We start from the raw sequence: 57,671 nt of genomic DNA on the forward strand, positions 1-57,671 counted from the left end.
ACTGGTTCCACAGCACCCCTTCGCGGGGGGTGTCGCCCATAACCCAGTGGGTCATGCATATGGACATGGAACAGCGCAAACTGCTCTAGAGCATTATCTCTTAAAAAAAGGGCGCATGCTCCGGCGTCGCACGAGCGTGCGGCGCACCGAAACGTGGCGCGGATTCTGCCGGAAATCGCCTTTCCGGAAGAATGACGCCTTTGAAGTGTGAAGCATTTCAAAGATACCCTGATCCAGACTGTGGCGATGCTTCAAGGCCGGAACTGGCTGAACGCAGGCTTCTCTCCGGCAGCGAAAAACATTGGCAGCAAATGTACTGCAGGCCATTGCCGGCGCGGTATGCGCGCCCGGCCCAAATTTCAACCAAGGAGACTACATTGGACGGCGGCTCGGAAGGTCATAGTACCATCTGGTCGCGCCTGAGCAGACTGTTCGGGCACGACGATCAGGAATCTCTGGAAAAAGCCATTCTTGAAGCAAGCGCTGATGGCGAGGTGGAGCCCGATGAGGAATCCATGCTGCTTGGCATTCTGCGCTTCAACGATCTTCAGGTGCAGGACACAATGATCCCCCGCACCGATATCGACTGCGTTCCCCACGACATGCCTTTGAGCGAAGTGGCGCATATCATCGTGCGCTCGGGGCACTCGCGCATTCCAGTATACAAGGAGACCCGCGACAACATCGTGGGTATTCTGCACGCCAAGGACCTGCTGCGCAGCATGCTTGACGCGGGCGGCAAACCCTCGTCCATCGCCGAGCTTATCCGCGAGCCCTTCTTTGTGCCCGAGACCAAGTCCATCCGGACGCTTCTTCAGGAATTTCGCGCTCGCAAACAGCATATCGCCATTGCTCTGGACGAGTACGGCGGCACCTCCGGGCTCATCACCATTGAGGACGTGCTGGAAGAAATCGTCGGTGATATTGAAGACGAACACGACGCTCCCCGAAAGGAAGACATCCGCCCCCTCAGCGACAACGCTTATGAACTCACGGGCCGCGCCCTGCTTGAAGACCTTGAGGACATGGGCGTTGATCTGGATTCCGACGAGGTCGACACCATTGGCGGCTACCTCAGCATGGAAGCCGGTCATGTGCCTGCCCCCGGAGAAAGCTTTACGCTGCGCGGCTGGACCTTCACCGTACTTGAAGCCGACCGTAAGCTCATCCTGCGTCTGCGTATGGAACCGGCGAACAGCGCGGCCAGCCGTCCGGGCGAGGAGATCGGGGCGGACCATGAGGCAGATCGGGCTTCACGGGCCGCAGCCGCCGCGACCACCGGCGCGCAGGAAGAACAGACAACTCTCGGCAGCAAAGCCACAGCCGTGGTAGATGAGATTCACAGCACCGTGGTGCAATCCGCCCAGGCCAACGCGCTGACGGAAACCGACGCCGTCCGCCCGGCGGATTCTTCGGCCAGGGTATGAACCATACGCTGGCCCCCACACACCAGCCTGACAGGTCAGCGCTGCTCACGGGCATTGCGGGCGCGGCAGGCATCTGGCTGGGCTTTCCCAACGATCTGGCAGGGCTGCCGCCGCTGGTTCTGCTATGGCCAGCGGCCCTGGCCTGGCTCGGCCTGTACGCCCCCACGTCCGGGGCCGCGCTGCGCCGGGGCTGGCTGTGCAGCATGGCCGGAGGCATGGCGGCCCTGTACTGGCTCAGCATGCCCGTGCACAACGTGGGCGGCCTGCCGTGGCTTCTGGCCATACCCTGCGCCCTCTTCATCGTCGCCTGTATTTCCAGCTCCGGAGGGTTGTTCGCCGTGGCGGCGCATTTGCTGCGCCACCGCCCCCCCATCCTGTGGGCCGTGCTGCTGGGTCTTTTGTGGTATGTGCTTGAAGCTGTTTACGCTCTTGCACTGGGCTTTCCCTGGCTGGAGCTTTCAGGCGCGCTTGCCGCGTGGCCCCTGCTGGTACAGGGCGCCGACACGGTGGGCGCGTACGGCCTGTCCGGCCTGTGGGTCATGGCCGCCCTTCTCTGCGCCCTGGCCCTGCTGCCGCACCCTGCCGTCAGCACCAGCCCCAACGCCCCGCCCGGCCCCTCGGCGTCGCCAGGTAAAAACAGCGGGAACAACAAAGGGAAAGACGGCAAAAAACATGCTGCGGGAGTCGGCGCGACGGCCTCTGGCATGCCCTGCAACTCCGGCCCTGGCCCTGCGAAAAAATCATGGCGGCCCGCCAGCCTTGCCTGCGGCCTTGCCATGACCTGCCTGCTGCTGGGCTACGGCGCGCTGCGGCTGCACCAGCAGCCCCTGACGACCGACCCTGAGGGACCGCAAACCGTGCAGGCCCTGTTTGTGGAAGGCAATGTGGATCAGAACCAGAAGTGGCTGCCCGCTTTCCAGCGCCAGACCGTCGATCTGTATCTGCGCCTCACCTACGATGCCCTGGCGCAACGGCCTGGCGAGCATCCGCTTATCATCTGGCCCGAAACGGCCTTGCCCTTCTTTTTTGAGACCAATCAGCTGCATTCCCCCCGGGTGCGGCAATTGCCCGCCGTCACCGGCAGCCCCCTGCTTGTGGGCGCGCCCGGCCTTGAGCGACGCGCGGACAAAAAAGAGCCTGACGTCTTTAACCGCGCCTTTCTGCTGACGCCGCCCCAAGGCTCTGTGGCCGGATACTATGACAAGGAGCATCTGGTTCCTTTTGGCGAATACCTGCCGGAATGGCTCAACTGGAGCTTTCTTGAAGCCCTGCTGCAAGGCGTGGGCGTCTACCAGACAGGCACGGCCGTCGCGCCCCTGCGCTACGGCAATCTTGCTATGGGCATGCTCATTTGCTATGAAGGCATATTTCCCTGGCTGGCGCAGGCACGGGTTGAGGATGGCGCCAACATTCTGGTTGACATAAGCAACGACGGCTGGTTCGGCGCAACCCCCGCACCGCGCCAGCACCTGTATCTGACCGCGCTCCGCGCCATTGAACAGAACCGCTGGATACTGCGCGGCACCAACACCGGTATTTCCGTGGTGGTGGACGCTCGCGGGCGTCTGACCATGCGCGGCGCACAGTTCAGGGAACAGGCGCTCTGGGGCCGTGCCGCGCTTGAAAGCGCGCCCAGCCTGTACCACCGCCTGTGGCCATGGCCCCTGCCCATAGCCGCCGCCCTGCTGGTCGTCCTGCTTTTGCCGGGCCGTCGTGGCAGGTCACGGCGCAATTCCGACGCCTGACATTGATTGGCGGCCATTACGGTCGCTTTCCGGTGCTGCCGGACTCACCCTCAACCAACCGACCCGTCATGTTGCAACTTTCAGATCTTCGCGCCGCTTGTAATCCGCTTACCCAACGTTTTTCCTCCCTCTGGGGGCGTCTTTGACGTTGCCGCCAGCGAAAAAAGGCTGCAAGCCATAGAAACAGAAATTTCACGCCCCGGCGCATGGGACAAGCCAGAGGCCCTTACTCCCGTCCTTCAGGAAAAACGACGCCTTGAAGATGAGGTCGGCCGCCTGAACAGGCTCAAAACCTGCCATGACGACATGAACGAGTGGCTGGCCCTTGCCACTGAAAGCGAAGACCCCGAAGCGCTCGAATCTCTGGCCAACCAGCAAAAAGAGCTTACCGCGCTGCTGGACGAGACCGAACTTGTGATGCTGCTTTCCGCCGAGGAAGACAATCAGGACGCCATACTTGAAATCCACCCCGGGGCTGGCGGCACCGAGTCGCAGGACTGGGCCGAAATGCTGCTGCGCATGTACACCCGCTGGGCCGCCGACCACGACTACAAGGTTGAGGAAATGGATTTTCTGCCCGGCGACGAAGCGGGAATCAAGAGCGTGACCCTGCGCATAGCCGGCCCCCACGCCTTTGGCTTTCTCAAAGGCGAGCGCGGCATCCACCGCCTCATCCGCATATCTCCCTTTGACTCCTCGGGCCGCAGGCACACGTCCTTCGCCTCGGTGGACGTCATCCCCGACGCTGGCGACGATATCGAACTGGACATCAAGGAAGCCGACCTGCGCGTGGACATTTTCCGCTCCAGCGGCCCCGGCGGCCAGAGCGTCAACACCACAAGCTCGGCGGTGCGTATCACCCACATTCCCACGGGCATTTCGGCCCAGTGCCAGAATGAGAAGTCGCAGCACCACAACAAGGAAACCGCCCTGCGCGTTCTGCGCGCCCGCCTTTACAACATGGAGCTTGAAAAGCGCGACGCGGCCCGTCAGGCCCAGTACGCGGGCAAGGACGCCATAGCCTTTGGCAGCCAGATACGCACCTACACGCTGCAACCCTACCGCCTGGTCAAGGACCACCGCACCGGCACTGAAGTGGGCGATGTGGACGCGGTTCTGGACGGCCATATCGACGCCTTCCAACACGACTACCTTTTGTACCGCCATGAGCAGCAACGCTGAACTTGACGCTCTGGCGCGCGAGCTTCTGGCCCTGCGCAAGGCGGTCACGCCGGACGATCCCGTGCCCGACGCGGGGGATCAGGTCTCGCACACCGTGCTGGTGGCCCGCCTTTTGTCGGGCTTCAGCCCCGACCGCTGGCAGAGCTTCTGCCGTGACTACGCGGAAAGCAGGTGGTGCGTGCTGCCCGTCGCCGGGTCTGCCCTGCCCGATAGTATGCCTGACGCCAGGCCAGAACTGCCGGCACAGATGGTCAACGTGCTCATCAACAGGCTTTTTCTGGACCAGATACAGCGCGAAGTGCTGCGTTTTTCGCGTTCAGGGGGCGATCTTTGCCTGATATATGCCGATATCACCCACAGAGACGCGGCGGGAACGCAGTGGGAACGGGAAGAGCTTGAGCAACTGGATGCGGCCCTGGCCGCCGCCTTGCGCGAACACAGCGAAGCCTGCGACAGCCTCAGCCATGTGGCCGGGGGGCGCTATTCCCTGCTGCTGCCGGGAGTGAACCCTTTGCGGGCGCGCCTGCTGGCAGGCCAGATACAAAAAACCTTCGTGCGTCAGGTCGGGCTGCGCAACACGGCGCTGGCCAACAACGGCCCCGTGTGCGCGCTTGGCGTCGCCTGCATAAATCCGGGAACTGGCGCCACCGCCCAATCCCTTCTGACTCAGGCGGAAGACGCCCTGAAAAACGCGCTGTCGCAACAAAGCGGCCATATCTGCCTTGCGGGCGGCGCAAGCCTGGACGAACGGGCAAGCCTCGTTCATTCCAGCGAAAAACGCTTTCTTTTCTTCGGGAGAAACAACTGATGGCAAATAAAACCTTGAGCGTGGTCCTGCTGAGCGGTAAGGGCGGGGTCGGAAAAACCAATATTTCGCTCAATCTGGCCTGCGCTCTGTTCCAGATGGGTTTTAAAAACCTGCTCATGGACTGCGATCTGGGGCTTGCCAACCTTGACGTGTTGCTGGGCATCACGCCTGAGGGTAACCTGCAGAACGCCCTGCTGGGTGAAGCGAGCATCCGCGAAGTACTGCATGCTGTCCAGCCAGAGGGCTTTGACGTGCTGCCTGCCGCATCGGGCGTGCCCGAGCTTACTGAACTGCAACCCGACATGCGTGATGCGCTGCTCTCCCACCTTGAGCCCGAACTGAGCAGATACGATTATGTTTTCATGGACGTGGGCGCGGGCATTTCCGGCACTGTGCAGACCTTCGCCTCCATGGCGGCCATGCGTATTGTGGTCATCACACCGGAACCCACATCGCTGACAGACAGCTACGCGCTTATCAAGGTGCTCAACGCCCGCTACGGGCTGCGCGACTTTATGGTCATCGTCAATCAGGTCGCTTCCGCCAGCGAGGCCAAGTCCTCCTTTGACAAACTGCACGGCGCATGCCGCCATTTTCTACATCTTGAGCCCGTGCTGCTGGGTCACATCCGCAATGACAAAAAAATGCCCGAAGCAGTGTGCCACCAGCAGCCTCTCATCTACTACGCCCCAGGCTGCCTCGCGGCCCAGGACATACATAACCTGGCTTCGCGCCTGCAAAGGCTGCGTTTGGGCATGGCCGACTGGCTGGCCCCACGAAAAATTCTGCAGCCTCTTCCAGACAAACACTAGAGCGGTTTCAAAGTGAAATTGCTCTAGCGACTGCGTGAGCAGACGCCCGCCGCGGAGGCGCAAGCGCAATTTATTTGCGCGGTTACGCGCCGAAGCGGGCGACTTGGAAGCATTAGAATCGATATTCTCAATGCGAAAATGCTCTAAAGAAGAACGTGAAAAGCCTGCGTGGACTGTTTACCTTGCTGAATAAAAGGTATAGGTTTGAATTAGCAATAGATGCCTATCGTTGATTCTCCTTGGCATTCGAGCTTTGAAGCGCAGGGCGGATTGCGGCGAACACAAAAAATTGCCAGTAATACCGCCAAGATACTGGACGAGCACTACCGTTTCAGGCAGAATGCTTCCGCGAGTAACATAACGCTGTTACGGAGGCGTGATGAACAAAAGCGAACTTATCAAGGCGCTGGCCGACGAAACCAATATCCCCTTTGATGATGCGTCAATGGTGGTAAACACCTTTTTTGACGCCATGAAGCAGTCCCTTCTTGCCGGAGAGCGCATTGAAATTCGCGGCTTTGGCAGTTTTAAAATCAAAGAGTATGAGGGCTACGCGGGGCGCAACCCCAAGACAGGGGAAAGCGTCACCGTGTCCTCGAAACGTCTGCCTTTTTTCCGCGCTGGCAAGGAACTGAAAGAATTTATAAATCAATAGGCATAGTTGCACAACGCGGCTTTGCCGCAATCTGAGCCGAACGGAATGAAGGTACGCCTTCATTCTCGGCGTTCGGCCATCCATAGGCGCGCAAAGCGCGCCAAGGAGACCGCCATGCTGTTTTCCGGTGCTATGACAGCGCTTGTCACCCCCTTCAAGAATAATGCCCTTGACGAGGAGGCCTACCGAAACTTCATTGAATTCCAGATCACTGAAGGTATTCATGGCCTGGTGCCCTGCGGCACCACCGGCGAGTCCGCCACCCTCAGCCACGAGGAGCATGAAAGGGTCATTGAAATCTGCATCGACCAGGCCAAGGGCCGTGTTCCCGTCCTGGCCGGGGCCGGTTCAAACAACACGCTTGAAGCCATCCGCCTGACCCGCTTCGCCAAAAAAGCCGGGGCCGCCGGAGCGTTGCTCATTACACCCTATTACAACAAACCGACTCAGGAAGGGCTGTTCCAGCACTACAAGGCCATAGCCGAAGCCGTGGACATTCCGCTTGTGCCCTACAACGTGCCCGGCCGAACGGGGTGCAACCTGTTGCCCGAAACCCTGGCCCGCCTTGCCAAGGCTTTTCCCAACATCGTTGGCGTCAAGGAAGCCACCGGCGACATGGCCCAGGGCAGCAAGACCCTGTCCAGCTGCCCCGAGAAATTCAGTGTGCTTTCCGGCGATGACTTCACCGCACTGCCCCTCATGGCCCTGGGCGGCAATGGCGTCATTTCCGTTACGTCCAACCTTGTGCCCGGTCGCATGGCCGCCATGGTCAATGCCTTCCGCAAGGGTGATGTGGCCGGAGCCGCGCGCATCCATCATGAACTTTTCCCGCTGCATGAAGCCATGTTCTTTGAAAGCAATCCCATCCCGGCCAAGACGGCCCTGCACCTCATGGGCAAGATGGAAGCCGAGCTGCGCCTGCCCCTTTGCCCCCTGGGCGAAGTAGCCAAAGAAAAACTTACCGCAGTGTTGCGCCAGATGAAGCTCATTTAGACCAGAGTAACTTTGAAATGATTCACATTTCAAAGTTACATGCTCTGGGCTGAAAACATTCGGCGGCAGTGCGCCAAGCATTTGGCCCCGGTCCCGCGGGAGCCTGTAAATAAAAATCCCCCGGCAGTGCTCCTGCCGGGGGACTTTTGCATCAAAGATTCCCCCTGACGCGGTTCTTAGAGCAATTTCACTTTGAAATGGATATTTTCAATGCGAAAATACTATAGTAGCACACTGTCACATTGCAAAACTTTGTGGGGGCGGGACCCTTTTGCAAAAGGGTCCCGCCCCCACACCCTAAAACTCTTTATTGCATTTGAGTATAGTACCAGCGTAATTGCAGGCCACACACAGCCGCCATGCAACGAGTGAGCCCCACTGATGGACACTGCAAGGCAAGTGAAAGCACTCAAAATAAATCTCGGCCGTACCAGGGGGCTCATACCAAAAAGCAGACTGGCCGCCCCAAGGGGCGGCCAGTCTGCTTTTTTACGGCGCTGCCGATGCAGGGCGCCTGCACTCAAAACTTACATGGCGGCCTTGTAGATGGCGGCCACGGCTGCGTCAGTCATGGTACGGGGGTTGGTAAGACCGCAGGCGTCCTTCTGCGCGTTGCCCGTCATGGTGGGGATATCTTCTTCCTTCACTTCCTTGCCGTACTTCTTGCCAAGAGCCTTGAGCCCTTCAGGAATACCCACGTCCTGAGACAGGATATTGATGGCCGCAATAGCCTTTTTGGAAGCTTCGTCAGCGCTCAGGCCGTCGGTGATCTCGCCAAGAATGCGGGCGATGCGGGCAAAGCGACGGCGGGTGGCGATGCGGTTGTATTCACACACGTGCGGCAGAAGAATGGCATTGCATTCACCATGGGGCAGGTCATAGAAGCCGCCCAACTGGTGCGCCATGGCGTGAACATGACCCAGGCTGGCATTGTTGAAAGCCATACCGGCCAGATACTGGGCGTAGCACATGCCTTCACGGGCTTCTTTGTCCTGACCGTTGGCAACCGCGCGACGCAGGTAACGGTTGATAAATTCCATGGCCTTTTCGGCGCAGGCGTCGGTCATGGGCGTGGCGGCGGTGGAAACATAGGCTTCAACGGCGTGCGTCAGGGCGTCCATGCCGGTGGCCGCGGTAAGGGCCGGGGGCATGCCCATCATGAGCAGGGGATCGTCAATGGCGACGCCAGGAGTGCAGCGCCAGTCAACAATGGCCATCTTCACCTTGCGGGACGTGTCGGTGATGATGCAGAAGCGGGTCATTTCAGAAGCGGTACCAGCGGTGGTGTTGACGGCCACGTAGGGCGGGAAGGGCTTGGAGGACTTGTCCACGCCTTCGTAGTCATGAATTTTGCCGCCGTTGCCAGCGAGAAAACCCACGCCCTTGCCGCAGTCATGCGAGCTGCCGCCGCCAAGGGTGATGATGCTGTCGCATTTTTCCTTTTTGTACATGGCAAAGGCAGCATCCACGTTCTTGTCGGTGGGATTGGGCACAGTCTGGTCGAAAATGGCGTACTTCATCTTTGCGGCGTCAAGGATGCCGGTGATCTGCTTCAGAATGCCAGCCTTGACGATGCCCTGGTCAGTAACGATCAGGGGTTTGCTGCCGCCAATATTCTTAAGCCGAACGGGGATCTCTTTGGAACATCCCTCGCCCACAAGGGTAACATTGGGAATGAAGAAGGAAGTGATCTGGCCCATGTGCATGCTCTTAAGCTCAGTACTCATAGCGACTCCTGGCGTTATGCGAGCACAACATACCTAAGTTACTTAATGTATGTGCCGCAGTGATAAGAAAGCGTCCGTTATGAAAACAGTACCGCATAGAAAAATCCATTGCAATAGCTGTAGAGCGTAACTACCAAACCTTTTAAATTATTTTTGCTTTAATTTGTATGTTCTTTTTTACACAACTAAATATATTTTGTTCTTTTTTGCACAATACAACATTGTTTGAGTGTTCACCCAAAAAAAGAAACCGTGATAATAAGAAACCTATCGGGCTGGGCCCATTGATAAAACGCGCATGCCACGGCTCTTGTGCGCCAGCGAGAAAAAAACAATAGCAAAAACGAAGGGATTCGGGGCGGGCGCGCAATCCAGCATGACTCCGCGTTGCGAAGCCTCAATGACACTACACGACCAGAATGCAGTATCTATTGAGGATATACATTCGTAAAAGAGACTCCTCGCCTGCAGCGCAGTTTATTTGCATACGGGAATACCAGTGCTGCTTTCAGGCTGGATGTCGAGCAAAGGTCGCGGATGCGCATACCCTCATTGAATCATCGGCAACATCAGCTGCGAGTGTGAACGAGGCTCGGCCGCGCGCACGCCGCACTGCATGCGGCGGTTGGGAGCCGCCCGATCATTGCAAGGTGGCAATGCGCTGCACTGTGAAGCACCACGCCAGAGCAGGCAAAAGGCATGAACGCCTGTTGTTGCAGACAGACATATGAGGAGTTCAGCAGGCATACCGCAGGCAAGCGGGTGCGGCGCAAGGGGTTTTTGTTGACGCCATGTTGGCGCGGTGCACTCTCGTGCAGCGTTGGAACATGTACCCTTTTTCAAAGGCAACATACTCTATGATAAGAGTTTCAGGGGGAGGGGGAGGGGGGGAGGAGACCCTTTTTTAGAGCATTTTCACTTTGAAATTGCTCTGGCGACTGCGTGAGCAGGCGCCCGCAGCGAAGGCGTAAGCGCAGCTTCAGCCGTTGCCCGCAGGGCTTACGGATGCTTCAAGCGTTGTGACGCAGGAAACTACGCTTGAAGACAGCACGCGTAACGACACGGCTTGCCCCATACAATCGCTGTCGCCATCCGTAAGCCCTGCGGCAACGGCTGCCGCGAAGACAGCACCGCTATTTATTTGCGCTGTTAAGCGCCGAAGCATGCGTGTCTTAAACTTTGAGAATGTCCATTCTCAAAGTTAATCTGGTCTAGAACATTTAAACTTTGAAAAAAGTTAAATGTTCTAACGCTGCACGAGAATGCACCACGCCACAACGTGGCGGGGATTCTGCCGAGCTTCAGCCGTTGCGACTCAGGAAGCTACGGATAAAGCAACGGCTGCCGCAAAGACAGCATTGATTATCCGCAAGCGGCAAAGACCCGCTAACGGCAACCACAAATCGCATTCTTCAGCTGAATGAAAACTTTGAAATGTGAAGCATTTCAAAGCTAATCTGGTCTAAGGAGGGTCCCTCTCCCACAAAGCATTTCAAAAGGAAAAGTGTTTTAACGCTGCCCGCCCGGCTCCTTCATCTTGCCGGGGCGGCACATGCGGCTCAGGCTCCGCAGGTAGGCTTTGCGCTTATCCAGAAAGAACGCCAGAGGCCGGGAAAAATTGCGCCCCAGCAGGCCGTCCACCAGAAGCTGACTGATCTCACGCTCACGGGTCAGCACAAGCTGCGATCTTGCCAGCACATTGCGGTCAGCTTCGGGCATGGCGCGCGCGACCTGCCGAAAAGCGTCCTGCGCCCGTGGCTGGTAGAACCAGATATACATAAGATCAAGGGCATTGACGATAAAGGCCTTTTCCAGTTCCTTGCCCTTGATGCCCCCGCTGCCCTGAAGCCCCCCCGGACGCGCCAGCTTGATGAGGGCGTCTTCGTGCGGGAAAAGCAGTTCCAGGCGCGTATAACAGTCAAAAAGGTTGTTAAGCTTGCTTTTGTAGTCCCAGCGGCGCATGCGCAGGTTCACCTGACTGTCGGCGTAGCCTTCAATGAGTGCGGCCACCGTGTCAGAAGCCATCTTTGACACCACCGCAGCGCTGGGCACCAGATATATTTCGGGATTAAGCACGCCAAGGCTCTCAAGGCTATACTGCAACATGTAGCCGTAGACAGACGACACGGGAATGGCCAGAGCGCTGCGGAAGAGGTTGCCGATGGCGGCCTCCTTGGGAAAACCGCGAAATACATTGTGCGCGCAGATGTAAAAGCCGTTGATGATGTTCAGGACCGTGAAGACGGTCCAGGGATTCTGGGCCACGGTGATGCCCATGGTTCTGTCCAGCAGCCACACGCGCACCATAACTTCCAGCAGCAGCACGGAGATGCCCGTATACATGAGCGAGTCGCACAAGCGGCTTACGCTGACCTGGTCCTTCCAGTGAAGGAGGGTATCGCGCGTGGCCCCCTTGGCGGCCAGCACCATCTGCACCACATTGCGCACGCCCGTAATGCCGAACCAGATGAAGGTGCCTCCCCAGGCGAGCACCCACCAGTCCTGCGTATACAGAAAGGAGAAAAAGGCGGGCACAAAGCCCAGCAGCACCTTGAGCCAGTTGCAGAACGAACTGTTCAGATAGGCGAAACCGGGACGCCCCGGACCAGCCTGCGGCTTTTTGCCAAGCAGATTATTGCCTGTCGCCGTGCTGAGCCCGCCAAGGTTGATGACGTTGCCCTGGGCGCACACGCGAAAATCTTCGCTGGCGGTCTTCCAGGTCTTGCGACGCTCCAGGCCCAAATGACGGCAGCCGGGCAGCCAGCGCAGACAGGAGGCCAGCCGCTGCCAGGACGAGGGGTTACGGGGCTTGGCATAGCTGTAAACCTCCTCAACCGGCGAACAGATGGGAATTTCAAACTGCTGCTGTCCCCTCCCTTTGTGCGCGGTAAAGCGTCCCTTGGGCAGGGTATCCTTGATGACAAATCCCATGCCGTAGGTAATGCGGCTGGCGGAGCTTGTGCCAAGGCGCGAGCCCAGGGGCTTGTGGCGGTAGTGCTCCCACAACTTCGGCACGTTGTGCAGTATGTCGCGAAATTTGGCGGCCCTTTCTTCGTCCACGGTGCGCATACGGCGCGCCATTTGGCGAATCATCTGTTTTACACGGGGGCCGAGCCCCTCATTGAAGGCCTGCTGCAATTCGCTGATGGGTTTGAGGTTGGCCTGCTGCCGCTCCATCCAGCTCTTCATGTTGAAGATTTCCAGATGGGTAATGTTGCCCTTGGCATCCCATAAAAGCTCGGCCACGTCCTCAACGCTCAGGCCCGAAGTGCAGAGCACCAGACGGTAGCCTGGCGTAAGCTCGGCGAGTTCCCGGGTAAGCTCGAACATGGACAGCCGCATGAGGTGGGGCATCTCTTCCGAAGACGGCGGGCTGTCCAGGTCGGGCAGTTCGGGATGCAGGGCGGCTGAAAGCCATTCCTCGGCTATATGCTCAGGCCCCATACGCTCAAGAACCGCCAGTTCGGCGCGTGAAACGGCGTCGTCGATCTCGGCGAGCCTGGCGGCGCGCTGACGCAGGGCTGGCTGCACATGGCGGTGCAGTCCTTCTGCCAGATGCAGGCTGCTGGCCTGGCCACGCCCAACGAAACGCAAAAAATCGTCTGCCGGCAGTTCGGGTATTTCCACCCCCCAGGCGGCTTCCATCTTGGGGCGCTGGTGCTCGTTCCACAACGAAAGACAGTGCAGGACGCGATCACGCCGCCAGCGCAGCACTTCGCGGCCGCGCTTCATCATTTCCGCCACCTTGGGGCTGTGCAGAAATTCCAGAAAATCCTCATGCGAACTGAAGCCGCGCGGTATCCAGAACAGGCTTACAAAGCGCCCGTAAAATGGCACCTGAAATTCCAGGCCAATACGCACGGCAATGCCCGTAATTTCGGCTGCGCGCAGAATCTCGCGCGCGGCATCGGGCTGCACCCAGTATTCATAGGCCACAGTGAGCGAACGCAGCCCCTTGATCCAGGCATCCATGATAAGATGCGTCGGGGTTTTGCGGCCCTTGGTGTTGGCGTCGTACACATGGTCGTCAAAGGCTATCTGGTTCCAGGCCTCTGGCATTTCGGGCAGATGATACCGCGCCAGCATGCGGCGCACAACGCGCGGCGTGCCCTGCACTGTACGGCGAAAGTCATGCGCCAGCTTGAGTTGTTCCAGAGCGTTGTCGTGAGCGCGCACAATGCTTTTCATGATCTGCATGAGCACGCGCGCCGTATTGCGGCGCAGCGTCGAGTGCGCGCTGTTGAGCACCTCATCATACAGGGTTTGCAGGGCCAGCAGGCGGTCTCTCGCCTGGGTGCGCCCCACCTGAAGATTGCGCAGCAGGTTGATGACGGCATAGGCCATGCGCGAAACCGGAGAAGCGACGAGTTCCTTGATGCCGTGCGGGTGCAGGCTGGGGTCAAAAAGACAGTTATCCGAAGGTTTGTTGTCGGATTCCAGAATGCGGTTGACAAGCACAAGGATATCCCTGTCCTGCTTGTCAAAATAAATGCCACGCCGTACGAAACTCACGCCATGTACTCCTTGCGAAAAACCGCCAGACGGCGGTTGGAATAAACCGTCTGCAACAGTACCGCGCCCCGGCGCTCTCGTCAAATACCCGATCTCAGAGCGGTTTCACCCTGAAACGCACGGGAGCCCACCTGCGCGGGACGGCAGGGCAAAGCCGCAGACGCTCCATGCCGTGAGAGCGGCTTTCTCAAGGCGGCTCGGCGACAAAGGAAAGTATATCGCCATGTTGACGATCAAGAGTGCCCCCGGAAGGGCAAGGCAGGCAGAAAGCGAGAGAAAACGGACAGATGCTCGACAAAAGGCGGGCACGATGCTGTGGCCATACTAGGGCATTTTAACTTTGAAAAAGTGTAAATGCTCTAACGCTGCACGAAAGTGCAGCGCGCCACAACGTGGCGTGGATTCAGCCGCAAATCGCATTTTCGGCTGAATGAAGACTTTGAAATGTGAAGCATTTCAAAGTTAATCTGTTCTAGAGCAGTTTACGGCGGGCGTCTGCTCACGCAGCCGCCAGAGCAATTTCAAAGTGAAGTTGCTCTAAAGTTGGGGGACGAGCTGCCGGATGCTACAGCCCGTCCCCCGGTTGCCGTGGGGCAACCCGGACACACTCCGGCCTGCGCGTCCCGCCGGTTCCGGGACTGAAGGCACGGCTGGCGACTGCCTGGCAAAAGACAATCCACCTGTGGTCCGCTAAAAAAACGCTTGATCACGCCGGGTAAAAACAATTCCGTAGCGCCATGCCGTATCACGCAGCCCGTCGGGGCATGCCTGCCATAACGGCGGCTGTATGCGCGGGCAGCCCGTCAGCACGGCACGGCACCGCTGCACAAATCCCTCACAACTTTTTCACCGCGACTTCCATCGCAACTTTCATCGCTGCTTCCCGCTGAAGCCCCGTGCGCCCCGCGCCGGGGGGGCCGTCGCCCCCGGTACAGCGTCAGCCGGATATGATGTCAGATAAACTCGTCCATACAGCCAGCCCGTACTTTCTTGAGCAGGCGATCAGCCGCGCCGCGCTCATGCAGGGACATTCTGCCCAGCTTTTCATCCAGCAGGCGTTCGCCCTGAACGCGCGTATAGGGCGTGGCGTAATGCAGCAAAAATTCCATAAACGACGCCGCTGAATTGGGACCACACTGCCCCTTCATGCCGCACTCGCGCACCATGGCAAGGAACTCCTCGCCCCTGCGGCCCAGGCGTGGACACGCCGCACAAAACGATGGCAGATGGCGCGCGTCTTCAAGCAGAAAGCGCACCACCTCATCCACATGGCAATCTTCACCCAGGGGAAAGGGCACCTGCTGGCCGGGGGCCACGGTCCATCCTTCATACGGGTTGGCCACACTGCCCGTGAGCAGTTGCGAGGCCCCGGCGCCACAGCCGTCGCGCCAGAGTCCGGCAGGTTCCTTTGTGGTCAGGATGACGCCCGCATGGGGCAAGGCCAGTCTGGCCAGGGCCACACATCGCAGGTAATCGGTATCACTCACCGGATAGGGCACACTCATGAGGCTGCCGGGCGCAGGACGCATCCGGTGCAGGCTTACGGTGCGGCACCCCATATCGTACACGCGCTCGAGATGCTGCGCATGCTGCGCGACAGCAAGCAGGTCAAACTGCCATGGCCCAAGGCCCAGCAGAATACCCATGCCAACGTCGGGCACGCCTGCCGCAAAGGCCATATCAGGAGCGGTAAGACGCTTTATGTAGTCGCTTTTCGGGCCGGCTACATGGGCCTCGCGGTAGCTGGCCTCGTGGTAGGTGTCCTGGTAAATGAGCACGGTGCCCACATAGGCGTCCAGAAGTGCCTGGTACTGGCTGCTTTCCAGCGGCCCCACGTTGACGTTGACGCTGTGGATTTCGCCCACCCCGTCAAAAAGCGTATACAGAATGCTTATGGCTTCGGCCAGGTAGTCCACATCGGCATTGGGCAACTGCCCGCTGACCAGGAATATGCGTTTGTGCCCCTGGCGGATGAGCTTCAAAGCGGCCGCGCGCATCTCCGGAGAGGTCATGTACTTGCGTTCCACAAGCCCGTTGTCCCGCCGGTTGGAACAGTACAGACACTCACTGCCGCAATGGTTGGAAAGGTGCAGTGGCGCTGAAAGCACCATGCGGTCGCCATAGACCTTCTGTTTCACCTCGTCCGCCACGGCAAGAATGCGCTCATGCCCCACCGGATCATCAACACGCATGAGAGCGACGAGTTCGTTCTGGTTCAGGGGCTCCATACGCATGGATTTATCCAGAATATCACGAAGTTCTATGGCGTCCGGAGCCTTCTGGCGGCTCAAGGCTTTTTCAATAGCGGCCACATCAAACCATAGAGGCAATGATTCCGCAGACATACTGTTCACCCTCTCATGCATTTCACAAAAATGTCTGTTAAAAAATTTTCTTTTTTATGCATTTGCTGTCGATGATTTGATTGTCCAATATTTCACATTATACTGTCAAGAAAGAAATGCCAAATATTTTGCAACGTCACCAATAACCACTGCCCCAGAATTGCGCGCAAAAACGCGCCACACCGCTCAGACTGCATACCCGCAGGGCAAGGGTGCTGCCCGCGCCCGTAACCATGCCATAATTCAAAACTCTTGGCTCTGGCGTGCCCGCTGGCTCGGGAGGCGGGTGAACGGTTGCGTGACGGTTGCGTGAAAGGCGCCGTGAGCGACTACAGGCGCAGCCGCCGGAGCTTTCCAGTTGAAATGGTCTGGTACTATACGAGATCAGATCGCCTTCGAAATGTTTCACATTTCAAAGGCGTCACTCCGCCGGAAAAAGCGACTTTACGCAGAATCCACGGCATGTCGCGACGCCCTGCACTTTCGTGCAATGGCAGAACATTTGAGCCTTTTCAAAGTTATCATGCTCTAAATACAATAAAGGTCTCAGGAGGGCGTTGGGGTGGGGGAGCCCTTTTTGCAAAAGGGTCCCTCCCCCACGAGGCATTTCAAAGTAAACTTGCCCTTGCTCCCTGAACATGGTCATTCGCCAGGGAAAGCTGCCGGGAACCTCCTGGCCGTTTCCCGTGTCCGCCCGGGTATTGCGGGCTGCGCCACGCGGGCGTATGCTTGATCTCTGGCCGTCCGGACCCATTTACGTGTTTAAGGAATACCGCCCATGCGCCATCGCGAATCGCCTCTTGTTCCGTCCCCCGTCTTTTCCCTGCTCTGCCTTATTCTGCTGGCCCTCTGCGCCACAGGCTCCCCGTACGCGGCGGAAACGGCCGCTCCCGCCAACGGGCATCCGTTGCGCGTGGCCCTGCTGCTGGAGCATCCCGCCGGCGACGGCGGCTGGAACGACGCCCTGCTGCGCGGCCTTGAACGGGCCCGGCAACTGCCTGTGGCAACCGAAGTTCTGGTGGCCCCGGCCCAGGCCGACACCGCCGCCATCCAGGAATTTTTCCGCAATGCCGCTTCCAGCCATGATCTTGTGCTGGTGGCCTCCGACCAGCTGCACGAAGCCCTGCGCAACAATGCCGCCAACTACCGCCGAACCCTGTTTGGCTGCATTGACGCGGGCATACGCGCGCCCAACATCATGTGCATAACCTTTGCCGACGAACAGGCTGCCTATCTTGCCGGAGCGGCGGCGGCCATGCTCACGGCGCAGACATCCCTGCCCGGCATCAATGCCGACAGGACCATCGGCTGGCTGTCGGGGCAAGACGTGCCCGCCATGCGCTCGCTGCTCAATGGCTTTGTGGAGGGTGCGCGCCTTGTGGACCCGGAGGTGCGCGTCATCAACCGGATCACAGGTTCTTTCACGGACGCGGCCGCCGGAGGAAAGGCCGCCAGCGATCTGCTGGACCAGGGCGCGGACATTCTGGTGCTGGCCAGCGGGCTCGGCAACGGGCCAGCCATGGAACAAGCCGCCAAACTGGGCGCGTATGTCCTAGGACTTGACGGAAACCAGGACGGCAGACTGCCGGGGCGTGTGCTCACCTCCATAGTCAAAAAAGCCGACGACGCAGTCTATGATCTGGTGGCCGCTGCCGCATCGGGCAACTTCAAGGGCAAGGAAATTCTCGTACGCGACCTCAAGAACGGCGGCGTGGATATTACGGATATGGGGCCGTTTCGCGCATCTGCGGGCAAAAACATTCCGGCGGGTATGGACCGCAGGCTGCGCGAACTGCGCGGCGAACTGGAGAACGGCGGTATCCGCCTGAAATCCCTGCGCGAAAGGACACTCTGCGACTGCCTGTAGCGTGGCGCCGCGCAAGGACGCTGCCATGCTTTTTCTTGCCGTGGTTTCCGTGGTCAGGGTTCTGGCCCCACCGCAGTTTCCGGCCCGCGCCCGGGGAATGCAGGGTGCGGCCTTCAGCCCCGGCGCCATGGCTCCTTACCTTGTGCTGCCGCTCTTCGGCGCTCGGGCTTGGGTGGCGAGTTTCCTCATAGTGGCCCTGATGCCCGCCCTGCTCCGCCTCTCGTTGCTCTGGCGTACGCGCGTCATTGCGGCCCAAAACCCTTCCCGGCAACAACGACAGCATATGGCTGTCCCGCAAAACCGTTGCCAGATCAAAACAGCTCTGGTTTCTCGGCTGCTGTCACGGATTTTCTTTTGGCACCATCACTGCTCTGAGCGGCTGGCTGCCACGGTTCTTGCCGACTGCGACCAGAACAGCAAGCCTGAAAACGGGACTCTGGCCGCCGGAGCGGTGCTTCTGGCCGGAACCTTTACCCGCGCCGGCGGCGGTGATCTGGGCGGCAGAAGCAACCTCCACACGCTGCTGACACGCCTTGTGCCAGGCATTTCCCCGCTCCATACGGCCATGCTCTCATGCCCGGCCCTCTGCCCGCACAGACGGCGGGCGTGTGCCTGGCCGTCTTTTGCGGCGGCACCTGCGCCGCGGTGTCTGTTCTGACAATCCGCACTACAGGGCCGGGGCTTGGGCCACAGGGGTGGCTTCATGACCACCGTTGCCTGCCCTATCAAGGAATTGCTCACCCTGCTTATGGGCAATATGCGCGAATACGCGGGTTCATTCGGCCGGCCCTGCGCACAGCGGCGCTGTACCTTTGGGGGCGCAGACTCTGCCATAACGGAAATTTCAGCGAAGGCGACCCGGCCCAACCTTTCAGGCATTGCCGCACAATAAAAAAACAGGTAAACAGATTATGCCCGGCCTCAAACCGGGCCCTCGCGGGGTGCGTCCGAAACCCTGTGGCACCCTTCAGTTACAATCCTGTCCGCCTTCCGGTGTCTCCACATTTTTTCGGGAGAAAATCATGCTAAAAAAATATACGGTCCTATTTCTTGCATTTCTCATGCTGCTGCACGTTACCGCGCCCGTAGCGAACGCGGCCAGACTGGTGCGCGTTCCCACCGCCTGGGTGGACGAGTTTGAAACCTTTCTCATGTGGTACGCCAAGGAAAAGAAGTGGGACAGAGAGGCCGGGCTGGATATTGAAATCCGTCAGTACAATTCCGGCGCTGAAATTCTCAATGCCCACTCCACGGGGGCATGGGTATACGCGGGAATGGGGGTAATACCCGCCATTCTCGGCAATATGCGGCACAATGTCATCGCCATAGCCATAGGGGTGGACGAGGCTGCCGCCAATGGCGTGGTAGTGCATGCCGACAGCCCCATTGCCAAGGTCAAGGGCTGGAACAAAGATTACCCCAATGTGCTGGGCAGCCCGGACACAGTGCGCGGCAAAACCTTTGTGCTTACCTACATCAGCTCGGCGCACTATGCTCTCTCCACCTGGTTGAAGGTGCTTGGCCTTCAGGACAGCGACATCAGCATCCGTGACATGGCGCAGGGGCTGGTGGTGGCCAGTCTTGAAAACCATATCGGTGACGGGGCCGCCCTGTGGGCGCCGCAACTTTATCTGGCGCTGGACAAGGGCGGAGTGCTCGCCGCAGACCTGAAAACCTGCGGCAAGGAAAGCTACACCTACCTTGTGGCCGATACGGCGTATGCCAACGCCAATCCTGAAATAACGGCCAAATTTCTCACGGTGTATTTCAGGGCTGTGGATGACTACCTGAGCAAAAGCCCTGAAGTTTTTTTGCAGGACTATCGGCGCTTTTACCTTGAATGGGCAGGCAAGGACTATGATGAAGAACTGCTGCGACGGGACATAAAGAACCATCAGGTACTGGCCCTGGCCGAACAGCAGAGGCTTTTTGACGAGACCAACGGGCGCAGTGATGCGCAGAAAGACATTGAGGCCGTTGCCCGGTTTTTCGGCAGCCTGGGACGGCTGGGCAAGGACGAACTGTCCAGAGTCAGCACTTCCTCATACGCCAGTGACAAGTACATCAAACTGGTGCCGCCCAACCTCACGCTGAAAAAATAACGCGGCGGCCCCGCCGGCGGCAATCCGGCGGGCCAGTCCGGTGACAGTCCGGTAGCAATCCGACGGCCAAATCAGCGGGCAATCCGGCGAAACCTCACATAACAGCAACGACAACGGCACGGAGCATTCCGTGCCGTTGTCGTTGCTGTTGTCGTTGTCATCTGGTCTGGCAACAGAGAATAAACGTTTTGGGGGGTGGGGGCGTGGGGGAGGCGACCCTTTTACAAAAGGGGCCCTCCCCCACAAAACATTTCAACGTGACATTGCTCTAGACCAGATTAGCTTTGAAATGCTTCACATTTCAAAGGCTTCATTCAGCCGAAAAATGCGATTTGCGGTAGCCGTTAGCGGGGCTTTGCCGCTTACGGATGGCGACAGCGATTGTAAGGGACAAACCGTGTCGTTACGCATGCTGTCTTCAAGCGTAGTTTCCTGCGTCACAACGCTTTAAGCCTGCGTCACAACGCTTGAAGCATCCGTAGCTTCCTTCGTCGCAACGGCTAAAGCTCGGCTGAATCCACGCCACGTTGTGGCGCGCTGCACGAAAGTGCAGCCTTAGAGCATGTATACTTTTTCAAAGTTAAAATGCTCTAACGGCCACCCCTGACAGGTTCGTCAAAACGCGGCACGGACATGTGGCAGCGGCCCCGCCCGGTACGCTCGGCAAAACGCTGGTGATAGGCCTCGGCCTCATAAAAAGGCCCGGCTGGCTCAAGCCGCGTCACCACGTCATAGCCCTTTTCCCGCAGAAGGCTCATGAGCTTGAGGGCCACGGCCTTTTGTTCCGCATCGAGGTAAAACACGGCGGACCGATACTGATCGCCCACATCGGGGCCCTGGCGGTCCAGCTGGGTGGGATCGTGGATTTCAAAAAAGCGGCGCAAAATCTGCTCATAACTGATCTGGGCGGGGTCAAAGACAATACGCACGGCTTCAGCATGCCCGGTGTCGCCCCGGCACACGTCCTCATAGGAAGGGTCGGTCGTATGGCCGCCCGTATAGCCCGACACAACGTCGCGCACGCCGGGCATGCGCCTGAAGGCGTCCTCTACCCCCCAAAAGCATCCCCCCGCCACAATGGCAGTGCCTGTTGTCGCGGCGGCCTGGCTGCGCTGCGCCAGGGCCCTGGCTTCTTCAGGACTGCCCGCGGGGTAAAAGGCCATGGACAGCGAGTTGACGCAATGGCGCGTATTTTTGGCCGTGAAGCCTTCGCCCTCAAAAACATGGCCAAGATGCCCGCCGCAATTGGCGCAGACTATCTCTACCCTTCTGCCGTCCGCATCGGGCAGCCGCCGCACGGCTCCCGGCAATTCGGCGTCAAAGCTCGGCCAGCCGCAGCCGGATGCAAACTTGTCTTTTGAACTGTACAGCGCCGCGCCGCACTGCCGGCAGACGTAGGTTCCCGCCGCCTTGTTGTTTGTAAGTTGACCAGAGTTCGGAGCCTCCGTGCCTTTGCGCAAGATAACGTCCGCCTCGCGTTCGTTGAGAGGCGGCATGGGATATGAGGGCTTCATGGCAGACTCCTGTGAAGGGCTGGCTGAAACAGCGACAGCGGCGTCCGCCTTTGTCGCCGTGAGTACGAAATACAGGCCGCAAAACAGAAAAGCGGCCAGAATCATAAAAAAAACATGGTTACGCATAGTATTCTCACTCTTTCACAGTACAATAACTACCCTGCTGGCAGGGTCAATGCTTCCCTGTGGGCAAGGGCCTTCAGCCTCAGAAAACTGAAGGCCAAAAGGCCCGCACCGTAACACGGAACGGAGCGTCGAGCCGCAACGGACTACAAGGGAAAGACCGCGCGCTTCACCGTGAAGCTTGTCATGGGAAGGCTGCGCGCCCGGTTATGCGGACAGTCGTGGAAGAACTGCGCGTCCTAGAGCATTTTAACTTTGAAAAAGTGTACATGCTCTAACGCTGCACGAACGTGCAGCGCGCCGCAACGTGGCGTGGATTCAGCCGAGCTTTAGCCGTTGCGACGCAGGAAGCTACGGATGCTTCAAGCGTTGTGACGCAGGAAACTACGCTTGAAGACAGCATGCGTAACGACACGGTTTGTCCCTTACAATCGCTGTCGCCATCCGTAGCGATGCTGTCCTGCCCCGTAAGACGGTTCCGTCAACGGTTCAGGCAAGCCCTGCGGGCGCGTTAGCCGTTGCAGCGTCAGCGGCTTACGGATAACGACAGCGACTCTTTGGGTAAGATTTTTGCGTAACCCATTGCCGTCTTTATCCGTAGCTTCGCGGCAGTCGTTGGCGAGTCTGCGAGCCTTACGAATGGCGACAGCGATTGTATGGAGTGAACTGTGTAGTTACTCAGGCTGTCTTTATCCGTAGCTTCCTGCGTCGCAACGGCTGAAGCCTGCGTCACAACGGCTAAAGCAACGGCTGCCGCAAAGACAGCATTGGTTAATTGAGCGGACAGCCTACTGATGGCTGTCGCTATCCGTAAGCGGTAAAGCCCCGCTAACGGCTACCGCAAATCGCATTTTTCGGCTGTATGAACACTTTGAAATGTAAAGCAATTCAAAGTTAATCTGCCCTAAGGATACTTCGATGAAAGGCGCTCCCGGATGGAGCCACGCAGGGCGGCGCGCCGCCCTGCGGCAATGGCCCTGCGCTCAGGCAGGCTGCCCTTGCGGACAGCCCTTCCAGGGTCTGCGCGGGTTTGCTGTGGCGCTTGAGAGGAAAATACTGGCGTCTCTGCACGGCGGCCGCCAGCGCCTGGCGGCCGGCCGTATATTTCACAAAAAAATACCGTTGCGCGCGGCAGCGCCGTCAGGAAGAAAACCCGTCGGGATGGGTCTTGTGCCATTCCCAGGCCGAGGCGATGATCTGGTCAATGCCCGCCCTGGCCTGCCAGCCGAAAATCTCTCTGGCGCGGTCAGCCGAAGCCACGAGCCTTGCAGGATCGCCATAGCGGCGCGTGGCCATGGCAACGCCAATGTCGTGACCTGTCACACGGCAGGCCGCTGCCACCATTTCGCGTACGCTGAATCCCTTGCCGTTGCCAAGGTTGCAGATCTCGCTGCCGCCCCCTGCCAGCAGGTAGTCCAGAGCGCGCATGTGCGCGTCCGCCAGGTCCATAATATCCAGATAGTCACGGATGCAGGTGCCGTCAGGCGTTGGATAGTCATTGCCAAAAATGGTCACCACATCGCGGCGGCCCAAAGGAACCTGGAGAATAAGGGGGATAAGATGGCTTTCGGGATTGTGGGCCTCGCCTATGGCGCCGCCGGGCCATGCGCCCCCCACGTTGAAATACCGCAAGCTCACAAAGCGGATGCCGTGGGCCTTGCCCACCCAGTGCATCATGCGCTCCATAATGAGTTTGCTTTCGCCATAGGGATTGGTGGGGTTCAGCGGCGCGTCCTCATTGATGGGCACGCTTTCCTGCTCGCCGTATACGGCAGCCGACGATGAAAAAACTATCTTGTCCACGCGATTGCGCACCATGGCTTCCAACAGGGTCTGCATACCGTGGACGTTATTGTGAAAATACTTCAGCGGCAGCTCCATGCTTTCACCCACCAGTGAACTGGCGGCAAAGTGGAGCACGGCATCCACCCTGTGGCTCGACAACACCTGATCCAGCAGCGCTCCATCCCGTATGTCGCCTTCATACAGGGCGATTCCGTCAGGCAGGGAGGCACGGTGACCGGTCAAAAAATTGTCCACAACGACAACGTCTTCGCCGCGCGCCAACAACGCGCGCACATTGTGGGAGCCAATATAGCCAGCTCCACCGCAAACCAATATGGACATGGGCAATCTCTTTTGTTGAAAGCATAGCAGCGCGGTCGCACCGCGCGAATGGAGTTCCGCTTTTTGCACATCAACTGCGGTCTGGCAAGCCTCACCAGTGCCGTGAATGTATTTTGCCACGTCTTTGCATGTGAAGCCAGCGCATGGACGAATTTTTTTATGCCGCACCCGACAACGCGCTGCTACAGCATCTTGACGTGGCATTTCCCTGTGAGACCGTGACCATACGCCGCGTGACGATGCAAACGCATTTTTTTTGCAATGGCAAGCCTTTAAACGGATATGCCGCTTCCTTGGAGAACTGGCATTGGCAAAAGCCATTCGCCCGAAAGGACACGCGAAGAAAAAACGCTGTGGCGCCGCCTCTGCGCCCGTGTGCCGGCACACCTTGCCACGGCAAACCGCGCGCTGTTCCCAGAGCAGATTACCTTTGCAATGCTTCACATTTCAAAGTTTTCATTCAGCCGAAAAGTGCGCTTTGCGGTAGCCGCTAGCGGGTCTTTGCCGCTTTTCGTGCAGCGTTAGAGCATGTACACTTTTTCAAAGTTAAAATGCTCTAAAAACGACACAAGGCCCGAACCAGTGAAGGATTTCGGGCCTTGCGGGCATATCCGCCGGAGCAGCCCAAATAGCGGGCTGCCCATAAACCTTGCTATAAACGTTCTACAGCCTCTTGAGCACATCCTCGGCAAAGGAGGCAATGGCGTCGGGATCGCTGGAGGCGTCGCCCTCCATCTTGAGTCCTTCACAAATGATTTCGGCCCCGAGGCCCTTGGCCCTTTCTTCAATGGCGGGCACAGCGCCGCAATAGTGTTCATACTCCATATCGCCCGAGGCAAAGGCGGCCACCTTCTTGCCCTTGAGGCCCATGCTTTCCATTTCGTCAAAGAGGGGGGCGAAGTCGTCCTGCAGTTCCAGGTCTTCCATGCCCCAGGCCGAGCTGCCCATAAGCACGGCATCGTAACCGTCGGCCAGGTTGTCGGCAGCGGCTTCAGCAGCATTCAGCAGGGTCACTTCATGACCGCCGGCAGCAATAAGCTCTTCCAGCTTCTGGGCAATGCTTTCGGTATTGCCTGTGCTGGAACCAAACAGAATTAAAACCTTGCTCATGGTGCGCTCCTTCCGGCCATTGACCGGACATTTATAAAATGAATTTCATTTTCAAGTGAAGTAATTAGGTTTCCTGCCTGTGTCAAGCCCATATCCCCAAAGGTTGACAGGTTTCGCCAGAAGATTCCTCGTCCGCCGCCAATCGGACCATTATCCGGTCGTTGGCGCGCCAGCCGCGCGCAGGGCCGCGCGCGGAATTCTGGGCGGCCTGCCCTCGCCTGGTTTTCGCTGCCCCCGTGCGGGGTCTGGCATGGTTGCCGCCTCTTGGCTGTCTGGCGACCCTGCGCGCGGGACCCACGCGGAGCCGGGGAATGTCTGCCAGGGTGTCGCCTCTTGGCTGCCGGGCGGCCTGCCCTCGCGCAGCCAAGGAATTTTCAAACAAACCGCCCTTCTGCCCCGGTACAGAAAAGACGCCAGCCAGGGCCAGCGTCTTCAGCTTACAAAGGGTCAAAAAAATATCTGTGACTGCCGTCACATTTTTAAATTCTCTTTTCCGCACACCGCCATCGGGCGTCATCGGGTAAGGAGACGCGGCTGACAGCGCGCGCAGCCACTGGCGCGGTCGCCGGAATGCGCGGCCACCGGGGGCGGTCGTATCACAACAAAAGTTTTAGGGGGTGGGGGCGTGGGGGAGGAGACCCTTTTGCAAAAGGGTCCCTCCCCCACAAAGCACTTCAAAGATACACAGTTCAACCATGAAACCGCTCAGGCGCTTTCGCCAGGGGCCAGAGCGCCTTCCTTGGCGCGGGGCTCCGGCAGGCTCCATGCGCCGGGCATGGGAGCCGTCAGCTCCGCCTTTTCGCCCACATAGGGATTGAAGTAGCCATGGCGCAGCCAGGGGCAGAGCTTTTTCAGTCTTTTCATAAACTGCGTCAGGCCCATGCTTGGCGAAAGTTCAAGCTTGCCCCCGTCTTCCATATCCCGCTTCATGAGGTCAAAATACCACTCGGGATCAATGTTGAGATTGCGCCACTGTATCATGCTGACGCCGTTTTCGCCCACCATGCGCGCCAGGGATTCCAGTTCTTCTTCGGTATCGGTGATGCCGGGAAAGAAGAGCAGGTTCAGCGACACGAAAATGCCCCGGCTTCGCGCCTCGCGTATGGAGGCGCGCACATCGTCCAGGCTGTAGTCCGCAGGCCGGTAATAGCGTTCGTACAGTGTGGCGCGCGCGCTGTTGATGCTCACGCGCATGCTTGTGAGCCCGGCTTCGGCCAGACGGGCCACGGCTTCGGGCCGTGAGGCGTTGGTATTGCAGTTGATGGTTCCCAAACCGCCACCCGCGCGGAACAGCTTTATGCTTTCCTCCAGAAGGTCGGGGTTCATGAGGGGGTCGCCCTCGCAGCCCTGCCCGAAGGAATAAATGGGAGCGCGGCTTTCACGTCCGGCATGAATCCGCATGACTTCGGCCACTTCCGCTGGTTCCGGCGTAAAGGCCAGACGGCACTGGGGCGTCACCGCCACGGGAGAATCCTTGTCCTGGGCGGAAATGCAGCCCACACAGCGGGCATTGCAGGAGCGGGACGTGGGCAGGGGCGCTTCGTAGCGGCCAAGGGCGAAGTTTCTCGCCGCCGGGCAGTCATAGCGGGCCACGCAGTTATCGAGGATATGCCGCACAAGGCGGTTCCCGGGATAGTCCTGCAGCAACCTGCGCGCGCCCTGCTCTATGCGGTGGCGCGGGATGCGGTTGAAAATCTGGCGCTGGTCCGTATCTACCTTGCGGGCGCAGATATAAAAACGCCCCCGCGCAAAGCCTATGGCCCCATACGCGAACAGGGGCAGCAGGGGCGCTTCGGGAGTGCTGGCATAGGCCGGATGCGCTGAAAGCGTGTGCGCGGGGGCGGCAAAAGCCGCCACGGCCAGTTGGGCCTCACCTTCGGGCGGCACTATTTCTCCCGTCTCGGGATCAAGCCCCACCGCCTGTCGGCCAGGCAGCAGGAAAAATTCGCTTTCCTCGGGCAGGGGCATGAGTTCGTCAGGGCGCGGCAGCCCCCACTGCGCGCCCCTGCGACAGACCATGAGCAGGCGTTCGTCATCATAAATATTGCCCTGCTCGTCCGCCATGACAAGATGCGGCTCAATATGCTGCGCGGCCATAAATGCTCCTTGCCCCGGCGGGGGTGAACGTATATAACGGCCCAACGTGGCCGGGCGATCCCGGCCCGTACTTTTGGAGGCCCTTCATGTTTTCCATAATGCTTTTCATTTTTTTGTGTTTTTTCGGCATTCTCGCCGTCCTTGTCTACATGCTGCGCTGCCAGGAAAAGCTGGTGCGGCAATTGCGCGAGGAACACGACCAATTGCGGGTGATGCTGCGCACCATGGAGGCTCGCCTGGACTTTCCGGACGGCAGACAGCCCTCCGCTGCTGATGTAAACGTCGCTGATGTAAGCGTCAACGACGCCAGCGAGCAGCAGGACTATGCCGCCCCGGCTTTTTCGACGGAAACCGCGCTGGATATGGACTCGAACCCGCACGAAACCGCGCGCCACCAGACGCGGGCCGCCAGGCTGACGGCACGCGCGGCCGATCCTGTCGCCACCGCCGACAATGATCCCCTGCTGCATCTGAGCTTTGATCCGCCTGCCGGCAAGGGGCACACGCCGCATACGGCTGGCGCGTCCGTTGTTGACCCGGCGCTGGATCTGCATTTTGACCCGATGGATGGGGCGCAAGGCGCGGCCCGGCGCTAGACGGCCCTAGGCCTCCGGGCCGTCAAGACCGTAGCGGCCCCTGGCCGCCGCCAGATACGCTCTGCGCATGTCAGGACGGGCGCACTCTTCGGCCCAGTGCAGATAGAGCAACTTGAGACATTGTTCAAGCACGGCATCGCTCCTGGCAATGCGGCGGGCCACAAGTTCTTCTTGCCCGCAGGTCCACAGGTCGCAGATGTTGTCGGTAAAGGCCTGGGCCCTGTGGGCCGCGCGGTGGCGCGCATTGACCTCGGCCAGCCCTGTCGCGCGTATGTGGGCCGCCACGTCGGGGTGTTCCAGCAAGAATTTTATGCGAAAAAGGGCGTCGCCCACATCGTTGGGCGCGTAGCCCACGAGGTGTTCGCCGTCCACAAAAAGCTCGGCAAAACCGTGCCCCACGCGGGGCGTCACAAGACAGCCGCCGCAGCCAAGGGCCTCAAAAACCCTGAAGTTCAGGTCGCCGCGCTCACAATGGTTAAGCAGCACCCGCCCCTGAGGGAAAAGCCGCCTGTAGCCCCCACTGGTCACGTGCAGACCGGGAAGCTGACTGCCAAGAGCGCGCAAAAATTCTGAGCGCAGGGGCGTGTTTTCCGAAACCGTGCCCACAAAAAGACAGTCCCATACGGGCTGCGCTTCCGGGTCGGGCTGGTCCTGCGCCCAGGCGAAAGGCGGCGACCACCACACCCTGTCCTTACCAAGAAAAGGCTCGTGGAACCGGGGAATGTGGTCACGCAGAGAAACCATGCAGGCGTCAAAAGCCTGGGCATAAAAAGGCTGCCAGCTATGGATATGCGAATCCACACTGTAAAAAACGGTCAGGCAGGGGAATTTTTCAATTCCGAGCACAAAGGGCGGGCGGCTGTTGTCGCCAACAACCAGCACGTCGGGCACAAATCCCGCCAGACGCACAAGGTCTTCCCAGCCGAATATGCGTTGGTCCTCAAAGTTGTGCAGTACCACGTCCTGCCAACCGCCGGCGCGCAGTTCCACACCGAAAAAAGGGCTGCCCAGCCATAAAATACGCTGCATGGTCCTCCGGTAACTGTCAGAAAGTCGTTTGCATGTCGTACAGTTGCCAATAAAGACAAGATACAATAGGTTTGAAACCTAGCCTCGACGCTTCGCCGCGTCAAGACGAGAGACTGCAACATGCTTCTGAATGCCCGCCGCCTACGCCTTTTCGCGCGCATCCTTCTGGCGCTCCTCCTCCTGCTGTCCGGCCTGACGGCAGGGGCCTTTTACCTGTTGCAGCGCAACCCCGACGCCCTTGCCGGGCATTTTATCGAAGAACTGCGCGACCGTACCGGCCTGAACATCTCCGTGGACGCCGTCAGCGTGGCCCTTCTGCCCGTGCCCGCCCTGGCCGTGAGCAACGTGACCGTCACAGGTGAAAACTGGCATTTTACCACAGCCTATGCCACGCTGCGCCCCGATTTTGCCGCGCTTCTGCAAGGGCGTTTTGAACCCCGCAACGTCTCCCTCTTGCGCCCACGCGCGGAAGGAACCGTGCCCGTGGCCCTCGGCCCCGACATGGACCTGAAGAGCCTGCTCGCTTCGGGCAGCGGCGGAGCGGCGACGTTGCCGGGGCGTTGTCGCCTCGCGGTGCAACAGGGCGAACTGCGCATCCAGGGCGCCGACGGCTCAAGCCTCGCCATTGAGGGCGCGCAGTGTGACCTTGAAGCCAAACCGGGCGACAGCATAAAGGGCAATCTCTCATGGGCCGCCGCAACGCTTGTGCCCACAGACGGCCAGCCCATGCGTCTGGAAAGCCTGTATGTCGACGTCAAAACCAGCCTTGCTGATCCCCTGGGCAAAAGCCCGCGCATGGAGTGCAGCGGCGTGTTGCGCCTGCCGGAATGGCTGCCCGAACTGAAATTTTCTCTCAACCTGACGCCCGACATCATCCCTGGCAAACAGGGCCTCACCCTTGCCGCCGACCTCGGCGGCTCCATCTCCAAGGATGGGGCAAGCATTTCCTTCACGTTCGCGGGCGGTGCAGCGTGGCGGCACGCCGACCCGCACACGGTCAGCCTGAACAAACTGCAACTGGCTCTTGGACCGGACAGGGTGGGCTTTGACGGCGCAGTGCAGCTTGAAAGCCCCACCGGCCCCGCCATTGAAGGCAACCTGCAACTGCACCGCGCAAGTCTCACACGCTGGCTGGGCTTTGCGCGCAATCTGGCTCCCGGACTGCAACTGGCCCTGGACGAACTTTCCGAAGGCCTGCTTGTTTTTGACATGGACGCGGCCGGGCTGCGCGTATCACACATTGAAGTGACGGCGGCGGGCAGCCGTTTTACAGGGTCGGGCGGCGTGGCCGACTGGCACAAACCCGAAGTGGCTCTGGACCTGTTTGCCGAGAACGTCAATCTTGGCCGCGCCATCCCCGAAGCGGTGGGCGACATGCCCGAAGAACCCAAATTCGAGCACGGCCCGCTCACGCCCATGCCGGGCGAGCCCGTCATTCCCGGCGAAACCGGCGTGGACTACAACATCCGTCTGGCCGCCAGAAAGGTGGACTACGGCCCCATCGCCATCAATGACGCCCTTGTGGTTATCCGGCAAGGGCTGATCGACGCTCAAAGCCGTCTTGAAGACACCCTGCTGCTTGTGGAAGGCAAGCTTTACGGCGGCAGCATCAAGGGCGAAACCATCCTTGGGGGCGACAAAAGCACGCCCTACTCCATACGCCTGCGGGCGCGCGACGTGAATGGCGAAAGCCTGGGCAAAGACCTCAAGGTCATGCCCGTGGGGGGCGGCCGCCTCCGCGCCGACGTGGATATCATGAGCCAGGGGCGCGAACTGGACGTCTTTTTGAGCAAGTTGCGGGGCAGCGTCACCGCAAGGGCTGAAAACGGCTTTCTGCGCGCGCCGCCCCGTATCAGCGGCGGCAAAAAAAACACGTTCGCCTTTGCCGTCATGGATATCGGCCTCAAGGTGCGTACCGCGGCCTGGGACGGCCAGAAGCTCGGCCTTGAGGGCCAGTGGAACGCGGCAATGGCAGCCGCCGGGCTGGACATGGCAACCGACATCAACGGCAGGCTGTGGTTCAGCGGCGACGGGGCCGATGGCGGGCAGATGGACTTCACCAATCTGCCCGGCTCGTTTTCGCTGCGCATGGATGCGGAGCGCTCATTCAACCCCGAAGGAGTGCACGTGCAGGCTTCGGGCCGCTTCAGCGGCCAGTCGGCCCGCAATGAATTTTCGGTATCCGAGGGGCACTTCAATGCTCTGGGCGTTGAGGCCCACGGCCAGGCCAGCTTTGTCGCGGGCAAGGAGGGGGTCTCGTGGCAGGGCAAGGTTTCGGCGTACAGCCCCGACATGGCCCGCACCCTGCGCCTGGCGGGCCTCGGCAAGGTCACCATGCCCAAGGGCTTTAGCAGCGTTGAAATGGACACCCGATTCAGGGGCGACCCCGATTCCCTTTCTTTGCGCGAAATCCGGGCCAAACTGGACCAGAGCACCGTCACCGGCACACTGAACCTTGACTGGCGCGAACAGCTCAGCCTCAATTTCAAGCTCAACACCGACCAGTTTGACCTTGACCGCTACATGAAGGCCAATGAGGAAAAATCCGGCGCGTCAGGGGGCAAACCGTGGGATTTGCGCTTTATGCGCAACTTCCGCGCTTCTGGCGAATTTGGCGTCAACAAGCTCACCGCCATGCGCTTCACGGTGCAAAACCTGCGCACCAAGTACAAACTTGAAAACGGCAAGCTCACGTCCGACTCCATTACCGGCCAGTTTTACGGCGCGCCCATCATCAGCAAGGCTTCCATCAACTTCACGAGGGGATTCAGCTTCGCCAACTCCCTCACCATCAACGATTTTGACCTGACTGCCGCCAGCAATGCCAGGGGCGGCGCGGCCGCCCTCACCGGCAGAGGCTCCATCCACTCGGAGGTGCATGCCAACCTCACCGGACCGGACCAGCTGCCCGCCCTGCTCAACGGCAAATGGCGCATAGAGGTGCTCAACGGCTCCTTCCAGCACAGGACGCCGGAGGGCAAGCTCAAGGGCAAGCCCACGATGATTACCGCTTCCGGTGCGTCAGGGAACATTACCAATGGCGTAGCGCGCAGTAGTGATTTTTATCTCAAGGGACCGGGGCTGCAGGTTGGCGGCGGCGGCTGGATCAACTTCAACAGCGAGACCCTGGACTGCAATTTCAGCGTCAGCATGAAGAACGTTCCAGACTTTCCTTTGCGGATTTACGGCAGCCTGAGCAACACCAAAACCTCCATTGGCGCGGGCACGTTCATACTGAACACCCTTGGCGACATTACCAAAGGCTTTGTGGATGTGCTCGGCGGCATTGTCGAAGGCACGTGGAAACTCTTTCGCTGATAAATTAGGAAGTTCGGGCATAAAGCCCAAACGCCCTGTCGACTATTCTTCCTGTCTCCCGTTGACAGAAGCAACCTTAGGGGCTAGGTTCATTGCGTGTTCTTTTTTGCACAATCAAAATTGCGGTTCCGCCAAGGAGAGTAACGGTGAATATTCTGATTTTCGGACCCAACGGCAGCGGCAAAGGCACCCAGGGCGACCTCATCAAGCAGAAGTATAACCTCGCCCACATCGAATCCGGCGCCATATTCCGTGAACACATCGGCGGCGGTACTGAACTGGGTAAAAAAGCCAAGGCCTATATTGACCGTGGCGACCTCGTGCCTGACGACATCACCATTCCCATGGTGCTTGAAACCCTGAAGACCAAGGGTCAGCACGGCTGGCTGCTGGACGGCTTCCCGCGCAACATGGTGCAGGCCGAAAAACTGTGGGACGCTCTCAAGAAAGAAGGCATGCGTCTGGATTACGTGGTGGAGATCCTGCTGCCGCGCGAAGTTGCCAAAAACCGCATCATGGGCCGCCGCCTGTGCAAAAACAACAACAACCACCCCAACAACATCTTCATTGAGGCCATCAAGCCCAGTGGCGACGTGTGCCGCGTCTGTGGCGGCGAGCTTTCCAGCCGTTCCGACGATCAGGACGAGGCCGCCATCAACAAGCGCCACGACATTTACTACAACACCACCGACGGCACCCTGGCCGCGGCGTATTTCTTCAAGGGTCTTGCCGCTCAGGGCAACACCAAATACATCGAACTGAACGGTGAAGGCAGCATCGACTCCATCAAGGAAACCCTGCTGTCCAAACTGGCCTAAAGCAGACTAACTTTGAAATGTTTCACATTTCAAAGTGTTCATTCAGCCGAAAAATGCGATTTGCGGCTGAATCCACGCCACGTTGTGGCGCGCTGCACTTTCGTGCAGCTTTAGAGCATTTACACTTTTTCAAAGTTGAAATGCTCTAAAGCCAGCGGGGGGCTTTTACGACAGCCCGGGCCTGAGCGTATGCGTTTCGGGCAGTGGGGCACGTTTCGGGCGGCGCGGATACCGCAGCCGCCTTGCCCTGATCGCCCTTACAGATAAAAGACCACATTCCCCGGTGGCGCTTTACCGTTCCCACAGGAAACACCGGCCACAGCGCCGGAAAAGGGGCTCCAGCCGCAAGGCAGGAGCCCCTTTTTACGTGGGCCGCGCAAGTTCACCGTACAAATGCTCCAGTAGCGACTAGAGCAGATTAACTTTAAAATGCTTCACATTTCAAAGTTGTCATTCAGCCGAAACATGCGATTTTCGGCTGAATCCACGCCACGCTGTGGCGCGTTACGCTCTCGTGCAAAGGTTTTAGGGGGTGGGGGCGTGGGGGAGGAGACCCTTTCGTAAAAGGGTCTCCTCCCCCACAAAGCATTTCAAAGTGCAGCGCTCTCATCGCTGCAGCGCTTTTCAGGCCGTCCGGGGCTCGGGCGCACGGCGCGCTTGCCCCCGAGCCCAAGCTGCGCTACTACTCGGCCATGAGCAATTCACAAAACACCAATGGTTTTGCCAAAAGCGCGTCCATGCTGCTGGATGACGTGCTGGGCCTGCCCGACGCAGCCCAGGTTGACAGCGCTGTGGACGTGGCCTTTGTGCGCCCTGCGGCCCGCCAGCTTTACGCGCAGGACGGCGACGATTTTTTTGCCCCGGCCACCAGCAGTTCCGCCGGCTTTGACCTGCGCGCCTGTCTGGATGAGGACAAAGGGGCAGAGGCGGTTATCGCTCCGGGCCAGCGCCTCAAGATCGGCACGGGCATTGCTGTACAACCCCGCGCATCCGGCATTGCCGGCTTTGTCTACTCCCGCAGCGGCCTCGGCGCGCGTGACGGTCTCACCGTCGCCCAGGGCGTCGGCGTCATTGATCCCGACTATACGGGAGAAATCCTGGTGGTTCTGCTGAACACCTCCGGACAGGAACGCCGCATCGCCAATGGCGAACGCATTGCCCAGCTCATCTTTCAGCCCTTTATGCGGCCGCGCTGGCGCGAAGTGCAGGACCTGGCTCCCACCGAGCGCGGTTCCGGCGGTTTCGGCCACACAGGGCGCTGATCACACCGTACCGAAACACCGGTACATCACCTCAACACCTTATGTTCATCGAGAAAAGGAGTCCGTCCATGTCACAAGCCTTTGCTGCCGTCAAAGCCGGGGAAGAAAGCCTGCTCTGTCGTTCTTACAGCCGTTATCCCGTGGCTGTGGTCCGAGGCAAGGGCTCGCGACTGTGGGATGTTGACGGCAAAGAATATGTGGACCTGCTGGCGGGCATCGCCGTTACCGCCCTTGGCCACTGCAACGACGAGGTCAACGCGGCCCTGACCGCCCAGGCTGAAAAACTCTGGCACGTGAGCAATCTTTTTTACCAGAATGAACAGCTTGAACTGGCCCGCCTGCTGCTGTCCACAAGCCACCACAACAAGGCTTTTTTCTGCAACTCCGGCGCTGAGGCCAACGAAGCGTGCATCAAACTGGCCCGTCGCTACATGCGCAAGGTCAAGCAGCGCGATGCCCACGAAATCATCACGCTTGATGGCTGCTTTCACGGGCGAACCCTCGGCACTCTGGCCGCCACAGGTCGCGAAAACCTCAGTGACGGCTTCGCGCCGCTGCCCGAAGGCTTCAAACAGGTCCCGGCCTGTGACCTTGAGGCCATGAAGGCGGCGATCACTCCCGCCACCGCCGCCGTTCTGGTGGAGGTGGTACAGGGTGAGGGCGGCGTGGTTCCGCTGTGCGGCGACTATCTGCGCCAGCTTGAAGCATTGTGCCGTGAGCGGGATGTACTCTTCATGTGCGACGAAGTACAGGCAGGGCTGTGCCGCACGGGCAAGTTCTGGGCTTTCCAGAATTATGGGCTGACGCCCGACGCCATCAGCATCGCCAAATCCCTGGCCAACGGTCTGCCCATGGGGGCCATGCTGGCTACCGATGCCGTGGCCTGCGGCTTTGAAGCCGGCAGCCATGCCACCACCTTTGGCGGCGGCGCGCTGGTTTCGGGCGTGGCAACCAGGGTTGTGGAGATACTGCTGCGCGACAAGCTGGCTGAAAATGCCGCCAACCTGGGCGCGCATGTCAAGCGTGAACTGGCCGCCATGCAGGATCGCCTGCCCGGTAAAATCAGGGAAGTGCGCGGCATGGGCCTTATGATAGGCATAGAACTTGCCGTGGACGGCAAACCGGTGTGGGAAGAACTGCTGCGCCGGGGCTACATCTGCAACCTGAGCCACGGCGTGACCCTGCGCCTTCTGCCCGCCCTGAATATCGGCAGGGCAGACCTTGATTCCTTCTTGCAGGCCCTTGAAGATGTTATGGGTGGGCTTCCTGCCTGAAAAAGCGCTTTCAGGGGCTTTACAGAAAAATAATTGTGGACTAAATAGTCTGCGTAGAAAATCGATGACGATTAGTACGGCAACCCCGCTCCGGCGGGGTTGCCGCTTACTTTGACAAGGAGACGCCATGGACGTTTTTGATCAAGCTACAGAACTGGAGCGCCTGGACCGGGAATCCGCCCTCATGCGGGCCCGTGCCGCCATTGACCGCGGCGGCCCGGAGATGATTGACGGTGTTGCCTGTTGCCGTGATTGCGGCGAACCCATCCCCCTGAAACGCCTTGAGGCCCTTCCCGGCGTTGGCCTGTGCCGCGCCTGCCAGGAAGAACGCGAAAGCGGCGACTAGCCGCCCCTCCCCGACATTTGCGACAGGGCCTGCCCGCCCCCGTTGCCCTTTTTTCGGCTGCCGCCTGGTCTTGACGCTCGCCCTTTTTCTGGCGGCCATTGGTCCGGATATTTTACCGCGCCTCATGCCGTGCCTCATGCCTGCCGTGCTCGTGAAAGACCTTGTGGGGAGAGGGACCCTTTTGCAAAAGGGTCCCTCTCCCCACACCCCCTAGAGCAGATTAACTTTGAAAATATACATTTTCAAAGTTTGAGGCACGCTCACTTCGGCGTTTAACAGCGCAAATAAATAGCGGTGCTGTCTATCCGTAAGCCCTGCGGGCAACGGCTGAAGCTGCGCTTACGCCTCCGTGGCGGGCGTCTGCTCCCGCATCCGCCAGAGCAATTTCATAATGAAATTGCTCTAAAACCTTTATCCGGGGTTCGAGCGATTACAGGAGTGGCCCGAGCTTTGGCGGGTTCTCCACAACAAAGAATGCGGCTTCACCATTTTAACCCACGCCTTCGTATGCCCCTCACGGCATCATACAATTGCAAAAGCGCTCCGCACCATCGCCCACAAGGGCCGCTCCGGCGTAAAATGGAAAAGCCCCGGCTGACTAGCCGGGGCTTTCCCAAACTATTGGCAACGGGCTGCCCAAAGCATTTCGTGGCACGGATTTTCAGAAAAATCCGTGCAGAGCAGTTAACTCATTTCATTCGTACCCTGCTCTAGTTCCAGATAAAGTGCAGCAGCCAGTAAGACACAAAGCCAATGACGCCCGCCGCGGGCAGGGTCAGTACCCAGGCCGTGATCAGGCTTCCGGCCACGTTCCAGCGCACGGCCGAAAGCCGCTTGGTGGAGCCCACGCCAAAGATGCAGGCCGTGATGGTGTGGGTGGTGCTCACAGGCGCGCCCATCATCGAGGCTCCGGTGATGACCAGAGATGCCGACGTTTCAGCGGCAAAGCCGTGTACCGGCTCCAGCTTGAAGATACGGTGACCCATGGTCTTCACGATTTTCCAGCCGCCCACCGCCGTGCCCATGGCCATTGCTCCGGCGCAGGACAGCTTGACCCACAAAGGCACTTCGACCGCGTCGATCTTGCCGAAAATGAGCAGCGCCAGGGTGATGATGCCCATGGTTTTCTGCGCGTCGTTCAGGCCGTGACTGGTGGCCATAAAGGCTGCAGACACCAGCTGCAAGCGCCTGAAAGCCCCATTGACTTTTCGCCTGGACATGCGTGAACACGCCCAGTAAATGATCCACATGATAAGGTAGCCCATAAAAAAACCCGCCAATGGCGAAGCCACCAGCGGGATAAGCACCTTGTCGATAATGCCCTTGCCGTTGAGCGCGCCAAACCCGGCGTCAGCCACGGCCGCGCCGATAAGCCCGCCGATGAGCGCGTGGGACGAAGACGAAGGAATGCCGAAATACCAGGTTATGCAGTTCCAGATTATGGCCCCGACAAGGGCCGCCAGAACAAGCACATGGCTGCCCTCAACCACCTGGGGCAGGACTATGCCGCTGCCCAGAGTCTTGGCCACTTCCGTGCCCAGCAGCGCGCCGGCCAGATTGAGCAGGGCGGCCGCTCCCACGGCAAAACGCGGCGTGACCACCTTGGTTGACACGACCGTTGCAATGGCGTTGGCGCAGTCATGCGCGCCATTGGTAAAGTCAAAAATAAGCGCCACCAGCACGATGAGCGCCAGCAGCACAGGGATATCAAACATTTTTCAGCACCGCTTCTTCAATGGTTTCCGCCAGGGCATTGACCTGCTCAAGCAAGATGCTCATGCGTTCATAGGCCTGACTCCATTTAAGCGTCTGCATGATCTGGGGCACGGTGATTTCCTGCTGTTCGTCCAGCAGTTCCGCCAGGCCCACGGCCAGCAACATGTCGCACTCGCCCCGCAGATTGCGGAAGGCACGGGTTTTGTGGCAGTCGCGCCTGTGGGTCAGCCCCTCAAGCATAAGACGGCTCATGTCCAGCATGGCGCTGATGGTACGGGCCATCTGAAGCGCGGGAAAACGTATGCGCGTGAATTCAAAGATGTGCAGACGGGTACTCAGGCTGTGCAGGCAGTCCATGCACTCTTCCTGCTCCTGATTGATGCGCAGGATGTCTTCGCGGTCAATGGGGGTAATGAAGGTCTGCGTAAGGTCGCGGATGATCTGGCTGTGCAGCACATCCGCCTCTTCTTCCAGAAAGGCGATTTCCTTATGGGTGTGATCCATATTGGACACATCGTCCAGCATTTCAACCAGCAGGCCCGCCATGCGGCGCAGAAGACTGTTCTGCTCTGCCAGCATGGCGAAAAACGGTGCGGATTTAGGCAACAGCGCTGGAAACATCCTTTCTCCTTGGGATCGGTACACGCACGCATGACCTCAATGCCACGCACCATACCGGTTGACGTTCCGGCGGTTGTCCGTCTCGGGCGGACCGCCGTCTTTTGATTTGTTATATGTATACTCACAGCGGGCACGTGCCAAGAGGGCACACCCGAAACAAATAAAAGTTTTAACTAAAACAATCTTATTTACTTTATTTTAAGCAAGTTACACTAATATTTTTTGGGGGCTAAAAACTGTTTGAACACTCAATATTTTTTAAAACCTGGTGTTGCGCCTGCGGCAGAACACCCTCAAACCATCCCCGCACAAGACGACTGAGCGCTTCAGGCAGAGGCCATGAAGGGTAGTCAACACAGGCGGCGCCAGGCAGGCGCAGGCCGCCGTGGTGCAGAAAAAATCCAGGCAGCTCCGGTGATGCTTCCGCGCCGCCAAAAACGTGCGACAGCGCGCCATCCTGATCCGCGTACAGAGCATCGCCCCACAACGCATGTCCCAGCCCCGCCGCGTGCACCCGTATCTGATGGCGTGCCCCTCGGCGGATGCGGCAGGCAGCCAGCGTCAGCCCCTGCGGCGGCAGGGAGAGCGGGCGGGCTGAAGGCCAAGGCGCGCGTGCGAGGGACGCTTCTTCCGGCAAAAAACAGCCGGGCTCGCCTGCCGTGCCAGCTGTCTGGCCCGGCGCCATGCCGGAAGCCCGGCCCGGATCAGGAGCGGCACTGAAAAGCAGCCGCAGTTGCTCGGCGTCCATTGCACCGGGATGCCAGACATGCAGAGGCCAAAAGTCCGTCCAGCGGGTCCTGTCAGCCTGCGCCTCGCGCAGGCGGCTTTTGCGGCGTCCGCTTACGCCCAGGGACTGCCGCGCCGTGACCGGCCCTGCAAGAACGCCCGTCAGCAAGGCCACATAGCGTTTTTCACAGCGCCCTTCAGCCTCAGCGGCACGAAAGGCGGCGGCCGCGGCAGGCGTCAGGGCCGCGCAAAGCAGACCAGACGTGCCGAAGTCCAGCCTTTGCAGCAGCGTGAATTCCTGTCCCTGTACCGTGCACAGTGTCGCCTGCCCGCGTGTCGCCTCGCAGCCATGGCGGACGCCGGACGCGACCTGAGGGCGTGCCCGGCCAGAGGCCCGGCAGGGGGAGGCTCCGTCCCAGGCTGCCGCCAGTGCGGGGGCGAGAGCCTCCACACTGGCCTGTGTGCCGCCCGCCAGGGCAGCGCTGTGCATGTTGGCTGGTTTGCTGAAAAAACAATAGTCGCCCTGCCTGTCGAGCATGCGCAGGCCAAGGGCGGCGGCCAGCGCGCAGGGGTCGGCGTGCGTGGCGGCCTTGACGGACGCTGCCGCATGTCCCGGTGTGAACGCCGCGGCGGCTCCTGTTGCGGCCTGTGCCGCCGCGTCAGCCAGACAAATCACATCCCCCTCGCGCATACGCCGTGAAGCGGCGGCAGGACGCCCATTGACCAGCACAAGGCCGCCCTCGATGCAGCGCTTGCGTCCGCGCACCCCCATGTGGGGCAAAAGCGCCTCAAGCACATGGTCAAGCCGCTGGCCCGCCTGCCGGTCCACGCGCAATTCCCGCATGCGTCCATCCGCTTGGGGGCTGGCGCAGTTCCGTTCGGGGCCATTCTGACCGCAAAATTGGGGTTTCACTCAGATCTCCGCAGCCTTGCCCGGCAAAAGATCAAGAAGGGCGCGGGCCGTCAGCTCCGGCTCGTGGTACTGGGGATTGTTCTCACACACGATATGCCGATCCACAATGTTGAGGCCCATGTCACTGATGGATTTGCGCACCTCGTCGCCAAGGCCGCCCTCATAGCGCCCGTTGCGGGAATCTATCAGCACATGGTGCAGCAGGCGCCCGGTTGGCGCTTCCGGGGCGTCTTCGCGCAGATGGCGCAGGATCATGTCTGCCTGACCCGCCACACTCAGCCCAAGCAGTTCGGCGTCGCTGCCGGAATTGGGAATAAAGATCTTGGGGCAGTCCGCTTCGGCCACGGTGCTTCCCACACCCTGTGGCAGCAGGTTGGCCAGCACGCTGGTGTAAAAACTGCCCATGGGATAGCAGATGGCCCCGGCCGAACTCAGATAGACGCCTGCCGCGGGCGCGAGCGGCGGGCGGCATGGCGTTGCGGGCAACTCCAGGCAATCCTGCTCGTTGAGCCGTTCCGGCTCGTGCACTGTAAGAAAAATCCGCCGCACAGGCCGGGGCAGCGAGCGAAAGAGGTGCTGCCCCACCAGTACCGAGCCGTCGTCCAGTTCAGCCGCAAGGTGCAGGCTTTCCCTGACAATGGGGCGCACCACGCCCCGCGTTTGCAAAAGACGGCTGAAAAAGGCCAGCACAGGGTCAAAGTTGCGCTTGTGGTGTAGATAGCCCCCGGCCAGCAGCAAATTGCCGAAGCAGGCGCGGTAGGGATCAAAATCAACGGGCATGCGGGAGAGAAAAAAATTCAGGTGCAGCCGCAGGGCGTCGGCAAAAACCCCGGGCATGGTTTTCCAGACCCTGTGCCCTGCCCTGCCCATACCCGCAAGCTGCCGCCTGAGAAAATCCGCCGAGGCCTTTTTGCCGGAGCAGGAGGCCGCTGCGCCCATAATGGACGCCACGTCTTCCGGCAGGTCTTCGTCTTCCGCCGGGAGGCGGCAGGCGCAAAACTCCAGCACAGCGGAAGGCACCACGGCGCTGTCGGCCAGGGCCAGCAGCCGGTTGCGGATATCGCCCACGGCGGGCATGGCGAAAGCGCGGCGCAAAACCGCCGAACTGCCGCCGGAATCAAAGGTGGTGATCAGATGGACGGAATTGTGCGTATGGCGGGTCAGCTCCCGGCTGAGGCCGCGCAGGGCCGTGCCGCCAGTAAAAAACGTCAGACGCGGCCCCAGGGCCGGAAAAATTGTCGGCGTCGGCGCGCCGTTCACGCACCGCCCCCGCAGGCCCCGGCAGGCCAGGTAGCGGGCCGAGTGGAGGGGATGAGCCCAAACTCGCACATACGCATGAAAATGAGCCTGCCGATCCAGGCGTCGGTGGCGGCATAGGCGATCTGCTTGGCGCTGAGTTCGGGCAGGCTCCAGTTGGAGCACTGGGAACCCTTGGATATCCGCCAGCCAAAAAAATTGGCCGCCAGGGTGCGCAGCCCCTGACTGGGCAATTTGTGCGCCCTGGCCACGCCGCCAAGATCAACCAGCCCTGCCGGTTCAAAATCGTGCAGTTTGGCCAGATCACGCATGTCGTCCCTGATGCCCACTCCGGCTTTGACCTGCGCCGGGTTTGCAAGCAGGCTCGCCAGATCGGGTCCAAAGGGCATCCAGGCCAGCTGGATCAGGTACACGGCCTGCGCCGTGGCCAACTGGATCAGCGCCGGAGCGTTGCGCCTTCCCTTGCGAAAGGAAGGCCGCGTTTCCGTATCAAAGCCCAAAACGCTTTCTTCCCGCAGTTGAGGCAGCGCGCGTTGCCAGTCTTCTTCGCTGCGCACCACATGCACATGCCCCTCATAATGACACAGGGGCAGAGCGTTCACTTCCTCACTGCTCAGACGGCGACGTAAGACATCCATATCCATAGGTTGTTTACCAGACTACTTGCCAATGCAGAATTGTGAGAAAACCCTGTCCAGCACTTCAGCCGGGCTGCTCAGCCCGGTAACTTCCGCCAGATGGGCGGCGGCCACGTCCAGACGCACGGCGCAGCAGTCATAAGGCCGCCCGGCCTCCACATCTTCGCGCAGGGCCGTCAGTTCGGCCAGGGCCGCCTCGAGAGCCAGTGTTTGCCGGGCATTGGGCGCAAGCCCTTCTTCTCCGGCGGATCCATCACTTTCAGCCAGCAACAACGCGCGCAGGTGTTCGGCCATGTCCTCCACCTGTGTATCGGAAAAAGCGCTCGTTGCGCAACAGGTTTGGTTCTGAATCCAGCTTGGGGGGAATTTTTTGGGCATACACAGGTCGCATTTGTTCCACACGACCAGCACCGGCGTTGTGCCTGCCATTTCAAGCACTTCGCGGGCTGCGGGGTCCGGACAGACGCCGGCCGCTGCCCCGGCCTCGCCCAGAGCGCCGCCGTCCAGCACAAGAACAATGGCGTCCGCTTCGGCCAGTTTTTGCCGGCTGCGTTCAACGCCAAGCTCTTCAATGCTTTCAGCGGCCTTGCGCAGACCCGCGGTATCCGTCAGCCGTACAGGCAGGCCGTTGAGGTCGCAGGCCTCTTCCAGAAAATCGCGTGTGGTGCCGGGGATGTCGGTGACCAGCGCCCGGTTGCGCCCAAGCAAAGCGTTCATGAGGCTGGATTTGCCCGCATTGACGGCGCCCGCCAGCACCACAACAGCACCCTGCTGCATGACCCGCGCCCTGCGGCTGCCCTTGAGCAGGTGCCGCAGCGCGGCAGACACGTTTGCGACAGCGGCGCTGAAGGTGGGGGCGTCCATGCCTTCAACTTCGTCTTCAGGAAAATCCACCGCCACGCACACCTGCATGCGCAGTTCTTCCAGCTCATTGCGCAGGGCTTCGGTACGGCGGGCAAGCAGGCCGTCCAGCCGGTTAAGTCCGTATCGGAGGGCCTCGCGCGAGGGCGCGGCGATGAGTTCGGCCACGGCTTCAGCCTGGCTCAGATCCATGCGCCCATTGACAAAGGCGCGACGTGAAAATTCGCCTTTCTGCGCCTGACGCGCGCCCCGGCGCAGAGCGCTCTCCAGCACGGCCTGCACGATAAACGCGCCGCCGTGACAATGGATCTCGGCCACGTCTTCACCCGTAAAACTGCGCGGGCCGGGCATAAAGACGGCCAGCACATCATCCAGCGCTTCGTCGTTCCAGTCCAGAACCCGCCCCCTGTGCAAAAACCAGGGACGAAAGTTTTCAAACCTGGACGACAGGGGCAAAAACATGCGCGCGAGCACCTGCTTGGCTTCAGGCCCGGAAATGCGCACAATGCCAATCCCCCCTGATCCGGGTGGCGTGGCAATGGCCGCTATGGTGTCGCGTGTGCTGGTGCCCATGTTTACGCTTCAGTTACGGGTGCGCCGGTTTTACCGACGGCGTTTTTTCAGGGTTCAGGAAAATGCGGCTCCCGCCTTCCGCCAAAGGCGAAAATGCGGAAGCCGCATTGATATGCAAGCTCTGTCCGACAGCGCTACTGGAATGCGCCCTGCTGGTGTGCACCGCCGCACCCCCACCTCGCAAAAAACAGGGAGGAGCACAAGCGTTGCAGCGTGAAAAGTTCCGCCGCTGAACCCGGCGAGGGCCGCCTCCAGGAGAAAACTCCGGCGCACTCCTTCTTGAGGCGCGCCTGCACACGCGGCCGCCAGAGACCGTTCAGCGTGCAGTCGCTCTAGTTCTTCTCGGCCTTTTTGCGCAAGATGACAACCCTCTTCATGGGGCCGTCGCCCGTGCTGCGCGTCTGCACATCGACCGCTTCCTGCAGGCAGACGTGCACAATACGGCGATGGTACGAAGACAGGGGCCGCGTGGAATAGGAACGGCCGCTCTGGCGCACCTTGTCGGCCAGCGCAAGGGCCATTTCGCGCAGCTTTTCGTCCTGACGGCGGCGGTACTCACCGGCGTCAAGCTGCACACGCACAGCGGCGTTCATGCCCCGCGACACGATGCGCGAAATCATATACTGCAAGGCAGCCAGCGTCTGCCCTTCACGGCCGATGAGCAGGCCCGAATCTTCTTCACTGTCAATGCCGACCTGCACCCTGTCGCCGCCAAGTTTTACTTCCAGGTGCACGTCTTCACCCACAATGGGGCGCACCAGCTGGCGGACGGTTTCACGCACAAGGGCGTCAAGGCGTTCCTGATCAAGCTGCTCCATAGGCATGGCGGGCAGGCCTTCGGCGGCTTCTTCAAAATCGTCGTCCAGAACGTCCATGCCCTTGGGCATACGGCCAGCCTCACGGCCATTTTCTTTGGCGGCGTTGCGGCTTTCACGGCCATCACGGGAGTCGCGGGAATCACCACGGCGACCACGCCCTTCGGCGCGTCGGCCATCTTCACCGTTCTGACCGTTCTGACCATTCTGCGCGCGGCCAGAAGCCTTGGCCCTGTCCCTTGACCTGTCGCCACGGCCTTCGCCTTCGGCCTTGTCGGAGGGCTTTTCAGCGCCCCTGTCACTGCCTTTGTCACAGCACCTGTCGGCAGGCTTGGCTCCGGCGCGGGCATTGGCCTTTTCAGCGCCACGTTCCGGGTTTCTCTCACCCTGTTTTTCCTGACGCGGGCCTGCCCCCCTGGGCTGCCGGGCATCGCGGCCCTGTGAACCTTCGGCCTGTTCGGCAGCCGGTTCCTGTGCGGGCTTGCGGTTGCGGGAACGGTTATTGCGCTTTTCCTGCTGGCCGTTGGTGGCCTGTGCGCCGTCCTCGCGCTGGGCGCGATTTTTTTCCGGCGCCTCAGCCGCTGGCGCGCTTTCAGAAGCCTCAGCCTGCGCGCCTTTGCGGCCCAGGATGCTTTCAACGGTTTCGCGCAGCTGCACCCGGCGCGCGCGAACCTTGGCCTTGCGCGCGCCGACGATGCCGAAGATGCCGGACTTGGAGTCCTGCACGATTTCGATTTCCAGCTTTTCACGCGCCGCATCAAAGTAGCCGCAGGCTTCCTCTATGGCGCTGTCCAGGTCCTTTCCCTGGAATTCTTTAAACCCTTCCATACTCGTCCTCGTTCCAATGGGCGGTACAGGCCGCCGTTGCGGCTATTTTGCGGCGGCGTGGCCTTTGAGCTTCCGTATCATCATCTGCTGCTGCGCAATGGACAGCACGTTGTTGACAAGCCAGTACAACACCAGACCTGCAGGGAAGTTCAGGAAAAGCACCGTGAAGATAAGGGGCAAAAACATCATGATCTTCTGCTGCGTGGGATCGGCGGCCGGGGGGTTCATCCTCTGCTGCAGGAACATGGTCACGCCCATGATGATGGGTGTGATGTACAGGGGATCCTTGGTGGAAAGGTCGGCCAGCCAGAGCATGTCCGTTCCGGGCAGGTACTTGATGAAGGGCGCGTGCCGCAGCTCGATGGAGGTGAGCAGCGCCTGGTACAGGCCGAAGAACACGGGCAGCTGGATAAGGATGGGCACGCAACCGCTGGCGGGATTGACGCCGTAGGTCTTGTAGAGTGCCATGACCTCCTTGTTCATCTGCTCCTTGTTGTCCTTGTACTTCTCGCGCAGCTCCGTCATGTGGGGCTGGAGCTTCTTCATCTTTTCCATCGAGGCGTAACTCTTGGCCGTGAGGGGCCAGAACACGGCCTTGATAAGCACGGTCAGCAGGATGATGGAAATGCCCCAGTTGTGTACGTACTTCTGGAAGAATTCCAGCAGCCACAGCAGCCCCTTGGCAATGATATGGAAGAAGCCCAGGTCAACGCTTTTGGCAAGCTGGGGCGAGGCGGCCTGGAGCTCGGAGCGCACCTTGGGGCCGACCCAGTAGGAAACGGACAGTTCCTTTTCCTGACCGGGGCCAAGCAGGGTTTCCTGTTCTTCGACAGCGGCGCGATACACATTCTGCTGCATGACGCCCTTGACGGTCACGTTATTGACTTCACCGGGCATCACGGCCGTGAGAAAATATGTGCTCATGGCGCCGGCCCAGTAAATCTTGCCTACAGCCTGAACACCGGTGGTTTCAAGGGTGCTCGCGGAGCTTTCTTCCTTGAGGCTGCCGTCGTTATCCCAGGCGACGCGCATGGCGTCGTAGCGGTCACCGGCGGCATTGCTGGCGTCAGCGGCGGCCGTGTAACTCACACGCACGCTGCGCGCCTGCTCGCTCAGGTTCGTCACACGAACCTTTTCCTTGATGAGATAGGTGGAGGCGTTGAAGGTCAGCTCGCGCACCACGCGCAGACTATCCACTTCGCCCGTCAGGCGCAGGGAACCCTGCTGGCTTTCACCAAGGGTGAGGCCGTTTTCGCCGGAATCCATAGACCACTGGCCAGTGCTCCACGAGGGCTGGCTGTTGATGACCAGGCCCATGGGGGCCACCTGGGCCGTCTTGGCGTCAACCAGGTTTACCAGGGGCGAATCCGCCGCGAGGCCAACCTGAAATTTTTTCAACTTGAACGAACGCAACGAGCCGCCGCCGCTGTAAACAATGGCTTCGTAAAGGGGCGTGTCCACCGTAATGTCGCGGCCCGCTGAGGGCGCGAAAGCGGGCAGCTCGGGCTGCACGGGCGCTGTTTGCGCCAGCTGCTGCGGCACCTGCTCGCTCTGTTGTTGCTGCGCCACAGGGGCGGGCTTTGAGGTCCAGCCCATATGCTCGGCCAGATATCCCCAGCCGACAATGACAATAAGGCAAAGAACAATGGCAATGATAAGATTTTTACTGTCTTGCATGAGGGCGCTCACTCCTGGGACAATGGCGGAACGTCGCGGCGACGTCGTCCTGATGGTGGTGGAACTGGATCATAGCCCGATCCGCCCCAGGGGTGACAGCGGGCCAGGCGCTTGAGCGCCAGCCAGCCGCCACGCAACACGCCGTGGGTCATTACGGCCTCTACGGCATAGGCGGAACAGGTCGGGTAATAGCGGCAGGCAGGGGGCAACACGGGCGAGATGCAGCGCTGGTACACGCGTATGGGAAATACGCAGAGGGTGCGCAGCATGCGGCTCATGGCAGACCCGCCAATGCCGAAGAGCCCGACTGATGTCGGGCCGCACGCCGTAACAACGGCAAAAGTTCCGCAACCACACGGGCATAATCCAGTGCGGCTTCTCCGGCGTGCTTTTTTGCTATGGTAACGATGTCGGCCTCCACGGGCAGTTCTTCTCTGTGCAGGCGGTAGAATTCCCGCAGGAGCCTCTTGACGCGATTGCGCACCACGGCATTGCCTACCTTGCGGGAGACAGCCATGCCCGTGCGCGCGCGAAGACCGGGACAGCCTCCCGGCAACACAAAGACAAGGAAATGCTCGGTGTGGTAACGCCTGCCCCGCTCATAACAGGCCGTAAACTCCACCCGACGGCGGATGCGCAACTGCCTGGGCAGAAGGTACCGGCGCATGGAAGCTCCCGGACGACGAACGGGGGATGCCCCCCGCTCACTCAGGCGCTGAGACGCTTGCGGCCCTTGGCGCGACGGCGGCGCAGGATGGCGCGACCACCAGGGGTGGCCATACGGGCGCGAAAACCGTGGGTGCGGGCTCTTCTGATCTTGCTCGGCTGATATGTTCTCTTCATGATTGACTCCTTAAAATTTCCGGTATGACCAGCGCCCTTACCGGGACTTTGCGGCACGTCGGGCTTTAGCGGTTATGGGCCGTCCACTTGTTATAGCGGTCAGGGACGGCAAGGCCCTGGCGTTAAAATATATGGAAGAAGCTACATACACGCGCGCAGCCCCTCCGTCAAGCGCAGACTGGGCCGATCATCGGCGGAACATGGCACGCGTCACAAAAACAGGCGGCATAGCGCCGCCTGCAAGGCATGCCCGGCATAGCAGAAAGCATCCTGCCATTACACGGGGCTGTTGGTCAAACACCAAAATCTTACGGCAGCGGAGCCCGCACAGGAGCGCCGCCCCCGCCGGAGGCGCCGCCAGCCCCGTTGCTGGGCGGGAGCAGGTCGTCCGCGGTGAGGGACGGTATGGGCGGTGGAGCAGGAACGTCGGCCTGCGCGCCGCCGTTGGACGTACGGACGGAGCCAACGCCGGCTTTTCCAAAAGCCCCGGCCGCCGCGCCCGATCCTGTCACCGACAGGGAAGACGACTTGGCAGACGTCGAGGCACTTGAAGACGCGGCTGCGGGTGCGGCCGCTGCCGGCACATTTGAAGGCATGGCCGCGCCTGCGGGCGTTGAGACGCCGTTGCCAATGCCGATGGAAGGCGACGAAGAAGGATACGCGGCATTGTTTTGCGTTTTGCCGCCATTGGCTTGCCCGTTGCCGCGCGTTCCGTTTTTCTCGGGTACGGATGGCGGAGTCGCCGCCGCTCCATTGCCTTGCCGTGCCGAAGACGGAGCGGTAAGCGCCGGACTGACAGAGGCCGGTTTTTCCGCCGGAGATCTGACGGCCTGCCCGGCTTCATTTTTTTTGCCAGCCTGAACGGCGGTGGTCCCGCCCTGCTTTGCGGGCCGGGCCGTCGCGTGGGGCCAGGGCCGCACAGGCGCTCTCGGATCAACAGCAACGCTGTGCGGGGCGGCTTTGCCGCCACGGCTGCCCTTGCCAGTGGATTTTGCGTCAGGCTGCCCCTGGGGGCTGGACATGAGTTCCGGCACAGCGGCAGGATCGGCAAAAGCCGCGCCCACCATGCGGATCTGACGCGGCTGCGTCAGCGTATTCCAGTAAAGACGGGCGCCGCCCGTGCGCATCCAGGCCTCGGTCAGATTGGGTCCGCCATCGGGCAGGGTCTGGGGAAGCGAAGACTCGGCGACACCAGCAAACGACACGCCGGACAGGCCGGACGTGAGGCCGAAACACAAAATGGCCGCGCCCAGGGCCACAGGACGCAGGGCACGGGCCAATACCGCGTTTTTGTAGTGTGTCACGAACATAATACCACCTCTTCCCCGCTTATCGGCAAATACCCCAGTTAACTTTAGAGCAATTTCATAATGAAATTGCTCTGGCGGATGCGGGAGCAGACGCCCGCCACGGAGGCGTAAGCGCAGCTTCAGCCGTTGCCCGCAGGGCTTACGGATGAAGACAGCACCGCTATTTATTTGCGCTGTTAAACGCCGAAGTGAGCGTGCCTCAAACTTTGAAAATGTATATTGTCAAAGTTAATCTGCTCTAGGGGGACATTGAGATGCTTTGTGGGGGAGGAGCCCCTTTTGCAAAAGGGGCTCCTCTCCCACGCTCCCACCCCCTAAAACTCTTATTGTACTTTATGTAGACTATAAAGTGTGTTGTGATTTTTAGGAGGGCCAAAGACAGAGTCTTCCAGACACAGAGTCTTCCAGTCATCACGCCATCGCAAAGGCTATCAACGTTAGCGCTGCGTGGCATGGATTCGGCCGGAAATCGCATTTTTGAGATGAAGGAACACTTTGAAATATAAAATATTTTAAAGTTACTCTGATCTGGTGCAGGTACCCTGCGCCCGCACCGACGCCCTCTCGGCCGGGCTTGCCATGGCGGCCTGCTGCGGCCAGTCTGCGCCCAAAGCGACAGCCGCACGCCTCCATGCGGAACGCACGCGCCGCAACTGGCATGCCGCGGCCTTTACCAATACGCATCATCAGGGTCAATCCGTGCAAGGTGCAGCGCCAGTGGCATTGCAGCGCCTTGACAGCGGCGTTCCCCTTGGGCACATTTCAGGCATCCTTTTCATCGGCCAAGGAGCAATAATGTCCGTGCCCTCTTCTGCAGACGCCACCCCTGACCGCTCTGGCCCCGCATCGATCTCGGCTCCGGCCAGGCCTTCACCGTGCATCATCCTTATCGGAATGGCCGGAGCGGGCAAGTCCACCATCGGCGAGGCCCTGGCCAGACGTCTGAACTGGGCCTTTATGGACAGCGACCATCTTATTGAAGCCATCTACGCGGCGCGTCTGCAAGACGTAACCGACGCCCTTGGCAAGGACGCCTTTCTTGATGTGGAAGCCAGCGTCATCAGTTCCATAAAGGCCCACCGCACTGTCATCGCCACCGGCGGCAGCGTGGTCTACCGGGAAAAGGCCATGCGTCACCTCGCCTCCCTGGGCCCACTGGTGCATCTGGACGTTCCCCTCATAATTGTTGAGGAGCGCATAGCCCGCAATCCGCAACGGGGCCTGGCAATTGGGCCCGGGCAGACCCTCCGCGACATTTTTCTGGAACGCCAGGAACTGTATACCCGCTACGCGACCCTGTGCTGCGAAGCCACCTGTAAAAATCCGCAGCAATGCGTGGACTGGATTGTGGAAAACCTGCCCCCACAGGTCATTGCCGCTGATGGGGCAGCCCGCTGACGGCGCAGCCTGACGGACCACACCCGCGTATATCCCTGCACTGCTTTACCCGATCGTCTGCCAGTGTCCCTGCCGGACCTCTGCCAGGTCATGTCGTGCGCCTTGTGCGCAGGCCCACCGAGAGGCTGCCCACAAAAAAAGCGGGGCCGAAGCCCCGCTGAAAAAACCTGTATCTGTTGCCAGTGCCTGTTGCCAGTGTATGATGCCAGTGCATGATGAAGGACACGTGCGCCAGAACAACTTTTATTGAGAATACGCATTCCCAACCAGTAACACGCCCGCTGCGACGCGTAACATCTCGTATGAGGCGTATCCGCTCGTATGGGCGCGCCGGCAAGGGCTGCGCCTCCACAGCGGGCGTCTGCTCACGCAGCCGCCAGAGCAAGTTCAAAGTGAAATTGCTCTAAGGAAGCGCTGATTAAAGAGCCTCTTGGAAACGCGCAGTTGTTTCGTTCGGCAAGGCGCGATCTTTTTTTGAGGCAGGAGTGGACTCTTCCGTCCTCGACTGTTTCAAAAAAAGTGAAGCAACGCCGCCAAACGGAACAAATCAGCGTTTCCCTAGAACTGCCAGCTTTTTCCGTCATACCTGATCAGTTCGTTGATCCTGCGGGCCTTGACCTGCTGGCAGGCCGCCGTCATCGCAGCCTGACGGGTAGCGCCACGACATTCAAAAACGTTTTCCTTGTAACGCACAAAGCCAACGTACTGGCCTGACGCGCCGGGGCGCAGTTCTGTGGAGATGCTACTTTCGTCCACTTCAACATAGCTTGCCACAAAGTCCTTTCCGACCTGTTGCACGTCCTTTTTGGACTTGGAGGGAACCACTGTTCTGCCGGCCTGAGCGACCAGCTTGCGGCCCACGGAGTCCAGTTCGGCTGCTATCTGAGCTTCAGTTTTAGCGCCCTTGACCACGGGTTGCTTCTTTTCCGCACTGGCGGCGGCTTTCTTGTCAACTTTTTTGCCAGCCTTGCCGGGAGCCGGAGCTTCAGGCGCGGGGGCGGGTTCCGCAGTTTCTGCGGGCTGGGCGGGCGTTACCGCCGCTTCCGTAGAAGAAGAATCGCCGCCGAACCAGGCGCAACCGCCCGCGGTCAGACCAAAAGTCAGCAAAAGAGCCAGAAATGTTTGTTTGCGCATAGCACCTCACACATTAAAGCCGGGCGGCATAGGGCCACCCGGCTTTTTGCATATTATTCCAGTGGAATCCGCCCTTCGATTATTCGAAGGAGATTTCGGTGCGCCGGTTCATGGCGCGACCTTCAGCGGTTTCGTTGTTGTACTTGAAGGACTTGCCACGGCCGATGGCGGTCATGCGGCTGGCGGGGATGCCCTGCTTCACGAGGTAGTTCTTCACGCTGTTGGCGCGTTCCTGTGAAAGCTTCATGTTGTAAGCGTCAGAACCGATCCAGTCAGTCCAGCCAGCAAGCACGACGCGCTTGTTGGGGCTGGCCTTGATGAGACCGGCGGCTTCGTTCAGGATGCCCATGGCCTTGCTGTCAAGAGCATAGGAGTTGAAAGCGAAGTGCACGCCACGCAGCACGATCACGTCTTCATCCTGGCAGAACACTGACAGAACGAAGCGCTCAACGGCGGCGTCGCTGGTGGCCAGTTCTTCACCACGCACCACGATGGTGGCGGGGTTCAGAGCGGCGACCTTTTTGATGGTTTCTTCACCGTTCTTGGTGTCGGCGAAGGAGATGATGTGGATGACCAGGTTGCGCTGGCTGGCGTACAGCTGACGGGCAACTTCCACCAGATCGGCGCCACGGTTGTTGTCGCCGTCGGTCACGAGGATAACGGCGGCGTCGCGCTTCATGCTGGACAGGAAGGGCTCATACGCCTGCAGGCCGGTGCCCATGCGGGTCATGCGGCCAAAGATGTCAAACCCGGAGCGCAGCTTGTTGATGCCGGCGGCCATGGTGGCGCGGTCCCAAGGACCCTGGGCGACGATAACGCCGTTGGGCGAAATGGTGTGCAGGCCGCCATTATAGTTCAAAGCAGGAATAGCGGCGTTGACGCGCTGCAACACGCTTTTAGCCACAATGATTTTATCCTGTTTCAGTTGAGCATTCTTCATCATCATGGAGCCAGAATAGTCCACAACGAAGTCAAAGCTGTCAATTTTCTTGGTGCAGGCCGGTGCGGCCGCGGCGGCCACAGCGTAGCTCAAAACCAGAGCAGCGGCCAGAACAAGAAGACGAAACGATTTCATACTGCCTCCCAAACGTTGATAAGTTCGTCGAATTACCGTCAACCAACAGTAAATCGCGGTGTGCCCGCCACGTTGCCGGCTCACTCCAGGCTTGGCCTTTGGAGACGGCAACTGTCTTAGGCATAACCGCCTTTATGAAAAACCGCAAGTTTTAAATAGGAAATATTCTCTGATAACCGCCTGTTGCTTGCGATGACCCAAGGTTTTTTGCAGTGTCGCGCGCCATAGGAAAGGCCATTGCGCACCCCGCTGCTGGACAGCATGCCGAGGCTGGGGCATACTTTGAAGAAGAATTAAAGGAAAATATCTCTATGCCTACCCTGCCTTTTTCCAAATGGAGCCCAGGCGGCAACACCACACTTCTGTTTCCGTCAAACGGGCTCGCTCCCGCCTTGCAGTGCCGTCTGGCCAGACAGGCCCTGACCGAATCCTGCCTGGGCGGCGAGCAGGCCGGTTTTGTAAATTTTGAGGCCCGCAGCCTGCGTATGGCCGGGGGCGAGTTCTGCATCAACGCCAGTCGGGCCGTGGGTGCGCTGCTGGCCTGCGCCGACGACTGTCGCCAGCGGACTGAGGACACGGCCCGGGCATATGAAAGCGGCGCCCAGCCCGCCAAGCCGGATAAAGCCCCTCTGCCCGCCGCCACTGGCGGCTCCGCATTGCAACAGTGCTATACAATCGGCGTTTCCGGCTGGCAGAGCCCCGTGCAGCTTCGGGTACGCGGGTACGCGCCCTACTGGCGCGTGGAAGCCATTTTGCAACTGCCCGACATCACCATACAGCGCGTGGCCGAGGGCATACATCTGGTGCGCCTGCCCGGCATCAGCCACCTTCTGCTCGACGGGCACATCCACAGTCAGCCCGAAGACTGTTACGCCGCGGCGGCCCTGTTGCGCGAGCGCTACGACCTTAAGCAGGAGGCGGCCGTCGGCGTCATATGGTGGAGGACGCTTCAGGGCCAGATGGACATGCTGCCCCTGGTGCACGTGCGCGACACGCGCAGCGACTATCTTGAGAGCGCCTGCGGTTCCGGAGCGCTGGCCCTGGCCCTGAGCCGTTCGCAGACTGCCGGGGGCAAAAGCTTTACCATCATGCAGCCCAGCGGCTCCCCCCTTGACGTGCGCCTTTTTTCCGAGGGCGGTGAGCCCATGGCCGGAGTGGACGGGCCAGTGTCTCTGGTGGCCAGAGGGCAGGTCTGGCTGCCCGACGCGGCCGACTGATCATGGCCGCCAGACTGCGCGAAGGCTTTACCACCGGCTCGGCAGCAACGGGCGCGGCGCTGGCCGCACTGCACCTCTTGCGTGCCGGACGCGCGCCAAGCCATGTGGATGTGCCGCTGCCCCCTTTCAGTTCCGGCCTTTCCGGTTCTTTTGGCCCGACGGACGCCGCAGCGGATGACTCAGGTGGCAAGAACTCTGAACATGGGGCTCCCCCCACGCCAAGAGGCTGGCTGCGGCTCGAAGTGGCCGCCTGCGGCCATGGCCCGGCCCCGGAGCTGGCCGCATGGCCGGAGTTTGCGCCGCTTTTTGGTGTGGGAGGCTCTTGCGGCCGTGCCGTCGGGGCAGAGGGGCACAATGGTGCCCTTCGCGTGGCCCACGCCTCCATACGCAAGGACGGCGGCGATGACCCAGACGCCACGTCCGGCGCGCTTATCACAGCCACGGTAGTTGAAAATTCCGCCATGGCCGGACAAACCGGCGTTGCCGATGCCGCCACGGGAACGGATGCCGCAGAGGCCCCCGCCGTCAGCATTGAGGGCGGACCGGGCGTTGGGCGCGTCACCCTGCCCGGGCTTCCCATTCCCGTTGGCGAAGCTGCCGTGAACCCCACGCCGCGCCAGCAGATAGCCTTTGCCATGCGCCATGGCGCGCTCGTGTTCGGCGCAGGCCCGTGCCCTCCCCTGAGGGTCATTGTCAGCGTTCCTGAAGGGGAACGTCTGGCCCGGCAAACATTTAACCCGCGCCTGGGCATTGTGGGCGGCATTTCCATCCTTGGCACGCAGGGAACAGTGCGTCCGTACAGCCATCAGGCATGGAAGGCCACCATTGAACAGGGGCTGGCCGTGGCTGCGGCCACAGGCTGCCGGGACATGGGGCTGACCACGGGGCGACGCTCCGAGCGTCTGCTTATGGACAAATATCCGCATATGCCGCAAAGAAGTTTTATTCAGGTGGCGGACTTTGCGGCATTTTCCCTCAAGGCTGCCGGCGCCATGCCCTTTGACAATCTCATATGGGGTTGTTTTTTCGGCAAGCTGGTCAAACTCGCTCAGGGGCATGCCTATACGCATGCCCGCCACGCGGACCTGGACATGGAGGATCTCGCGCGCCTGTGCCGCCAGTGCGGCGCGTCCTGCGCGGATCAGGTACGCCACTGCGTCACCGCGGCCCACGCTCTGGAGCTGCTCCTGCAAGACAAGGCCGGAAACGACGTCATCGCCCTCGCAGGCGAAAAGGCCGCCGCCGTGGCGGCGAATTTCGCAGGCCGCCATGTGCGTCTGCATCTTTTTCACACCGACGGCAGGGAATTACTGGCATTATGAAAAATCAGGCTGCACTGCCCGGCATCGCCGTGCCCGCACCGAGCGGACCCGAAAGCGCAAGCGAGCGCAGGGCCGACTCCAAACCCCAAGCCACGCCCGGCGCGGCCAGGGCCGTGTCGCCCGGCGTCCCGACCGTCGCGCCGGAGGTCGCACCACCGAAGGCCGCATCACCCGAAGCCCTTACGCCCGATGCCGCCCCATTGGAGGCCGTCCCACTAAAGGCCGCCGCGTCGTCGCTTCCCGATTCCGGTTCGGACGCGGCCCCACGTTCCGTCAGCACGCCCGCAGCCGCCCCCGATCCTCAGGAGGGGCCGGCCGCGTCGCCCTCCCCGGATTTGCAGGAAATCTCCACCCTTCCGCCGCCGCCCGCAGCATCGGAAATCCCCGTTGAGGCCGCCCCTGCCCGCGCAGCTGACGCCTCCCCTGCCCGCGGAGCCGAAAAAATCGCCCTAAACAGTGGCCCCCGCGCTGCCGCCCATCCGTCAGAAGCGGCTTCGCCAGCGCGCCCGGCCAAAAAACCGCGCAAGTCCGCCCCGCTGCCAGCGGAAGAGCCACCTGCGGAATCCCAGACGGACGACTGGCCGCCCATGTCCGAGATTCTGCAATCTTTTTTCATTTTTGAGCCCACCACGGCGGAGCCTTCGCCCATCACGGTTCTCGGCCTTGACTGCGCCCGTCCGCGTGGCCTGCTGGAGCTCACGGCCGCGCAGCGCGCCTTGCTGCAAGAGGCGGACGTCATTTGCGGCGGGCGTCATCTTTTACGCGAACTGACCGGCGCAACCGAGGAAAAAAGTTCTGCTGATCAGGCCGACGCCGACAGCGCGCACGCCCCAGTCCCGGCCTCTGCGCTTGATGCCTATGAAGACAACGCGGGCCCCCATATGCTCAAGGCGCGCCTGCTGCCCCTGAGCACCCCACTGCAGCCCGTGCTCACCAGGCTGAGCCAGATGCGCGCCTCAGGCGAGCGCGTTGTCATGCTGGCCGACGGCGATCCGCTGCTTTTCGGCATCGGGGCCACCCTGGTGCGCCTTCTCGGACAGGACGCCGTACGCCTCATGCCTGCCGTCAGTTCCTTGCAGCAGGCCTGCGCCCGGCTGGCCCTGCCCTGGCACAAGGTCATCTGCCTTTCCCTGCACGGGCGTGACGACCTCGGCCCCCTCAATGCGGCGGCGGGCAAAAACGCGCCGCTCTGCGTGCTCACAGACGCGCGCATGACTCCGGACTTTCTCACGCGCCACCTTCTTGACCGTGGCGTCGACTGGTTCCGCGCCCACGTTTTTGAACGCATGGGCGCACCGGATGAAATCTGCCACAACCTGGACATGGCGCAGGCCGCCAGCACCACATTTGGCCCTGCCTGCACGCTTGTTCTTGTGCCCGCCGACACGCCGCGCCGCGCACGGCTCGGCCTCGAGGCGCACGAACTTGCCGTGGACAGGGGGCTTATAAGCAAAAAACCCGTGCGGGCCGCCGCTCTGGCCCTGTTGCGGATCGAGCCGCACCATGTGGTCTGGGATGTGGGCGCAGGCTCCGGGGCGGTAGCCCTCGAAGCAGCAGTCCTGGCCCATGAAGGACGCGTCATCGCGGTGGAGCGCTCCGTGGGGCGGGCCATGAGCATTCAGGAAAACCGCCGTCGTTTCGGCGTGGCCATTCTGGACGTACGCCTGGGCGAAGCGCCCGAATGCCTGCCCACCCTGCCCGATCCTCACCGGGTTTTCATTGGCGGCGGTCTTTCGGGCGAAGACGGTGAAGATATCCTTGGGCACGTCTGCCTGCGCCTGCCCGCAGGCGGGCGCGTTGTGGCAAGCTGCGTTCTGCTGGACACCCTCTGTCTGTGCCGCAACTTTTTCGAGCGTCTGGGCTGGCCTGTGGAAATCTGCCAGATTCAGGCGTCCGAAGGCAGGGAATTGGGCGGCGATGTGCACCTGGCGGCCATGAATCCCGTATTTTTGCTTACAGCCCAAAAACCCGCCCCCGACGGCGTGGCGCAGAAGCGTGAACATGAATAGCGGCAACACGGAAACACCTTCGACCGGCAACCTGAACGCCTCCACCCCATCGGGCGCGAATGGCCCCTCCCAGGCCGGAGACGCAGCCCCCGGTCTTGTCAGTTTTGTGGGGGCAGGCCCCGGCGACCCGGAACTGCTGACCCTCAAAGGCCGTAAAGCCATTGAAGAGGCCAGCCTTGTGCTCTATGCAGGCTCGCTGGTTCCGCCGGACGTGGTGGCCTGTGCGGCCCCCGGCGTCCCCGTGGTGGACTCCGCCCCCCTGACGCTTGCGCAATGTCATGACCTTGTGCGCCGCACGGCTCTGGCGGGCGGCCCGGTGGCGCGCGTACACACGGGCGACCCTTCCCTGTACGGCGCGCTGCGTGAACAGGCCCGCCTGCTGGATCAGGACGGCATCCCCTGGCGTGTGATTCCCGGCGTTACCGCGGCCTGTGCGGCGGCCGCCGCCGCAGGCGTGACGTTTACCGTGCCGGAAGTGACCCAGAGCCTCATCATCACCCGCATGGAAGGCCGCACCCCTGTGCCGGAGCGCGAGGCCCTGCACCTGCTGGCGGCCCACGGCACGTCCATGGCCATTTATCTTTCAGCCGGGGCCTGCGAGAATCTGCAAGCAGAGCTGCTGGCCCACACCCCGCCGGACACCCCCGTTTTATGCGCCTACCGCGTGGGCTGGCCCGACCAGCGCCTCATCTGGGCCACTGCCGGAACCCTGGTCCACTGCGTACACGAGCACGGCCTTGTGCGGCAGACGGTTTTTCTGGTGCTGCCGGGACAAAACGCCGCAGACACCGCCTCGCTCCTGTATGCCGCCGACTTCAGCCACGGCTACAGGCAGTCCGGTCAAGACTAGGGCTTCGGGCTTTGAAATACTTTGTGGTGGAGGGACCCTTTTGCAAAAGGGTCACCTCCCCCACGCCCCCTCTCCCTAAAACTCTTAGTGTATTTCAGC

47 protein-coding genes and 1 pseudogene (1 of these 48 running past the window's edge) are annotated in these 57,671 nt (G+C 60.4%); 25 read left to right on the forward strand and 23 right to left on the reverse strand.

The features are described 5' to 3' along the window. The 8 genes and pseudogenes from ACZ5DH_RS10340 to dapA all read left to right on the forward strand — a co-directional run. Window positions 1-89 carry the 3' end of a PilZ domain-containing protein gene (locus tag ACZ5DH_RS10340; RefSeq protein ID WP_464254207.1) on the forward strand. Its footprint begins 844 nt before the window's first position, so 89 of the gene's 933 nt are visible here — the last part of the coding sequence; its start codon lies off the left edge, out of view; the stop codon is at window positions 87-89. 288 nt (window positions 90-377) lie between these two features. Next, window positions 378-1,205 (forward strand): annotated as a pseudogene (locus ACZ5DH_RS10345) (hemolysin family protein); the annotation flags it as partial. Between the two features lie 218 nt (window positions 1,206-1,423). Next, the gene (lnt, locus tag ACZ5DH_RS10350) at window positions 1,424-3,172 is read left to right on the forward strand and encodes an apolipoprotein N-acyltransferase (RefSeq protein ID WP_464254208.1); all 1,749 of its coding nucleotides are present in this window, start codon (window positions 1,424-1,426) and stop codon (window positions 3,170-3,172) included. 68 nt (window positions 3,173-3,240) lie between these two features. Beyond that, window positions 3,241-4,354 (forward strand): peptide chain release factor 2 gene (prfB, locus tag ACZ5DH_RS10355; protein WP_464254209.1). Its coding sequence is split into 2 segments (ribosomal slippage): window positions 3,241-3,315 and window positions 3,317-4,354, totalling 1,113 coding nucleotides; the frame shifts between segments, so codons are not numbered across the junction. Continuing rightward, window positions 4,338-5,162 carry a GGDEF domain-containing protein gene (locus tag ACZ5DH_RS10360; RefSeq protein ID WP_464254210.1) on the forward strand — a complete coding sequence of 275 codons (825 nt, stop codon included), beginning with the start codon at window positions 4,338-4,340 and terminating at the stop codon, window positions 5,160-5,162. Before prfB ends, ACZ5DH_RS10360 begins: the two co-directional genes overlap by 17 nt. After that, window positions 5,162-5,974 carry a MinD/ParA family protein gene (locus ACZ5DH_RS10365; RefSeq protein ID WP_464254211.1) on the forward strand — a complete coding sequence of 271 codons (813 nt, stop codon included), beginning with the start codon at window positions 5,162-5,164 and terminating at the stop codon, window positions 5,972-5,974. The genes ACZ5DH_RS10360 and ACZ5DH_RS10365 overlap by 1 nt, the downstream gene beginning before the upstream one ends. 379 nt (window positions 5,975-6,353) lie before the next feature. Beyond that, a complete protein-coding gene (locus ACZ5DH_RS10370) occupies window positions 6,354-6,629 on the forward strand; it encodes an HU family DNA-binding protein (protein WP_179979932.1) in 276 nt (91 codons plus the stop codon). Window positions 6,630-6,743: 114 nt separating this feature from the next. Beyond that, window positions 6,744-7,622: a 4-hydroxy-tetrahydrodipicolinate synthase gene (dapA, locus tag ACZ5DH_RS10375; RefSeq protein WP_464254212.1), complete on the forward strand. Its 879-nt coding sequence runs from the start codon at window positions 6,744-6,746 to the stop codon at window positions 7,620-7,622. Between the two features lie 527 nt (window positions 7,623-8,149). Here the strand turns inward: dapA and ACZ5DH_RS10380 are convergent. The 3 genes from ACZ5DH_RS10380 to ACZ5DH_RS10390 form a co-directional block, all read right to left on the reverse strand. Beyond that, on the reverse strand, window positions 8,150-9,349 hold the full coding sequence (locus tag ACZ5DH_RS10380; protein ID WP_464254213.1) for an iron-containing alcohol dehydrogenase: 1,200 nt from the start codon (window positions 9,347-9,349) through the stop codon (window positions 8,150-8,152). A 1,509-nt stretch (window positions 9,350-10,858) separates the two neighbouring features. Next, window positions 10,859-13,861 carry a hypothetical protein gene (locus tag ACZ5DH_RS10385; RefSeq protein WP_464254214.1) on the reverse strand — a complete coding sequence of 1,001 codons (3,003 nt, stop codon included), beginning with the start codon at window positions 13,859-13,861 and terminating at the stop codon, window positions 10,859-10,861. A 953-nt stretch (window positions 13,862-14,814) separates the two neighbouring features. After that, window positions 14,815-16,206 carry a radical SAM protein gene (locus tag ACZ5DH_RS10390; RefSeq protein WP_464254215.1) on the reverse strand — a complete coding sequence of 464 codons (1,392 nt, stop codon included), beginning with the start codon at window positions 16,204-16,206 and terminating at the stop codon, window positions 14,815-14,817. A gap of 778 nt (window positions 16,207-16,984) precedes the next feature. On the opposite strand from ACZ5DH_RS10390, the gene ACZ5DH_RS10395 reads away from it, so the two are divergent. The 4 genes from ACZ5DH_RS10395 (at window position 16,985) to ACZ5DH_RS10410 (ending at window position 20,175) form a co-directional block, all read left to right on the forward strand. After that, window positions 16,985-18,073, forward strand: coding sequence for a BMP family lipoprotein (locus tag ACZ5DH_RS10395; RefSeq protein WP_464254216.1), 1,089 nt, complete (start codon window positions 16,985-16,987; stop codon window positions 18,071-18,073). Window positions 18,074-18,098: 25 nt separating this feature from the next. Next, entirely contained in the window at window positions 18,099-18,731 is a 633-nt protein-coding gene (locus tag ACZ5DH_RS10400; protein WP_464254217.1) for a hypothetical protein, read from the forward strand. Window positions 18,732-18,776: 45 nt separating this feature from the next. Further along, on the forward strand, window positions 18,777-18,965 hold the full coding sequence (locus tag ACZ5DH_RS10405) for a hypothetical protein (protein ID WP_464254218.1): 189 nt from the start codon (window positions 18,777-18,779) through the stop codon (window positions 18,963-18,965). A gap of 130 nt (window positions 18,966-19,095) precedes the next feature. Further along, window positions 19,096-20,175, forward strand: a complete 1,080-nt coding sequence (locus ACZ5DH_RS10410) for an ABC transporter substrate-binding protein (RefSeq protein WP_464254219.1) — start codon at window positions 19,096-19,098, stop codon at window positions 20,173-20,175. 294 nt (window positions 20,176-20,469) lie between these two features. Here ACZ5DH_RS10410 and ACZ5DH_RS10415 read toward each other — a convergent pair whose 3' ends face one another. Both ACZ5DH_RS10415 and ACZ5DH_RS10420 read right to left on the reverse strand, forming a co-directional pair. Beyond that, window positions 20,470-20,616, reverse strand: coding sequence for a hypothetical protein (locus ACZ5DH_RS10415; RefSeq protein ID WP_464254220.1), 147 nt, complete (start codon window positions 20,614-20,616; stop codon window positions 20,470-20,472). Window positions 20,617-20,765: 149 nt separating this feature from the next. Then, window positions 20,766-21,815: a bifunctional methionine sulfoxide reductase B/A protein gene (locus ACZ5DH_RS10420; protein ID WP_464254221.1), complete on the reverse strand. Its 1,050-nt coding sequence runs from the start codon at window positions 21,813-21,815 to the stop codon at window positions 20,766-20,768. A 368-nt stretch (window positions 21,816-22,183) separates the two neighbouring features. Here ACZ5DH_RS10420 and ACZ5DH_RS10425 point away from each other — a divergent pair, with 368 nt between their 5' ends. After that, window positions 22,184-22,327, forward strand: coding sequence for a hypothetical protein (locus ACZ5DH_RS10425; RefSeq protein WP_464254222.1), 144 nt, complete (start codon window positions 22,184-22,186; stop codon window positions 22,325-22,327). 625 nt (window positions 22,328-22,952) lie between these two features. Here the strand turns inward: ACZ5DH_RS10425 and galE are convergent. After that, complete coding sequence (gene galE, locus ACZ5DH_RS10430) at window positions 22,953-23,939, reverse strand: UDP-glucose 4-epimerase GalE (protein ID WP_464254223.1); 987 nt, start codon at window positions 23,937-23,939, stop codon at window positions 22,953-22,955. A 143-nt stretch (window positions 23,940-24,082) separates the two neighbouring features. On the opposite strand from galE, the gene ACZ5DH_RS10435 reads away from it, so the two are divergent. Beyond that, a complete protein-coding gene (locus tag ACZ5DH_RS10435; protein ID WP_464254224.1) occupies window positions 24,083-24,433 on the forward strand; it encodes a hypothetical protein in 351 nt (116 codons plus the stop codon). A gap of 169 nt (window positions 24,434-24,602) precedes the next feature. Here ACZ5DH_RS10435 and ACZ5DH_RS10440 read toward each other — a convergent pair whose 3' ends face one another. Both ACZ5DH_RS10440 and ACZ5DH_RS10445 read right to left on the reverse strand, forming a co-directional pair. Further along, window positions 24,603-25,049 carry a flavodoxin gene (locus ACZ5DH_RS10440; protein ID WP_464254225.1) on the reverse strand — a complete coding sequence of 149 codons (447 nt, stop codon included), beginning with the start codon at window positions 25,047-25,049 and terminating at the stop codon, window positions 24,603-24,605. Between the two features lie 705 nt (window positions 25,050-25,754). Continuing rightward, on the reverse strand, window positions 25,755-27,146 hold the full coding sequence (locus ACZ5DH_RS10445) for a radical SAM family protein (RefSeq protein WP_464254226.1): 1,392 nt from the start codon (window positions 27,144-27,146) through the stop codon (window positions 25,755-25,757). Between the two features lie 86 nt (window positions 27,147-27,232). Here ACZ5DH_RS10445 and ACZ5DH_RS10450 point away from each other — a divergent pair, with 86 nt between their 5' ends. Next, complete coding sequence (locus ACZ5DH_RS10450) at window positions 27,233-27,742, forward strand: hypothetical protein (RefSeq protein WP_464254227.1); 510 nt, start codon at window positions 27,233-27,235, stop codon at window positions 27,740-27,742. A gap of 6 nt (window positions 27,743-27,748) precedes the next feature. Here ACZ5DH_RS10450 and ACZ5DH_RS10455 read toward each other — a convergent pair whose 3' ends face one another. Then, entirely contained in the window at window positions 27,749-28,771 is a 1,023-nt protein-coding gene (locus ACZ5DH_RS10455) for a glycosyltransferase family protein (RefSeq protein ID WP_464254228.1), read from the reverse strand. 120 nt (window positions 28,772-28,891) lie between these two features. Here ACZ5DH_RS10455 and ACZ5DH_RS10460 point away from each other — a divergent pair, with 120 nt between their 5' ends. From ACZ5DH_RS10460 to ACZ5DH_RS10480, 5 genes are all read left to right on the forward strand, one after another. Further along, window positions 28,892-32,089 (forward strand): hypothetical protein, encoded by a 3,198-nt coding sequence (locus ACZ5DH_RS10460; RefSeq protein ID WP_464254229.1) that lies wholly within the window; start codon window positions 28,892-28,894, stop codon window positions 32,087-32,089. A gap of 146 nt (window positions 32,090-32,235) precedes the next feature. Further along, window positions 32,236-32,907 carry an adenylate kinase gene (locus tag ACZ5DH_RS10465; RefSeq protein WP_464254230.1) on the forward strand — a complete coding sequence of 224 codons (672 nt, stop codon included), beginning with the start codon at window positions 32,236-32,238 and terminating at the stop codon, window positions 32,905-32,907. Window positions 32,908-33,644: 737 nt separating this feature from the next. Continuing rightward, window positions 33,645-34,169, forward strand: a complete 525-nt coding sequence (gene dut, locus ACZ5DH_RS10470; RefSeq protein ID WP_464256541.1) for a dUTP diphosphatase — start codon at window positions 33,645-33,647, stop codon at window positions 34,167-34,169. A gap of 68 nt (window positions 34,170-34,237) precedes the next feature. Next, on the forward strand, window positions 34,238-35,443 hold the full coding sequence (locus ACZ5DH_RS10475; RefSeq protein ID WP_464254231.1) for an acetylornithine/succinylornithine family transaminase: 1,206 nt from the start codon (window positions 34,238-34,240) through the stop codon (window positions 35,441-35,443). A gap of 127 nt (window positions 35,444-35,570) precedes the next feature. After that, a complete protein-coding gene (locus ACZ5DH_RS10480) occupies window positions 35,571-35,789 on the forward strand; it encodes a TraR/DksA family transcriptional regulator (protein WP_179979951.1) in 219 nt (72 codons plus the stop codon). Between the two features lie 710 nt (window positions 35,790-36,499). Here the strand turns inward: ACZ5DH_RS10480 and ACZ5DH_RS10485 are convergent. From ACZ5DH_RS10485 to ACZ5DH_RS10540, 12 genes are all read right to left on the reverse strand, one after another. Continuing rightward, window positions 36,500-37,504, reverse strand: a complete 1,005-nt coding sequence (locus ACZ5DH_RS10485) for an anion permease (protein ID WP_464254232.1) — start codon at window positions 37,502-37,504, stop codon at window positions 36,500-36,502. After that, entirely contained in the window at window positions 37,497-38,126 is a 630-nt protein-coding gene (locus tag ACZ5DH_RS10490; protein ID WP_464254233.1) for a DUF47 domain-containing protein, read from the reverse strand. Before ACZ5DH_RS10490 ends, ACZ5DH_RS10485 begins: the two co-directional genes overlap by 8 nt. A gap of 229 nt (window positions 38,127-38,355) precedes the next feature. Then, window positions 38,356-39,696, reverse strand: coding sequence for a pseudouridine synthase (locus ACZ5DH_RS10495; protein ID WP_464254234.1), 1,341 nt, complete (start codon window positions 39,694-39,696; stop codon window positions 38,356-38,358). Between the two features lie 69 nt (window positions 39,697-39,765). Beyond that, window positions 39,766-41,025: a 2-phospho-L-lactate transferase CofD family protein gene (locus ACZ5DH_RS10500; RefSeq protein ID WP_464254235.1), complete on the reverse strand. Its 1,260-nt coding sequence runs from the start codon at window positions 41,023-41,025 to the stop codon at window positions 39,766-39,768. Next, a complete protein-coding gene (locus tag ACZ5DH_RS10505; RefSeq protein ID WP_464254236.1) occupies window positions 41,022-41,666 on the reverse strand; it encodes a 3'-5' exonuclease in 645 nt (214 codons plus the stop codon). Before ACZ5DH_RS10505 ends, ACZ5DH_RS10500 begins: the two co-directional genes overlap by 4 nt. Before the next feature lie 15 nt (window positions 41,667-41,681). Further along, window positions 41,682-43,094 carry a tRNA uridine-5-carboxymethylaminomethyl(34) synthesis GTPase MnmE gene (mnmE, locus tag ACZ5DH_RS10510; RefSeq protein ID WP_464254237.1) on the reverse strand — a complete coding sequence of 471 codons (1,413 nt, stop codon included), beginning with the start codon at window positions 43,092-43,094 and terminating at the stop codon, window positions 41,682-41,684. Window positions 43,095-43,426: 332 nt separating this feature from the next. Further along, on the reverse strand, window positions 43,427-44,737 hold the full coding sequence (locus ACZ5DH_RS10515; RefSeq protein WP_464254238.1) for a Jag family protein: 1,311 nt from the start codon (window positions 44,735-44,737) through the stop codon (window positions 43,427-43,429). A 42-nt stretch (window positions 44,738-44,779) separates the two neighbouring features. Continuing rightward, window positions 44,780-46,414 carry a membrane protein insertase YidC gene (gene yidC / locus ACZ5DH_RS10520; protein ID WP_464254239.1) on the reverse strand — a complete coding sequence of 545 codons (1,635 nt, stop codon included), beginning with the start codon at window positions 46,412-46,414 and terminating at the stop codon, window positions 44,780-44,782. An 8-nt stretch (window positions 46,415-46,422) separates the two neighbouring features. Further along, the gene (gene yidD / locus ACZ5DH_RS10525) at window positions 46,423-46,692 is read right to left on the reverse strand and encodes a membrane protein insertion efficiency factor YidD (RefSeq protein WP_179979959.1); all 270 of its coding nucleotides are present in this window, start codon (window positions 46,690-46,692) and stop codon (window positions 46,423-46,425) included. Then, complete coding sequence (gene rnpA, locus ACZ5DH_RS10530) at window positions 46,689-47,081, reverse strand: ribonuclease P protein component (RefSeq protein ID WP_464254240.1); 393 nt, start codon at window positions 47,079-47,081, stop codon at window positions 46,689-46,691. Before rnpA ends, yidD begins: the two co-directional genes overlap by 4 nt. Window positions 47,082-47,122: 41 nt before the next feature. Next, window positions 47,123-47,257 (reverse strand): 50S ribosomal protein L34, encoded by a 135-nt coding sequence (gene rpmH, locus ACZ5DH_RS10535; protein WP_165064844.1) that lies wholly within the window; start codon window positions 47,255-47,257, stop codon window positions 47,123-47,125. A 308-nt stretch (window positions 47,258-47,565) separates the two neighbouring features. Then, on the reverse strand, window positions 47,566-48,567 hold the full coding sequence (locus ACZ5DH_RS10540; RefSeq protein ID WP_464254241.1) for a hypothetical protein: 1,002 nt from the start codon (window positions 48,565-48,567) through the stop codon (window positions 47,566-47,568). 795 nt (window positions 48,568-49,362) lie between these two features. Between ACZ5DH_RS10540 and thrB the strand changes: the two genes are divergently transcribed. Beyond that, window positions 49,363-49,965 (forward strand): homoserine kinase, encoded by a 603-nt coding sequence (gene thrB, locus ACZ5DH_RS10545; RefSeq protein ID WP_464254242.1) that lies wholly within the window; start codon window positions 49,363-49,365, stop codon window positions 49,963-49,965. 558 nt (window positions 49,966-50,523) lie between these two features. Here the strand turns inward: thrB and ACZ5DH_RS10550 are convergent. Beyond that, on the reverse strand, window positions 50,524-51,099 hold the full coding sequence (locus ACZ5DH_RS10550) for a translation initiation factor 2 (protein ID WP_464254243.1): 576 nt from the start codon (window positions 51,097-51,099) through the stop codon (window positions 50,524-50,526). 79 nt (window positions 51,100-51,178) lie between these two features. Continuing rightward, complete coding sequence (locus tag ACZ5DH_RS10555) at window positions 51,179-52,174, reverse strand: OmpA family protein (RefSeq protein ID WP_464254244.1); 996 nt, start codon at window positions 52,172-52,174, stop codon at window positions 51,179-51,181. Between the two features lie 311 nt (window positions 52,175-52,485). Between ACZ5DH_RS10555 and ACZ5DH_RS10560 the strand changes: the two genes are divergently transcribed. Genes ACZ5DH_RS10560 through cobM form a run of 4 tightly spaced genes read left to right on the forward strand, consistent with a single transcriptional unit; the run spans window position 52,486 to window position 57,572 of the window. Continuing rightward, complete coding sequence (locus ACZ5DH_RS10560) at window positions 52,486-53,391, forward strand: hypothetical protein (protein WP_464254245.1); 906 nt, start codon at window positions 52,486-52,488, stop codon at window positions 53,389-53,391. Between the two features lie 2 nt (window positions 53,392-53,393). Next, a complete protein-coding gene (gene cbiD, locus ACZ5DH_RS10565; protein ID WP_464254246.1) occupies window positions 53,394-54,713 on the forward strand; it encodes a cobalt-precorrin-5B (C(1))-methyltransferase CbiD in 1,320 nt (439 codons plus the stop codon). Then, window positions 54,710-56,722 carry a precorrin-6y C5,15-methyltransferase (decarboxylating) subunit CbiE gene (cbiE, locus tag ACZ5DH_RS10570; RefSeq protein ID WP_464254247.1) on the forward strand — a complete coding sequence of 671 codons (2,013 nt, stop codon included), beginning with the start codon at window positions 54,710-54,712 and terminating at the stop codon, window positions 56,720-56,722. The genes cbiD and cbiE overlap by 4 nt, the downstream gene beginning before the upstream one ends. Further along, the gene (gene cobM / locus ACZ5DH_RS10575) at window positions 56,715-57,572 is read left to right on the forward strand and encodes a precorrin-4 C(11)-methyltransferase (protein WP_464254248.1); all 858 of its coding nucleotides are present in this window, start codon (window positions 56,715-56,717) and stop codon (window positions 57,570-57,572) included. The genes cbiE and cobM overlap by 8 nt, the downstream gene beginning before the upstream one ends. Window positions 57,573-57,671: the final 99 nt, after the last annotated feature.

It is taken from the genome of Desulfovibrio simplex (assembly GCF_055387835.1).

What these genes read in the sequence shown, in the direction of transcription:
- lnt (WP_464254208.1), top strand. Translation starts at nt 1,424, where the DNA reads ATGAACCATACGCTGGCCCCCACACACCAGCCTGACAGGTCAGCGCTG.
- ACZ5DH_RS10360 (WP_464254210.1), top strand. Translation starts at nt 4,338, where the DNA reads ATGAGCAGCAACGCTGAACTTGACGCTCTGGCGCGCGAGCTTCTGGCC.
- ACZ5DH_RS10365 (WP_464254211.1), top strand. Translation starts at nt 5,162, where the DNA reads ATGGCAAATAAAACCTTGAGCGTGGTCCTGCTGAGCGGTAAGGGCGGG.
- ACZ5DH_RS10370 (WP_179979932.1), top strand. Translation starts at nt 6,354, where the DNA reads ATGAACAAAAGCGAACTTATCAAGGCGCTGGCCGACGAAACCAATATC.
- dapA (WP_464254212.1), top strand. Translation starts at nt 6,744, where the DNA reads ATGCTGTTTTCCGGTGCTATGACAGCGCTTGTCACCCCCTTCAAGAAT.
- ACZ5DH_RS10380 (WP_464254213.1), bottom strand. Translation starts at nt 9,349, where the DNA reads ATGAGTACTGAGCTTAAGAGCATGCACATGGGCCAGATCACTTCCTTC.
- ACZ5DH_RS10390 (WP_464254215.1), bottom strand. Translation starts at nt 16,206, where the DNA reads ATGTCTGCGGAATCATTGCCTCTATGGTTTGATGTGGCCGCTATTGAA.
- ACZ5DH_RS10395 (WP_464254216.1), top strand. Translation starts at nt 16,985, where the DNA reads ATGCGCCATCGCGAATCGCCTCTTGTTCCGTCCCCCGTCTTTTCCCTG.
- ACZ5DH_RS10400 (WP_464254217.1), top strand. Translation starts at nt 18,099, where the DNA reads ATGCTTTTTCTTGCCGTGGTTTCCGTGGTCAGGGTTCTGGCCCCACCG.
- ACZ5DH_RS10405 (WP_464254218.1), top strand. Translation starts at nt 18,777, where the DNA reads ATGACCACCGTTGCCTGCCCTATCAAGGAATTGCTCACCCTGCTTATG.
- ACZ5DH_RS10410 (WP_464254219.1), top strand. Translation starts at nt 19,096, where the DNA reads ATGCTAAAAAAATATACGGTCCTATTTCTTGCATTTCTCATGCTGCTG.
- ACZ5DH_RS10420 (WP_464254221.1), bottom strand. Translation starts at nt 21,815, where the DNA reads ATGCGTAACCATGTTTTTTTTATGATTCTGGCCGCTTTTCTGTTTTGC.
- galE (WP_464254223.1), bottom strand. Translation starts at nt 23,939, where the DNA reads ATGTCCATATTGGTTTGCGGTGGAGCTGGCTATATTGGCTCCCACAAT.
- ACZ5DH_RS10435 (WP_464254224.1), top strand. Translation starts at nt 24,083, where the DNA reads ATGGACGAATTTTTTTATGCCGCACCCGACAACGCGCTGCTACAGCAT.
- ACZ5DH_RS10440 (WP_464254225.1), bottom strand. Translation starts at nt 25,049, where the DNA reads ATGAGCAAGGTTTTAATTCTGTTTGGTTCCAGCACAGGCAATACCGAA.
- ACZ5DH_RS10445 (WP_464254226.1), bottom strand. Translation starts at nt 27,146, where the DNA reads ATGGCCGCGCAGCATATTGAGCCGCATCTTGTCATGGCGGACGAGCAG.
- ACZ5DH_RS10450 (WP_464254227.1), top strand. Translation starts at nt 27,233, where the DNA reads ATGTTTTCCATAATGCTTTTCATTTTTTTGTGTTTTTTCGGCATTCTC.
- ACZ5DH_RS10455 (WP_464254228.1), bottom strand. Translation starts at nt 28,771, where the DNA reads ATGCAGCGTATTTTATGGCTGGGCAGCCCTTTTTTCGGTGTGGAACTG.
- ACZ5DH_RS10460 (WP_464254229.1), top strand. Translation starts at nt 28,892, where the DNA reads ATGCTTCTGAATGCCCGCCGCCTACGCCTTTTCGCGCGCATCCTTCTG.
- dut (WP_464256541.1), top strand. Translation starts at nt 33,645, where the DNA reads ATGCTGCTGGATGACGTGCTGGGCCTGCCCGACGCAGCCCAGGTTGAC.
- ACZ5DH_RS10475 (WP_464254231.1), top strand. Translation starts at nt 34,238, where the DNA reads ATGTCACAAGCCTTTGCTGCCGTCAAAGCCGGGGAAGAAAGCCTGCTC.
- ACZ5DH_RS10480 (WP_179979951.1), top strand. Translation starts at nt 35,571, where the DNA reads ATGGACGTTTTTGATCAAGCTACAGAACTGGAGCGCCTGGACCGGGAA.
- ACZ5DH_RS10485 (WP_464254232.1), bottom strand. Translation starts at nt 37,504, where the DNA reads ATGTTTGATATCCCTGTGCTGCTGGCGCTCATCGTGCTGGTGGCGCTT.
- ACZ5DH_RS10490 (WP_464254233.1), bottom strand. Translation starts at nt 38,126, where the DNA reads ATGTTTCCAGCGCTGTTGCCTAAATCCGCACCGTTTTTCGCCATGCTG.
- ACZ5DH_RS10495 (WP_464254234.1), bottom strand. Translation starts at nt 39,696, where the DNA reads ATGCGGGAATTGCGCGTGGACCGGCAGGCGGGCCAGCGGCTTGACCAT.
- ACZ5DH_RS10505 (WP_464254236.1), bottom strand. Translation starts at nt 41,666, where the DNA reads ATGGATATGGATGTCTTACGTCGCCGTCTGAGCAGTGAGGAAGTGAAC.
- mnmE (WP_464254237.1), bottom strand. Translation starts at nt 43,094, where the DNA reads ATGGGCACCAGCACACGCGACACCATAGCGGCCATTGCCACGCCACCC.
- ACZ5DH_RS10515 (WP_464254238.1), bottom strand. Translation starts at nt 44,737, where the DNA reads ATGGAAGGGTTTAAAGAATTCCAGGGAAAGGACCTGGACAGCGCCATA.
- yidC (WP_464254239.1), bottom strand. Translation starts at nt 46,414, where the DNA reads ATGCAAGACAGTAAAAATCTTATCATTGCCATTGTTCTTTGCCTTATT.
- yidD (WP_179979959.1), bottom strand. Translation starts at nt 46,692, where the DNA reads ATGAGCCGCATGCTGCGCACCCTCTGCGTATTTCCCATACGCGTGTAC.
- rnpA (WP_464254240.1), bottom strand. Translation starts at nt 47,081, where the DNA reads ATGCGCCGGTACCTTCTGCCCAGGCAGTTGCGCATCCGCCGTCGGGTG.
- rpmH (WP_165064844.1), bottom strand. Translation starts at nt 47,257, where the DNA reads ATGAAGAGAACATATCAGCCGAGCAAGATCAGAAGAGCCCGCACCCAC.
- ACZ5DH_RS10540 (WP_464254241.1), bottom strand. Translation starts at nt 48,567, where the DNA reads ATGTTCGTGACACACTACAAAAACGCGGTATTGGCCCGTGCCCTGCGT.
- thrB (WP_464254242.1), top strand. Translation starts at nt 49,363, where the DNA reads ATGTCCGTGCCCTCTTCTGCAGACGCCACCCCTGACCGCTCTGGCCCC.
- ACZ5DH_RS10550 (WP_464254243.1), bottom strand. Translation starts at nt 51,099, where the DNA reads ATGCGCAAACAAACATTTCTGGCTCTTTTGCTGACTTTTGGTCTGACC.
- ACZ5DH_RS10555 (WP_464254244.1), bottom strand. Translation starts at nt 52,174, where the DNA reads ATGAAATCGTTTCGTCTTCTTGTTCTGGCCGCTGCTCTGGTTTTGAGC.
- ACZ5DH_RS10560 (WP_464254245.1), top strand. Translation starts at nt 52,486, where the DNA reads ATGCCTACCCTGCCTTTTTCCAAATGGAGCCCAGGCGGCAACACCACA.
- cbiD (WP_464254246.1), top strand. Translation starts at nt 53,394, where the DNA reads ATGGCCGCCAGACTGCGCGAAGGCTTTACCACCGGCTCGGCAGCAACG.
- cbiE (WP_464254247.1), top strand. Translation starts at nt 54,710, where the DNA reads ATGAAAAATCAGGCTGCACTGCCCGGCATCGCCGTGCCCGCACCGAGC.
- cobM (WP_464254248.1), top strand. Translation starts at nt 56,715, where the DNA reads ATGAATAGCGGCAACACGGAAACACCTTCGACCGGCAACCTGAACGCC.